Annotated in this window: 44 protein-coding genes and 3 pseudogenes (1 of these 47 running past the window's edge); 24 read left to right on the forward strand and 23 right to left on the reverse strand. The window is 71.6% G+C overall.

The window, feature by feature from the left end; all coding sequences use genetic code 11:
• Positions 1–111: 111 nt before the first annotated feature.
• From ACIRU3_RS37855 to ACIRU3_RS37865, 3 genes are read right to left on the reverse strand one after another with little or no spacing between them, the layout of a single operon-like run.
• Positions 112–912 (reverse strand): amino acid ABC transporter ATP-binding protein, encoded by an 801-nt coding sequence (locus ACIRU3_RS37855; protein WP_404066596.1) that lies wholly within the window; start codon positions 910–912, stop codon positions 112–114.
• Positions 909–1838, reverse strand: a complete 930-nt coding sequence (locus ACIRU3_RS37860) for an amino acid ABC transporter permease (RefSeq protein ID WP_404066597.1) — start codon at positions 1836–1838, stop codon at positions 909–911. Before ACIRU3_RS37860 ends, ACIRU3_RS37855 begins: the two co-directional genes overlap by 4 nt.
• A gap of 31 nt (positions 1839–1869) precedes the next feature.
• Positions 1870–2826, reverse strand: a complete 957-nt coding sequence (locus ACIRU3_RS37865; protein ID WP_404066599.1) for an ABC transporter substrate-binding protein — start codon at positions 2824–2826, stop codon at positions 1870–1872.
• Positions 2827–3400: 574 nt separating this feature from the next.
• Between ACIRU3_RS37865 and ACIRU3_RS37870 the strand changes: the two genes are divergently transcribed.
• Both ACIRU3_RS37870 and ACIRU3_RS37875 read left to right on the forward strand, forming a co-directional pair.
• Positions 3401–4621, forward strand: coding sequence for an NADP-dependent malic enzyme (locus tag ACIRU3_RS37870; RefSeq protein ID WP_404066602.1), 1221 nt, complete (start codon positions 3401–3403; stop codon positions 4619–4621).
• Positions 4622–4818: 197 nt separating this feature from the next.
• Positions 4819–5784, forward strand: a complete 966-nt coding sequence (locus ACIRU3_RS37875; protein ID WP_404066605.1) for a zinc-binding dehydrogenase — start codon at positions 4819–4821, stop codon at positions 5782–5784.
• 125 nt (positions 5785–5909) lie between these two features.
• Here the strand turns inward: ACIRU3_RS37875 and ACIRU3_RS37880 are convergent, their stop codons facing one another.
• Positions 5910–6986: a helix-turn-helix transcriptional regulator gene (locus ACIRU3_RS37880; protein WP_404066607.1), complete on the reverse strand. Its 1077-nt coding sequence runs from the start codon at positions 6984–6986 to the stop codon at positions 5910–5912.
• 1 nt (position 6987) lies between these two features.
• On the reverse strand, positions 6988–7956 hold the full coding sequence (locus ACIRU3_RS37885) for a DUF4097 family beta strand repeat-containing protein (protein ID WP_404066609.1): 969 nt from the start codon (positions 7954–7956) through the stop codon (positions 6988–6990).
• Between the two features lie 260 nt (positions 7957–8216).
• Here ACIRU3_RS37885 and ACIRU3_RS37890 point away from each other — a divergent pair, with 260 nt between their 5' ends.
• The 8 genes from ACIRU3_RS37890 to fxsT all read left to right on the forward strand — a co-directional run bounded on the left by ACIRU3_RS37890 (position 8217) and on the right by fxsT (position 20378).
• The gene (locus ACIRU3_RS37890; protein ID WP_003992906.1) at positions 8217–8396 is read left to right on the forward strand and encodes a DUF6104 family protein; all 180 of its coding nucleotides are present in this window, start codon (positions 8217–8219) and stop codon (positions 8394–8396) included.
• Between the two features lie 114 nt (positions 8397–8510).
• A complete protein-coding gene (locus ACIRU3_RS37895; protein ID WP_404066612.1) occupies positions 8511–8921 on the forward strand; it encodes a CU044_2847 family protein in 411 nt (136 codons plus the stop codon).
• On the forward strand, positions 8918–11146 hold the full coding sequence (locus tag ACIRU3_RS37900) for a trypsin-like peptidase domain-containing protein (protein ID WP_404066614.1): 2229 nt from the start codon (positions 8918–8920) through the stop codon (positions 11144–11146). The genes ACIRU3_RS37895 and ACIRU3_RS37900 overlap by 4 nt, the downstream gene beginning before the upstream one ends.
• Positions 11147–11325: 179 nt before the next feature.
• Complete coding sequence (locus ACIRU3_RS37905; protein ID WP_404066616.1) at positions 11326–12339, forward strand: AAA family ATPase; 1014 nt, start codon at positions 11326–11328, stop codon at positions 12337–12339.
• A gap of 7 nt (positions 12340–12346) precedes the next feature.
• On the forward strand, positions 12347–15661 hold the full coding sequence (locus tag ACIRU3_RS37910; protein ID WP_404066618.1) for an SAV_2336 N-terminal domain-related protein: 3315 nt from the start codon (positions 12347–12349) through the stop codon (positions 15659–15661).
• Between the two features lie 91 nt (positions 15662–15752).
• A complete protein-coding gene (locus tag ACIRU3_RS37915; RefSeq protein WP_404066621.1) occupies positions 15753–16028 on the forward strand; it encodes a hypothetical protein in 276 nt (91 codons plus the stop codon).
• Positions 16025–17296, forward strand: coding sequence for an aKG-HExxH-type peptide beta-hydroxylase (locus tag ACIRU3_RS37920; RefSeq protein WP_404066623.1), 1272 nt, complete (start codon positions 16025–16027; stop codon positions 17294–17296). Before ACIRU3_RS37915 ends, ACIRU3_RS37920 begins: the two co-directional genes overlap by 4 nt.
• Positions 17297–17375: 79 nt before the next feature.
• Complete coding sequence (gene fxsT, locus ACIRU3_RS37925; RefSeq protein ID WP_404066626.1) at positions 17376–20378, forward strand: FxSxx-COOH system tetratricopeptide repeat protein; 3003 nt, start codon at positions 17376–17378, stop codon at positions 20376–20378.
• Positions 20379–20531: 153 nt separating this feature from the next.
• Here fxsT and ACIRU3_RS37930 read toward each other — a convergent pair whose 3' ends face one another.
• The 4 genes from ACIRU3_RS37930 to ACIRU3_RS37945 form a co-directional block, all read right to left on the reverse strand.
• The gene (locus tag ACIRU3_RS37930) at positions 20532–24362 is read right to left on the reverse strand and encodes a multifunctional oxoglutarate decarboxylase/oxoglutarate dehydrogenase thiamine pyrophosphate-binding subunit/dihydrolipoyllysine-residue succinyltransferase subunit (RefSeq protein WP_404066628.1); all 3831 of its coding nucleotides are present in this window, start codon (positions 24360–24362) and stop codon (positions 20532–20534) included.
• Positions 24363–24664: 302 nt separating this feature from the next.
• Positions 24665–25777 (reverse strand): ATP-binding protein, encoded by a 1113-nt coding sequence (locus ACIRU3_RS37935; RefSeq protein ID WP_404066631.1) that lies wholly within the window; start codon positions 25775–25777, stop codon positions 24665–24667.
• A complete protein-coding gene (locus ACIRU3_RS37940) occupies positions 25774–26514 on the reverse strand; it encodes a response regulator transcription factor (protein WP_404066634.1) in 741 nt (246 codons plus the stop codon). Before ACIRU3_RS37940 ends, ACIRU3_RS37935 begins: the two co-directional genes overlap by 4 nt.
• A gap of 109 nt (positions 26515–26623) precedes the next feature.
• Entirely contained in the window at positions 26624–27307 is a 684-nt protein-coding gene (locus ACIRU3_RS37945; RefSeq protein WP_404066637.1) for a spermidine synthase, read from the reverse strand.
• Between the two features lie 610 nt (positions 27308–27917).
• Here ACIRU3_RS37945 and ACIRU3_RS37950 point away from each other — a divergent pair.
• The 4 genes from ACIRU3_RS37950 to ACIRU3_RS37965 all read left to right on the forward strand — a co-directional run bounded on the left by ACIRU3_RS37950 (position 27918) and on the right by ACIRU3_RS37965 (position 33142).
• A complete protein-coding gene (locus tag ACIRU3_RS37950; RefSeq protein WP_404066639.1) occupies positions 27918–28772 on the forward strand; it encodes a rhomboid-like protein in 855 nt (284 codons plus the stop codon).
• A 373-nt stretch (positions 28773–29145) separates the two neighbouring features.
• Positions 29146–29319 carry a hypothetical protein gene (locus tag ACIRU3_RS37955; protein ID WP_404066642.1) on the forward strand — a complete coding sequence of 58 codons (174 nt, stop codon included), beginning with the start codon at positions 29146–29148 and terminating at the stop codon, positions 29317–29319.
• A gap of 204 nt (positions 29320–29523) precedes the next feature.
• Positions 29524–31944 (forward strand): endopeptidase La, encoded by a 2421-nt coding sequence (gene lon, locus ACIRU3_RS37960; RefSeq protein WP_404066645.1) that lies wholly within the window; start codon positions 29524–29526, stop codon positions 31942–31944.
• Between the two features lie 139 nt (positions 31945–32083).
• Positions 32084–33142, forward strand: coding sequence for a serine/threonine-protein kinase (locus ACIRU3_RS37965; RefSeq protein ID WP_404066756.1), 1059 nt, complete (start codon positions 32084–32086; stop codon positions 33140–33142).
• An 18-nt stretch (positions 33143–33160) separates the two neighbouring features.
• On the opposite strand, the gene ACIRU3_RS37970 is transcribed toward ACIRU3_RS37965, so the two are convergent.
• Positions 33161–35533 carry a SpoIIE family protein phosphatase gene (locus tag ACIRU3_RS37970; RefSeq protein ID WP_404066649.1) on the reverse strand — a complete coding sequence of 791 codons (2373 nt, stop codon included), beginning with the start codon at positions 35531–35533 and terminating at the stop codon, positions 33161–33163.
• A 127-nt stretch (positions 35534–35660) separates the two neighbouring features.
• Positions 35661–36485, reverse strand: a complete 825-nt coding sequence (locus tag ACIRU3_RS37975) for a lysozyme (RefSeq protein WP_404066652.1) — start codon at positions 36483–36485, stop codon at positions 35661–35663.
• A gap of 220 nt (positions 36486–36705) precedes the next feature.
• Between ACIRU3_RS37975 and ACIRU3_RS37980 the strand changes: the two genes are divergently transcribed.
• On the forward strand, positions 36706–37197 hold the full coding sequence (locus ACIRU3_RS37980) for a MarR family winged helix-turn-helix transcriptional regulator (protein WP_404066655.1): 492 nt from the start codon (positions 36706–36708) through the stop codon (positions 37195–37197).
• Between the two features lie 92 nt (positions 37198–37289).
• Here the strand turns inward: ACIRU3_RS37980 and ACIRU3_RS37985 are convergent, their stop codons facing one another.
• Positions 37290–38078 carry a protein phosphatase 2C domain-containing protein gene (locus ACIRU3_RS37985; protein ID WP_404066658.1) on the reverse strand — a complete coding sequence of 263 codons (789 nt, stop codon included), beginning with the start codon at positions 38076–38078 and terminating at the stop codon, positions 37290–37292.
• A 386-nt stretch (positions 38079–38464) separates the two neighbouring features.
• On the opposite strand from ACIRU3_RS37985, the gene ACIRU3_RS37990 reads away from it, so the two are divergent.
• From ACIRU3_RS37990 to ACIRU3_RS38015, 6 genes and pseudogenes are all read left to right on the forward strand, one after another.
• Positions 38465–41137 (forward strand): nitrate- and nitrite sensing domain-containing protein, encoded by a 2673-nt coding sequence (locus ACIRU3_RS37990; RefSeq protein WP_404066660.1) that lies wholly within the window; start codon positions 38465–38467, stop codon positions 41135–41137.
• Positions 41134–41631, forward strand: coding sequence for a roadblock/LC7 domain-containing protein (locus ACIRU3_RS37995; protein WP_404066663.1), 498 nt, complete (start codon positions 41134–41136; stop codon positions 41629–41631). Before ACIRU3_RS37990 ends, ACIRU3_RS37995 begins: the two co-directional genes overlap by 4 nt.
• Complete coding sequence (locus ACIRU3_RS38000) at positions 41628–42092, forward strand: DUF742 domain-containing protein (protein WP_404066665.1); 465 nt, start codon at positions 41628–41630, stop codon at positions 42090–42092. Before ACIRU3_RS37995 ends, ACIRU3_RS38000 begins: the two co-directional genes overlap by 4 nt.
• Positions 42073–42720, forward strand: a complete 648-nt coding sequence (locus tag ACIRU3_RS38005) for a GTP-binding protein (protein ID WP_404066667.1) — start codon at positions 42073–42075, stop codon at positions 42718–42720. Before ACIRU3_RS38000 ends, ACIRU3_RS38005 begins: the two co-directional genes overlap by 20 nt.
• A gap of 25 nt (positions 42721–42745) precedes the next feature.
• Positions 42746–43999 carry a styrene monooxygenase/indole monooxygenase family protein gene (locus tag ACIRU3_RS38010; protein ID WP_404066669.1) on the forward strand — a complete coding sequence of 418 codons (1254 nt, stop codon included), beginning with the start codon at positions 42746–42748 and terminating at the stop codon, positions 43997–43999.
• Positions 44000–44199: 200 nt separating this feature from the next.
• Positions 44200–44414, forward strand: a pseudogene (locus tag ACIRU3_RS38015) (MFS transporter); the annotation flags it as partial.
• A gap of 282 nt (positions 44415–44696) precedes the next feature.
• Here ACIRU3_RS38015 and ACIRU3_RS38020 read toward each other — a convergent pair.
• Positions 44697–45158 (reverse strand): hypothetical protein, encoded by a 462-nt coding sequence (locus tag ACIRU3_RS38020; RefSeq protein ID WP_404066671.1) that lies wholly within the window; start codon positions 45156–45158, stop codon positions 44697–44699.
• A gap of 326 nt (positions 45159–45484) precedes the next feature.
• Between ACIRU3_RS38020 and ACIRU3_RS38025 the strand changes: the two are divergent.
• Positions 45485–45775 (forward strand): annotated as a pseudogene (locus ACIRU3_RS38025) (tyrosine-type recombinase/integrase); the annotation flags it as partial.
• Between the two features lie 356 nt (positions 45776–46131).
• On the opposite strand, the pseudogene snpA reads toward ACIRU3_RS38025, so the two are convergent.
• The 6 genes and pseudogenes from snpA to ACIRU3_RS38055 all read right to left on the reverse strand — a co-directional run.
• A pseudogene (snpA, locus tag ACIRU3_RS38030) lies at positions 46132–46779 on the reverse strand (snapalysin); the annotation flags it as partial.
• A 536-nt stretch (positions 46780–47315) separates the two neighbouring features.
• Complete coding sequence (locus tag ACIRU3_RS38035) at positions 47316–48377, reverse strand: NlpC/P60 family protein (protein WP_404066674.1); 1062 nt, start codon at positions 48375–48377, stop codon at positions 47316–47318.
• A gap of 111 nt (positions 48378–48488) precedes the next feature.
• Positions 48489–48791, reverse strand: coding sequence for a hypothetical protein (locus tag ACIRU3_RS38040; protein WP_404066677.1), 303 nt, complete (start codon positions 48789–48791; stop codon positions 48489–48491).
• 4 nt (positions 48792–48795) lie between these two features.
• Complete coding sequence (locus ACIRU3_RS38045) at positions 48796–49455, reverse strand: TetR/AcrR family transcriptional regulator (RefSeq protein WP_404066680.1); 660 nt, start codon at positions 49453–49455, stop codon at positions 48796–48798.
• Positions 49456–49515: 60 nt separating this feature from the next.
• On the reverse strand, positions 49516–49794 hold the full coding sequence (locus ACIRU3_RS38050; RefSeq protein ID WP_404066683.1) for a peptidase inhibitor family I36 protein: 279 nt from the start codon (positions 49792–49794) through the stop codon (positions 49516–49518).
• 160 nt (positions 49795–49954) lie between these two features.
• Positions 49955–50893 carry a diiron oxygenase gene (locus tag ACIRU3_RS38055; RefSeq protein WP_404066685.1) on the reverse strand — a complete coding sequence of 313 codons (939 nt, stop codon included), beginning with the start codon at positions 50891–50893 and terminating at the stop codon, positions 49955–49957.
• Between the two features lie 123 nt (positions 50894–51016).
• On the opposite strand from ACIRU3_RS38055, the gene ACIRU3_RS38060 reads away from it, so the two are divergent.
• A complete protein-coding gene (locus tag ACIRU3_RS38060; RefSeq protein WP_404066687.1) occupies positions 51017–52126 on the forward strand; it encodes a ferritin-like domain-containing protein in 1110 nt (369 codons plus the stop codon).
• 37 nt (positions 52127–52163) lie between these two features.
• Positions 52164–53009, forward strand: coding sequence for a hypothetical protein (locus tag ACIRU3_RS38065; protein ID WP_404066758.1), 846 nt, complete (start codon positions 52164–52166; stop codon positions 53007–53009).
• A 161-nt stretch (positions 53010–53170) separates the two neighbouring features.
• Here the strand turns inward: ACIRU3_RS38065 and ACIRU3_RS38070 are convergent, their stop codons facing one another.
• From ACIRU3_RS38070 to ACIRU3_RS38085, 4 genes are all read right to left on the reverse strand, one after another.
• Positions 53171–54685: a penicillin-binding transpeptidase domain-containing protein gene (locus ACIRU3_RS38070; protein ID WP_404066760.1), complete on the reverse strand. Its 1515-nt coding sequence runs from the start codon at positions 54683–54685 to the stop codon at positions 53171–53173.
• Positions 54686–54708: 23 nt separating this feature from the next.
• Complete coding sequence (locus ACIRU3_RS38075) at positions 54709–56070, reverse strand: FtsW/RodA/SpoVE family cell cycle protein (protein WP_404066689.1); 1362 nt, start codon at positions 56068–56070, stop codon at positions 54709–54711.
• Between the two features lie 162 nt (positions 56071–56232).
• Positions 56233–57480, reverse strand: a complete 1248-nt coding sequence (locus ACIRU3_RS38080) for an ATP-binding protein (protein ID WP_404066691.1) — start codon at positions 57478–57480, stop codon at positions 56233–56235.
• Positions 57477–57671 carry the end of a hypothetical protein gene (locus ACIRU3_RS38085; protein WP_404066693.1) on the reverse strand. 528 nt of this gene lie beyond the right edge of the window, so only the last 195 of its 723 coding nucleotides appear in the window; the start codon falls outside the window, past its right edge — the gene reads right to left on this strand; its stop codon occupies positions 57477–57479. Before ACIRU3_RS38085 ends, ACIRU3_RS38080 begins: the two co-directional genes overlap by 4 nt.

Here is a 57671-nt window from a genome sequence, read left to right on the forward strand (position 1 = left end):
CCGCCGCACCGGGGGCCGGGGCCGCGCGGGCGCCGCCGGGGGGATGAAAGGGGCGGGGGGGGTCGCTATGGTCACCCCCCCCCCCCCCCCCCCTCCTCTGATCCGCTGAGGTCACAGGACCTTGGACAGGAACGACTTCGTCCGGTCGTGCTGCGGGTTCGTCAGGACGTCGCGCGGGTGGCCGGCCTCGACCACCACACCGTCGTCCATGAAGACCAGCGAGTCGCCGACCTCACGGGCGAAGCCCATCTCGTGCGTGACGACGATCATTGTCATGCCGTCCTCGGCCAGGTCCCGCATCACGTCGAGGACCTCACCGACCAGCTCCGGGTCGAGCGCCGAGGTCGGCTCGTCGAAGAGCATCAGCTTCGGCTGCATCGCCAGCGCCCGGGCGATGGCGACGCGCTGCTGCTGGCCGCCGGAGAGCTGCGCGGGGTAGTGACCCTTGCGCGGGCCGAGGCCGACCCGGTCCAGCAGACGCTCGGCGCGTTCCCGGGCGACCGCCTTGGCCTCGCCCTTGACCTGGACCGGCGCCTCCATGACGTTCTCCAGAGCCGTCATGTGCGGGAAGAGGTTGAAGCGCTGGAACACCATGCCGATGTCCCGCCGCTGCGCCGCGACCTCCCGCTCCTTCAGCTCATGGAGCTTGTCGCCCTTCTGCCGGTAGCCGACCAGGTCGCCGTCGACGTACAGCCGGCCGGCGCTGATCTTCTCCAGGTGGTTGATGCACCGCAGGAAGGTGGACTTGCCGGAGCCGGACGGGCCGATCAGGCAGAACACCTCGCGCGGGTTCACCTCCAGGTCGATGCCCTTGAGGATGTGCGCGAGCCCGAAGGACTTGTGCACGCCCTCGGCCTTGACCATCGGCGCGCCGCTGCTCGGCGGTGTGATGTCCTTGCTGAGACTGGTCATCGGGCCACCTCCGGGCGCCGGAACGAACCGAACAGACGGAGGTTCTTCTTCAGACGCTGGAACGGCGTCGGCGGGAGGCTGCGCGTCGAGCCGCGGGCGTAACGGCGCTCCAGGTAGTACTGGCCGATGCTGAAGACCGTGGTCAGGATGAGGTACCAGATCGAGGCCACGAAGTACATCTCCACGACCGCCAGCGAGGTACTGGAGATGTCCGTCCCCGCCTTGAGGAGTTCGGGGAACTGTACCGAGTAGGCCAGCGAGGACGTCTTCAGCATGTTGATGAACTCGTTGCCGGTCGGCGGCACGATCACTCGCATCGCCTGCGGCAGGATCACGCGTCGCAGCGTCTTGCCCTGGGTCATGCCCAGCGCGTGCGAGGCCTCCGTCTGCCCCTCGTCCACCGACTGGATGCCGGCCCGGACGATCTCCGACATGTACGCGGCCTCGTTGAGGCCGAGACCCAGGAGCGCCGCCAGGAACGGGGTCATCACCTGGTTCATCTCGTCCTTGTAGAACCCCAGGTTGAGGATGGGGAACACGAGCGAGATGTTGTACCAGAGCAGCAGCTGCACCAGCACCGGGGTGCCGCGGAAGAGCCAGATGTACAGCCACGCCACGGTGCTGGTGACGGGGTTCGAGGACATCCGCATCACCGCGAGGATGATGCCGAGGACGAGGCCCAGGACCATCGCCAGCACCGAGATGTACAGCGTGTGCCACACGCCGGACAGGATGGTGCCGTCCGTGAGGTAGTCCGGGATGATGCCGTAGTTGATGTTCGCGTTGGAGAACGCGACACCGATCAGCGCCAGGATGGCGACGACGGCGGCACCGGCCACCCAGCGGCCGTAGTGGCGCACGGGGATGGCCTTGATCTGCTCCGGTGGCACCGACGCCGCCGGAGTCTTGTCGACCGTGTCAGTCACAGTGACAGCCCTTCAGTGTTGCCGCGGCTGTTCAGGAGCCACCGTTGATCTTCGCCTCGGTGACCGCGCCCTGCGTGACGTTCCACTTCTCGAGGATCTTCTGGTACTCGCCGCTCTTGATGATGGCGTTCATGGCGGCCTGGATGGCGTCGCGCAGCTGGGTGCTGTCCTTGCTCACCGCGATGCCGTACGGACCGGCCTCGATCTGCTCGCCGACGACCTCGAAGTCCTTGCCGCCGCCGGAGGTCTTGGCGTTGTAGGCCGCCACGGGGAAGTCGTTCAGGTCGGCGACGGACGCGCCCTGCTTCAGACGCAGCAGCGCCTCGGGGTCGGTGTCGAAGGTCTGCAGCGTGATGGCCTTCTTGCCGTCCTTCTTGCACTTCGTGTTCTGCGCCTTGGCGATGCCCTCGGACGTGGTGCCGCGCTGCAGGGCCACGACCTTGCCGCACAGGTCGTCCAGGGTCTTGATGCCCTTCGGGTTGCCCTTCTGGACCAGGATCGAGGTGCCGGCGGTGAAGTAGTCGACGAAGTCGACGCCGTTGCCGACCTTCTTGCCGGAGTCCGAGTCGATGCCGTTCTGGCGGTCCTTCGTGTCGTTCATCGCCGACATGATCGCGTTGGACCGGCCGCTCTGCAGACCCACGATGAGCTGGTCGAACTTGCCGTTCTGGAACTCGAACTTCACGCCGAGCTGCTTGCCGAGGGCGTCCGCGATGTCCGGGTCGATGCCGACGGACTTGCCGTTCTGCACGTACTCGACCGGCGGGTAGGCGATGTCGGAGCCCACCTTGATGACGCCCGCCTTCTTGATGTCCGCGGGGAGCTTGTCGGCGAGCGGCGCCGAGGCCGTCGAGCTGGAACCGTTGTCGCTGCCCTTGTCCGTCTGGTCACCGCAGCCGGTGAGAATCAGGGCGCCAGCGACCGCGATGGCACCGACCGCTGCAGTCCGGGTGCGGGCGGTCGTGCGACGGGTGGAGCTTGCGGTCATGGTGGTTCCTCCGGCGAAAGGGGTGGAGATGCCGTTAGGTCGACGAGAACACACACCTTCGGGTGTCGCGACCTCGTGGGTTTACGGCATCTTGCCATTCGGTCTGCGCCATTCAGGGGGGTGACTATGTCAAAATCGGATAACGGGTGACCCCCGAACCGCGTCAGGTCCCGTGAGGACAGGACATCAGGGCCGCAGATCTGCGGAAATCCATCACTCAGGCCGGAAAATCTTCGGGCCGTCTCACGATGTGGTCCATGGTTGCGCGGTGTACGGCCGGGTCCGAGTTACCGGCGAGTCACATTCGAGCCGCGCTTGTGTCAGCCGCGTGTCATCCACGTGTGGCCTTCTGGGATCCGAGATGTGACCTTGCACCTAATGGACTCGTCGTGAGCGCCGTCCGTCCGGTAAGAAGGTTCTTTACACCCCTCATCCGGGGCTCAGGGCGCGTGTGCGGCGCGCCCGTCGCGTATGTGCTCGTACGTATCAGCAATCGAGCCTTGCGCGGTGCCCGCCCACCCCTCACCAGGAGTGGTCGACCCTCAAACCATGCATACCTAAGGGGTAAAACAAAGTGGCAGCGGAGATCGTCAATCCTCGCAGCGACAGCAGTACGGATCAGGACGGGGCCGAGCCCCTCGATTCCTTCGATCCGGCGTTCGCGCTGCACCGTGGCGGCAAGATGGCCGTGCAGGCCACGGTGCCGGTCCGTGACAAGGACGACCTTTCCCTCGCGTACACGCCCGGCGTCGCGCGCGTGTGCACCGCGATTGCGGAGCAGCCGGACCTGGTCAACGACTACACATGGAAGTCCTCCGTGGTCGCCGTCGTGACCGACGGCACGGCCGTGCTCGGACTCGGGGACATCGGTCCCCAGGCATCCCTCCCCGTGATGGAGGGCAAGGCGATCCTGTTCAAGCAGTTCGGCGGCGTCGACGCGGTGCCGATCGCGCTCGACTGCACGGACGTCGACGACATCGTCGAGACCGTGGTCCGGCTCGCTCCCTCCTTCGGCGGAGTGAACCTGGAGGACATTTCGGCGCCCCGGTGCTTCGAGATCGAGCGCCGGCTGCAGGAACGCCTCGACATCCCGGTCTTCCACGACGACCAGCACGGTACGGCCGTCGTGACGCTCGCGGCCCTGCGGAACGCGGCGCGGCTGAGCGGGCGCGAGATCGGGCAGCTGCGGGCCGTCATCTCGGGCGCCGGCGCGGCCGGTGTCGCGATCGCCAAGATGCTGGTCGAGGCCGGCATCGGCGACGTGGCGGTGGCGGACCGCAAGGGCGTCGTGTCGGGCGACCGGGAGGACCTGACACCGGTCAAGCGGGAGCTGGCCGGTTTCACCAACAAGGCCGGCATCACCGGCTCGCTGGAGGACGCCCTCGCGGGCGCCGACGTCTTCATCGGCGTCTCCGGCGGTACGGTCGCCGAGGAGGCCGTGGCCTCCATGGCGAAGGGCGCCTTCGTGTTCGCGATGGCCAACCCGAACCCGGAGGTGCACCCGGAGGTGGCGCACAAGTACGCGGCGGTCGTCGCGACCGGGCGCTCGGACTTCCCGAACCAGATTAACAACGTGCTGGCCTTCCCCGGGATCTTCGCGGGCGCGCTGCAGGTGCGGGCCACGCGGATCACGGAGGGTATGAAGATCGCCGCCGCCGAGGCTCTGGCCGCGGTGGTCGGTGACGATCTCGCCGCCGATTATGTGATCCCGTCGCCGTTCGACGAGCGGGTCGCTCCGGCCGTGACCGCGGCTGTGGCCGCTGCCGCTCGTGCCGAGGGCGTCGCTCGTCGCTGACGTTGCGTCGATTGGCCCCGCCCGTTCGGGCGGGGCCGTTTTCTTTGCCCGCTCGCCCGCCCGTTCGGGTGACCTGGAGGGCGCCCCTGCGGGTCTGCCTCGTCGCGCTGCGCTGTACGGGTGCCGTCACGCAAGAGGGCATGTGTCACAGCGCCGCGCGGTTCCGCCGGCCGCACAGCGCACCTATCGTCGAGCCCATGTTCGCTGTCTACGCCGCCCGAATCGACCGCGACCAGCCGCTCTCCGGCCTTGAGTTGGGGGACCGTCCGGCCCCCGAGGCCCGCCCCGGCTGGAGCACGGTCACTGTGCGGGCCGCCTCCCTCAACCATCACGACCTCTGGTCCCTGCGGGGCGTCGGCCTTCCGGAGGAGCGGCTGCCGATGATCCTCGGCTGCGACGCCGCCGGGATCGACGAGGACGGCAACGAGGTCGTCCTGCACTCCGTCATCGGCCAGACCGGCCATGGCGTCGGCCCCGGGGAGCCGCGCTCCATCCTCACCGAGCGCTACCAGGGCACCTTCGCCGAGCAGGTCGCCGTGCCGTCCTGGAACGTCCTGCCCAAGCCGAAGGAACTGTCCTTCGCGGAGGCCGCCTGTCTGCCGACGGCCTGGCTGACGGCGTACCGGATGCTGTTCACCAACGCCGGGGTGCGGCCCGGTGACTCGGTCCTCGTGCAGGGCGCGGGCGGCGGGGTCGCCACGGCCGCGATCGTGCTGGGCAAGGCGGCCGGCCTGCGGGTCTTCGCCACCAGCCGGGACGAGGCGAAGCGGAAGCGGGCCCTGGAGCTCGGGGCCGTCGAGGCGGTGGAGTCAGGGGCCCGGCTGCCGCAGCGGGTGGACGCCGTCATCGAGACCGTGGGCGCGGCCACCTGGTCCCACTCGGTGAAGTCCCTGCGGCCCGGCGGCACGATCGTCATCTCCGGTGCCACCAGCGGCGACCGTCCCTCGCACGCCGAGCTGACCCGGATCTTCTTCCTGGAGCTGAAGGTCGTCGGCTCCACCATGGGCACCAAGGACGAGCTGGAGGACCTGCTCTCCTTCTGCGCCGCGACCGGCGTACGGCCCGTCATCGACGAGGTGCTGCCCCTGGACCGGGCCCGCGAGGGCTTCGAACGGCTGGAATCCGGCGACCAGTTCGGGAAGATCGTCCTGACCAACGGCTGATCCGCCGTCGAGGGAGCCGTGTGGTGCCGCTGACAGCCGGATGAGACGCGGCTGAGGGCCGGCCGGTCCGGCAGTGTGTCCCGGGAGTCCGGGGCGCACTGCCCGGGCCGGCCGGCCCTCGGTGTTCAGACCTTCGGGCCGCGCAGTATCGCCCCGATGTGGGCCGCCGCCGCCGACAGGTGGCGGCGGGCGTCACGGAGCTGGTCGGCGGTGACGCCGTGGTCGCGGGCCGCGTCGCGGATGTCGTCGCGGAAGCGGTCGAGGAGGCGGTCGAGGTCGCGGGTGGGATCACCGGTGGCGTCCTCGTGGGCCCAGGACGGCTCGTACTCGGCCGGGAAGTCCTCCGGGGCGGCGGAGTAGTCCGGTCCCGGCGCGGGGGCGGACTTGCGACGGCCCGTGCCCGGCTCCTCGGTGGTGCGGCCGAAGCCCCAGTCCTTGCCGACCTCCTTCCCGTAGCCCTTCCCGAACTCGCCGAACTCCTTGGCGAGTTCGGTCAGGCCCTCCCGTACGCCCGTCGGCCAGTCGCCGCGGGTGAAGTGGTCCTGCACGCTCTCCTGGACCCGGCGGGCGATGCGCTGCATCTCCTCCTGGGCCTGGGCCCGCGCCCGGGCCTGGGCCTCCTGGGCCTGGTGGCGGGCCCGCTGGGCCTCCTCACGGGCCCGGCGGCTCTCGTCCTTGGCGCGGCGGGCCTGCTCCTTCCACTCCTGCTTGACCCGGCGCATCTCCTCCTTGGCGGCCCGCCAGGCCTCCCTGTCGCCGAGATCGCCGAACTCCCCGAAGGGACCCGCCTCGCCGCCACCCGCCTTGGTGCCGCGGCGGGCCTCGGAGGCGGCCGCGCGCATCTCGCGCCGCAGATCGCCCGCCGCGCCGCGCACGTCGGCCCTTATCTCGGCGGCGAGTTCCGCGACGGACTCGCGGATCTCCAGCTCCAGGTCGGCCAGTTCCCCACTGCGGTCGGCCAGTTCCGCGCGGCCGGCGTCCGTGATGGCGTACACCTTGCGGCCGCCCTCCGTGGTGTGCGTGACCAGACCCTCGGCCTCCAGCTTGGCCAGCCGGGGGTAGACCGTGCCCGCCGAGGGGGCGTACAGGCCCTGGAAGCGTTCTTCGAGGAGCCTGATCACCTCGTAGCCGTGGCGCGGGGCCTCGTCGAGCAGTTTGAGCAGGTAGAGGCGGAGGCGGCCGTGGGCGAAGACGGGGGGCATGTCAGAGCACCTTCTTGTCGGTCGTGCCGTCGGCCGGGGCGCTGGAGGCGTCGGAGCCCTGGCCGGAGACGGAATTCTCCCCCGCGGCGCTCTCGGCTGCGGACGTCGGGTCGGATGCGGGTCCGGTGGGGCGCTCGGCCTCCCGCGGGGTGTTGTGCTCGTCCTCTCCCGGGGGGCGGCGCAGCAGGGCGATCGAGCCGGAGACCGTGGTGGCCCTGAGCTTGCCGGTGCCCGCGCCGAGGCGGCCGGTGATCTTGTGGGCGCCCCACTGGCCGTGCACCCGCAGGCCGTCGAAGGCGTTGGAGATCGTGCCGCTCGCCGTGTTCGCCTCCACTTCCGCGTCCGCCGGGTGCGGCAGGCGGATGGCGATCTCGCCGGAGACGCTGGTCAGCCGGATGTCGGTGGGGCCGTCCGGGTCCAGGTCGATGATCATGGAGCCGCTGACCGAGTCGGCGCGGACGGAGGGGCCCGAGCCCTCGACCACGGTCAGGTCGCCCGAGACCGAATGGAAGCGCAGGTCGCCCGTGACGGCCTGGGCCTCCAGGTTCCCGGACACGGTGTCGGCGCGGACCGGGCCGGAGAGGCCCACGAGGGTCGTGTCGCCGGTGACGCCCTTGACCGCCGAGGGGCCGCTGATACCGGAGACGACCGCGCCGGCGCCGACCACGCCGACCTCCACGCGCGTGTCGGCGGGGACCGCGAGGGAGACCACGGCGCTGCGCCGCCAGCCCTTGCGGTCGAGCCACTTGAGGAAGCCTTTCCAGGGCAGGTCCTCGTACGCCACCGTCAGGGTGCCGTCCTGGTGCGTGACGATCAGGGGTGGGCCCTCGATGTCCGAGACTTCCAGGCGGGCGGAACCCTCCTCCGTGCCCACCACGTTCACCGTTCCGTTGACGATGCGTACGTGCAGGTCGCTCACGGGGGTGTCGAAGGTGAGCTTCTGGGGCTCGGCGACGGACCACTCGGACATGGGATGCCTCCTCGGGCGGGCACGGTCGCGCCGTGCGACACGCCATATCGCGTCTTCTGTCAAACACGATATATCGTGGTCACGGAAAGTCAAGGCACCTTTCGTGCGGGGAGTTCTGCGGACCCGCGGCGGACGGTGAACCGCGGTTCGGCGGCGGCGGTGGCCGCCCGCAGCCGCACCGGCACCGGACCCCGGCGCCGTTGCATAGGCTGTTCCTGAACCCACCCACCCACGGGACGCAGACGCAGGAGAGGCAGTCCATGTACTTCACCGACCGCGGTATCGAGGAGTTGGAGAAGCGGCGCGGCGAGGAAGAGGTCACCTTCGAGTGGCTTGCCGAGCAGCTGCGCACGTTCGTGGATCTCAACCCGGACTTCGAGGTGCCCGTCGAGCGGCTCGCGACCTGGCTCGCCCGGCTCGACGACGAGGACGACGAGTAACGTCGGCCACTCCCGTCACGGCAGGGGCGATCATCGGCCGTATCGTTCGCCGACCCTCCCTCTCCGCTTCCTCCGGAGTTAGCCTTCTCCTCCCATTCGGTGAACGGGGGCGTCATGGGTGGAGGAGTCGAACGCATCCGGCTCGACGACGGAACCGTCGTCTGGGCCAGGATCGGCGCGGCCGACGAGGAGGCGCTGGACGAGGGCGGTTACTGGGACACGGGGCTCGGGGACCGGGTCATCGACATGGCGGGCGGACTCGCCGGCACGGTCGGTGGCGTCGTGCGCTCCCTGCGCGCCGGTCTGGACACACCCGCTCCGGTCGAGGTGTCCGTCACCTTCGGAATCGAACTGACGGCGCAGTCCGGCAAGATCGTGAGCGCCATCGCGGAGGGCGGCGGCAAGTCCTCCCTGACGGTGTCCCTGACCTGGACCGAACCGGCCGCCACGGCGGACGGCGCGGACCCCCCGACGCCGGGCGGCGCCACGGTACCGCCCCAGTCCCCGGCCCCCGGCGCCGCATGAGCGCCTTCGACGAGTTGGTGCGCCCCTCCCTCGCGCGCATCGGCGCACCGGGTGACGGGTATGCAACGGACCGTGACCTGTACTGGGGTTCGGGGTTCTTCGTGGCCCCGGGCTGGCTGGTGACCTGCGCCCATGTCGTGGGGAAGGGGGGAGCCGCGGTGTGCCGAGGGGAGAGCGCCATGCGCGTGACCTGGCAGGAGCGCACCGCCGCCGACGTCTGGGAGGAACGCACCGGCACCGGGACCGCCGTACTCCTCGCGCCGAGCCCCGGGGCAGCGGAGTCGTTCCGCGATGCGTGGCCGTTTCCCGACCTCGCGCTCGTCCGGGTCGCCGGCGCGGCCGACGTGCGCTGCCTGTGGCTGAGCGACCGGGAGCCGGGCGCCCGCGCCCCGGTCGGGCTGTACGGCTGGTCCGTGCAGACCGGCGAGCTGGGCATCCGGCACGGCACCGGCGAACTCACGGGCTCCGACGCCCGCGCGCTGCTGCTGGGCGGCAGCCTGCCGATCGGTGGACTGTCCGGCGGGCCCGTCCTCGATCTGCGGCACGGCTCCGTCATCGGCGTGATCAAGGGGCGCCGCCGGGAGGAGGGGGTCGCCGTCCCGGTCACCGCGCTGCACGAGCTGCGGGAGACACGCGACGGAGCGCGCGTCCTGCACGAGGTCCTGCGCGCTCACGACCTGCACCACCTCCGCCTGTACGACGACCCGTCGCCGTACGCGAACTGGACCACGCTCCAGGCGGGACTGCCCGCCCTCGCACCCCCCTGCTCCGGAATCACCGCCGACCTCCGCGCCCGGCTCTACGCCCACCTCGCCGAGCTGCCGCCGCCCGCCGGAGCGGGCGAGATCGTCCACCTCGTGGACGAGGTCAAGGAACAGGTGCGCGGCGAACGGCTGCGCTCGATGGTGCTGCAGAACGTGCGGACCTGGCGCGAGGGCGCCGGGCTGTTGTACGGGCTGCGCACGCTGGAACCGGGCGGCGGCGGCACTCTGGTCGATCTCGACGCCGTCCTGCTGTACGCGGCGAAGGCGGTCCGCAGGACCGTGCGGGACCGCCCCGGGGCGGTGGACCCGGCGCGGCTGAGCGCGTTCACCCACTGGCTGGGCGAGCAGGCCGACGGCCATGAGCACTGGGCGGTCGGCGAGGCCGTCCGGGGGCTGCTGGAGGGGGCCGACGCACCCGTGCGGGCCGACGCACCCGTGCAGGCAGGCGCCCGAGGGCCGGACGGCGTCCGCCCCTGCATCCCGCCGGCCCCGCCCGCCGTGCGCCCGCCCGCCACCCGCACCGACGTCCTCGTCAGGATCGGTGCGCCCATGTACGACGGGCGCTACCCGTGGAGCGTGCAGCTGATCTACGACGGCCTGGACATCACCCCGGTGGACGCAGACGACCGGGGGGTACGCGCCGAGGAGCTGGTCGCGGCGCTGCGCCGGCCGCTGACCCAGGCGCTCAGCCAGGGCGACCACGGAGAGCACCTGGCCGCGATCGAGGTGTTCCTGCCCCGCAAGCTGTTCGATCTGCCGGTGGACGAGTGGCAGTTGCTGCCCGACGGTCCCGCCCCGCCCGACGCCGTGACGGACGAAGGGCACGAAGGGTACGAAGGGTACGCAGGGGACGATGGCGACGGTGACGACGGCGATGACTTCGTGGACGAGCGGTCCATGCCGCTCGGGATGCGCCGGACCGTCGTCATCCGGGACATGCGGCGCAACGACCGGGCGCCCGCACCGGAGTGGCGCAGGCGCTGGCGGGGCGCGGTCCGCGGGCCGCTCGCGCACGAGCCGCTGCACGGCAGGGCGCCGGCCGACGGCCACCTCGCCGCGACCGCCGCCGCGGGCAGGTACCCGTACTACGGCGCCCTGTCGGTGATGGACGACACCTGTGTTCCGGTCTACTGCGGTCCCGTCGGCAGCGGGGAGGGGCAGGCGGCGATGAGGGACGCGCTGATGGCCGGCCACTCGGTGGTGCTCTGGCGCCGGGACCGGCACGACCACGACGAATGCAAGGACTTCCACCGGCAGGCCGCCCATGCGCTGGCCACCGCCCGGCACGCCGACGGCCTGCACGGACCGGTGCGTGACCTGCGCATCCGCCTGTACGACCCCGAATCGGCCCGGGCTCAAGGCCTGCGTGGGAAGCTCGCCGTGCTGTTCGACCCGCCGGACCGGCCGCCGTACGCCACCGAGACGATGCGCCCGCCGCCGCTGGCCGCCCCCGGCGGCTGACCCGTCCGGCGCGCCCGCCGGACATCCCGTCAACCCGCTTGACACGCAAGGCCGTTCGGCAGGGCCGGAAGTGAACGCCGGACACTCCGAACCTCGGCAGACACGGCCGCCTGACGGTAGCCTCGTACGTCGGACGGCCGGGCCCGCTGCATGATCACCAGAGCCGGGAGGAGCCCAAGGTGAACGACTGGCGGATCTACCGCGGAGTGGGTCAGCCGCACGACGGCATGCGGCGGTTGCCGGCGCCGCCGCCCTGGCGCGACTTCGCGGCCTCCCGGGAGGGCGCGGAGGCCGGCCCGGAGGACCCCAGCAGCGCCCGCCGGCTCGGCGTACGCCGCCGCCTGGTGGAGAACTACGCGCCACGGCCGGCCGAGGTGGACGCCGTCAATGCGGCCCTCTATCTGCGCCGGCCCCTGCTGGTGACCGGCAACCCGGGCACGGGCAAGTCGACCCTGGCGTACGCGATCGCCCATGAACTCGGCCTCGGCAAGGTGCTGCGCTGGCCCATCGTCAGCCGCACCACTCTCCAGGACGGCCTGTACCGGTACGACGCGATAGGCCGCCTCCAGGACGTCCAGCTGGAGCGCGCCGGCGGTACCGAGGGCGCGACGGCGGCCCCCGGCATCGGGTCGTACATCCGGCTCGGCCCGCTCGGCACCGCGCTGCTGGCCGCCGAGCAGCCCCGTGTGCTGCTCATCGACGAACTCGACAAGAGCGACCTCGACCTGCCCAACGACCTTCTCAACACCCTGGAGGAAGGCGAGTTCTCGATCCCGGAGCTGGAGCGGCTGGCCGACCGCGAACCCGTCGTCGAGGTGCTCACCCACGACGGCGACCGGGTCGCCGTCCGCGGCGGACGGATCTCCTGCACCGCATTCCCGGTGATCGTCCTGACCTCCAACGGCGAACGCGACTTCCCCGCCCCGCTGCTGCGGCGCTGCGTCCAGCTGGAACTGGACCCGCCCGGCGAGGAACAGCTCACCGCCATGGTCGAGGCGCACCTCGGCGCGGACGGTGTCGACGCCGGCGCCGATCTCATCCGCAGGTTCCTGGAGCGCGAACCCGGCGAGGTGCTCGCCGCCGACCAGCTCCTCAACGCCCTCTTCCTCACCCGGCACGACCCGCGCGCCCAGAGCCTCACCCGCGAACGGATCGCCGAGATGCTCATGCAGCCGCTCGACCGTACGAGGTGATGGGCGGATGCCCGGGATGCGCCTGGACGAGCTGATCGGCAAGCTGCGCCAGGGTGGGCTCGACCTCACCGCGGAGGACGTGGCGGACGCGGTCTGGCTGGCCGGGCGGCTCGGCGCGGCCGCGCCCCGCGACGCGCCCGCCCAGCCCGGCGCCGCCCCGGCCGGCCGGCTCGACGGCACCCCGGAGGCGTTACCCTCCGAACCCTCCGGTTCCGCCGGTTCCGCCGCATCCCAGGATTCCGACCCGCCCCGCTCCCGGACGGACGCGCCCGCCGCCCGCATCCCGCTGCTCACACCCGGCCTCACGGTGCGTTCGCAGGCCGATGCCGCCGCGCCCGCCGCCTTCCCCGTCCGCGCGCCCGCCGCCGGCGCCCTGCCGGGGTTGCTCGGCCTGGAGAAGGCGCTCCGCGCGCTCGGCCGCTACCGGGTCGCCTCCGTCCGCTCCGAGGACGAGCCGATCGACGAGGAGGCCACCGCCGACCGGGCCGCCGCCAGCGGCATCCTGCTTCCGGTCACCCGGCCCGGCCGCCGCCGGCGCTGCGACGTCCAACTGCTCATGGACACCGGGCCCGCCATGGCCGTGTGGGGTCAGCTGGTCGAGGAACTGCGCCAGGCCTGCCAGCAGTCCGGCGCGTTCGCCTCCGTCCGCGTCCACCACCTGTACGCCGACGGCTCCGGCGCCCCCCTCGTCGGGACGACCGCCGGTCCCGGCCGGCACACCCGGCTGCGCCCGGCCGACGAACTGCACGACCCCACCGGCCGCCGGCTGACCTTCGTCATCAGTGACTGCGTGGGCCCGCTGTGGCAGAACGGCAGCGCCCAGCGCCTGCTCCACCAGTGGCCGCGCACCGCCCCGCTGGCCGTGGTCCAGCCGCTGCCGCCCCGCCTGTGGGGCCGTACCGCGCTGCCCGCCGAGCCCGGTCTGCTGCTGCGCCCCGCCGAGGTGGGCGGACGCCTCGGCTTCCTGCCCGACGACGAGCCCTGGGAGGAACCGGCCCCGGGCGCCCGCCCGGTACCGGTCCTGCAGCCCACCCCGGAGGCCTTCGAGGCCTTCGCCCGGCTGCTCGGCGGGGTCGGCCCCACCAGCGAACGCGCGTGGGCGGCTCTCACCGACCCGGGCAGGGTCCCGGCGGCCGCCCCGGCCGCCCCGGCCGGTACGGCACCACGCGGCGACGACGACGCGCTGCGCGCGTTCCGCGCCGGAGCCTCACCCGGCGCCCTGCGCCTGGCCGTCTACCTCGCCGCGGCCCCGCTCACGCTGCCGGTGATGCAGCTCGTGCAGCGGGCGATGCTGCCCGACACGGGCCCCATGGAACTCGCCGAGGTCCTGCTCGGCGGCCTGCTCAGACAACTCCCCGGCACCGAGGACCAGCCCTGCTTCGCCTACTCGGGCCGGGTGCAGGACCTGCTGCTGTCCTCCCTCGACCAGGACACCGCCGGGCTCGTGCTCAAGCACTGCTCGGCCTATGTGGAACGGCACTTCGGCAAGGGCACCCGCAACTTCGCCGCCCTCGCCGCGGCCCGGCTCGCCGACCACGACCCGGCCGCCGGCGCAGGAGCCCTGCCCGGGGACACCGGCTCGCCGGAGGGCGGCGGCAGCGTCGAGGCCGAGCTGTTCGCCCGCATCCCGGCCCGCGTCCTGCGCTTCTACCTGCCGGACCTGGTCACCCCCGACCCGTTGACCGAGGCCGAGCGCCTGCTCGCCCAGTGGCACCATCTGGCCGACCCGGAGGTGCTGCGCCGCGCCCGGGAACAGGCCCTCGCGGCAGCCGGACCCGGCACCGGGACCGCCCCCGGCACCGACCTGCGGCCCCACCTGGTCCTCGGCCGCATCCTGCGCGCCGAGGCGGGCACGGCGGCCGCGCGTGCGGCGGGCAGCCGCGCCGAGCTGTTGCGCGAGGCCGCGACCGAACTCGCCGCGGCCCATGCGGCGGCCCCTGCCGACAGCCGCGAACGGGCTGCCGCCGCCCTGGAACTGGCCTCCTGCCGACGCGAGTTGTGGCAGCTGACGGCGGAGAGCGAGCACCTCACGGCCGCCCTGGAGGTCCTGGATCCCGGCCTGGCCCCCTGGCCCGGACTGACCGGGCAGGCACGCGAATGGGCCCGCGCACGGCGCTCGGACGACCCGGACGCGGCGGGGGAGACCGGGAGCGGATCCGAGCCGGACGGTCCGGGCGGCCCGGCGGAAGCCGCGGCCCCGACCTCCTCGGGACCCGGGCCGGCGGACGGCGCCACCGGGCGGGACGCCCCGCCCCGGGCCGTCACCGCCCACCGGTCCCGTCTCCTGCTGCGCGGCCGGATCCTGCTCGATCTGCGCCACCCCGGTGCCGCCGTCGGCGAACTGAGGGAAGCCTGCGGAATCCTGGACTCCGAGGGCGCCGCCGACGCCCTGCGCGGCCCCGCGCTGCTCGACCTGGCCCGGGCCCTGCGGGAATCCGGGGCCGAGGACGGCGAGACCCGGCGGGTGCTGCTGCGGGCCCGGCGGACTGCCGGGGACGACCCCGATCTGCTGCTGCCCTGCCTGGCCGCGCTGGCCGCCTTCCACGACGCGGCGGGCGAGGCCGGGGAGGCCGACGAGGCGTACGAGCGGGCCGCGCTGCTCGCGCCCGCCGAGGGCACCGCCCGCTGGCAACTCCTCGTCGCCTGGGGCGAGTCGCTGCTGCGGCGGGCCTCGGCAGGGGACGGCGCCGGGATCGTGGACCGGGCCGAGTACGTGCTGCGCGAGGCGCTGAAGTCGCTGCCCGCCCGGTCCGCGCACCGCGGGCGGCTCCAGGGGCTGGTCGGCAGCGCGCTCGCCCAGCGGTTCCGCCATCTCGGCTTCCTGCCCGACCTGTTCGAGAGCCGGCACCTGCTCGGCCAGGCGGTGCGCGCCGCCGCCGACGCGGCCGTACGGGCTGAGGTGTGGCTGCAGCTCGGGCGGGTGCGGCTGGAGGGCTGGCAGCACGCCGGTGTGCCGGTGCTGATGGACGCGCTGCAGGCGTACGAGAACGCCGAGCGGGAGGCGCGGGCCGCCCACGGCAGCGACCCGGGCTCGGTGACGGCCGCCCGCGCACGGCACGGCAGCGGGGCGGTCCTCGCGCTGATGGGACGGCCCGGAGCGGCCCGCAGCGCCTACCGGGCGGCCCGCGAGCAGTGGCAGCGGCTGGTGGGCGCGCTACGGGAGGTGGACTGGGCGGACGTGGCGCTGACCCGCCGGGCGGAGGAGGAGTTGCCCGCGGGCGAGGGCCGGGGGATGTCGGAGGAGAGGTGGCGCCAAGTGGCTCCGCCGTGGTGGCCTTGGACTCAGGAGTGGAACAACTCGGCCGAGCTTGACCGGAGTTGATCCCGGTCGGGTTTCTGCTTCCGGCCTGTCGGGAAGAACTGGGCAGCCGTCACGGCCGTGCGGGGCGGGCGTGGGGCAGGAAGGAGCCGAGGTGGGGGAGCAGAGGACACGGGCGGCCGGCCTCGGCCGGGACATCGGAGGGGGCCTGATCCCGCCCGACCTCACCGACGTCGACCTGCGGACATTGCGTGCCGCGGACGACCGGCAGCTGGTCGCGGCCGCGCTCCGGGTACTGACCTCGGCCCATCGCCTCCGGGAGGTCTGGTACTCCGGCAGCGATCCCGACAACGTGGCCGCGCCGCCTTCCGGGCGTTCGTTTTCGGCCGCCTGCGCACGGCCCTGCACGGGCGAGGACCCACGGGGATGACGTCGGTGACCCTGCCCGAGATCCTCACGGACCTCGCCGGCACCCGTCCCTCCCCCGACAGCACGGCGGCACTGCGTGCCGCGCTGCATGCCCGACGGCTCCTGATGCTGAAGGCCCTCCTCCTCCGGTACGAGCGGCAGCGCGGCGAGCTGCGGCCCGCGGCACGCCGGAGCTTCGAACGGGACTGGGCCCTGCTGGAGGAGGCCGAGCGGACGGACGCCGAGGCCGTCCGCGAGGTGATCGACTACCCCATGACCGGCACATGGCTGAGCGAAGCGCTCTCGGCACTGCCCGGCCCGCGCTTCGAGCAGCACCTGGGGCACCTCGGTGGACTGGCCGTCGCGGCAGCGGTCCGGGCCCGCTGCACCTTCGAGGTGACGCGCGTCGAACCCTCCGGCGCGCTGCATCTGCCCGGCCTCGGCACCCTGCGATGTCCCTCCGGACAGGTCCGGCTCACCGGCCGGGCCGGAACCGTACGCGTCACCGACGGCCCGGACGGAGACGAGCCGCTCGCCCTGACCGCCACGCCACGGCACCCCGAACCCGCCGACCCCGCCTCGGCCTGGGCGCCGTTGGTCGCGCTGAGCGGCGGCGCGGTCCTCGACGACCTGGATCCCTATCGGGTGCCGCCCGGCGGAATCGGCCCCGGCGCCCTGCGCGCGGCCGAGCGGTCCGGCGTCGGCCACCGCCACTGGAGCCGGCTCTGGCGCGAGGCGCACCTGCTGATCGCGGCGGCACACCCGGAGCGCGCCGCCGAGACGAGGTGGACGGTGCGTGCCGTGGTTCCGCTGGAGCACCCGGATCACCCCGACCCCCCGATCAGCGCGACACTCCGTGCCGCCCCGGGCGCGGTCCTCGCGGAGCCGCCCGGCGACGCGGGCGTCCTCGCCGACCTGCTGGTGCACGAGACCCACCACACCAAGCTGGCCGCACTCGGGGAGGCCGTCCCGCTCTTCCGGCCCGGCGGGGACACCCTGCACCGGGTGGGCTGGCGTCCCGACCCGCGGCCGGTGTCCGGGGTGCTCCAGGGCGCCTACGCGCATCTGGCGCTACTGGACCTGTGGTGGCGGGCGCGGGCCGGGCCGACAGTCCCCGCACCGTGGCGGCGGCACGCACAGAGCCGGTTCGAGGCCCACCGGGACGAGGTCGCCGAAGCCTTGTCCATACTGCGCGAATCCAGTGAACTGACCCTTGCCGGAAGGGAGTTCGTCCGGGGCATGGACCGGCATCTGGCCCGGCTCGGCGCACTGACCCGGCATCCGGCATGACGCCGGATACGGGGTCGGTTGCGTTACGTTATGCATGCGGTCGCCCAACGTGGGACGGCGGCGGGAACAGGGAGCGGTCATGGCGGAGCAGCGGCGGTCGGGCGGAGACGGTCCGGGGGCACCGGAACACTTTCTGGTGGTCTTCCCGGGGTACCACCGCTCCTGGGCGGCATGGATCGCGTACTGCCTGGAGCGCCAGGGCCACCGGACCACCCTGCAGCGCTGGGACCCGCCGCGCGTGGTTCCCCTGGAGGACGCCCTCGGCGATCTGCTGCTGTCCAGCGGCCGCGTCCTGCTGGTGCTCAACGACTGGTTCTTCGAACTGGGCCCCCGGCCCGCCGGGGAGTGGAACGACGTACTGCGCGGCTTCGTCGCCGCGCACGCCGAACGCTTCGCCGCCGTCAACCTGACCAACCGTCCGCTGCTGCCGGCCACGGCGGTGCTGGAGCCGGCCAGCCTGTGGGGGCTGAGCGAGGAGGCCGCCGAGGAGCGGCTGCTCGGCCGGCTCGCCCTGGAGCGCCGCCGCGTCCCGAAGGCGCTGCCCGGCCGGGTGCGCTACCCCGAGAACCGCTGCGACATCTGGGGCGAGGTCCCGCGCCGCAACCCGCGCTTCACCGGGCGCGACGACCTGCTCAACGAGATCCACCAGCGCCTCTCGGACGCCGAACAGGGAGCCTCCTCCTGCACGCTGCTCGGCATGTCGGGCATCGGCAAGACCCAGCTGGCCGCAGAGTACGCGCACCGCTTCAGCACCGACTACGACCTGGTGTGGTGGGTCAACTCGGACGACCGCAACATCCAGCGCGACCGCCTCGGCGAACTCGCCGTGGAACTCGGCCTGCGCATCGGCGGCGAGCCCGGCGAACGCATCCGTGCCGTGCGGGACGCCCTGCGGCGCGGCGAACCGTACGGCAACTGGCTGCTGGTCTTCGACGGCTGGGACGACACCGACGGGGTCAACGCCCTGCTGCCCCAGGGCACCGGGCATGTGCTCGTCACCTCCCGCAACCGCGCCTGGAGCGAGCACACCGACGTGGTGGAGGTCCCCACCTTCCTGCGTGCCGAGTCGACCGCCTATCTGCTGCGCCGCGCGCCGCACATCGCCGCGACGGAGGCGGACGAGGTCGCCGCCGAGTTCGGTGACGTGCCGCTGCCCCTGGTACAGGCCGCCTCCTGGCTCGGCGAGTCCGGCATGGAGGTGCCGGAGTACCTGCGCATGGTGCGTGAGCGCCGGCTGTCCACCGTCGACGAACCGGCCACCGGCGAGGGCTTCCCGCAGTCCTCGATGACCTCCTGGTCGATACTGCTCAACCGGCTGCGCCGGGCCCAGCCGCAGGCCATCGACGTGCTCAGCCTGTGCACGTCGTTCGCGCCCGGACGGATCCCGCTCGGCCTCATCCGGGCCTACCCGCGCGCCGAACTGCCCGAGGAACTGCGCTGGATGGCCACCGACCTGCCGGCCTGGACCCGGGCGCTGGACACCCTGGTCAACTACTCGGTGCTCACCCGGGAGACGCGCGGCCCGGCCGGCGCCGAGATGGGCCCGCACCAGGAGTCGGTGCACATGCACCGGCTCGTCCATGACATCGTCTCCAAGCTGACCAGCGAGGACAGCCGCACCCGCCACCGCCGGGCGGTGCGCACCCTGCTCGCCGAGGCCGACCCCGGCAACCCGGCGGACAGCCGGACCTGGCCCCGCTACGCCGAGCTGCTGCCGCACCTGGAGCCCTCCGGAGCGCTCGACAGCAACCAGCCCCGGGTGCAGGAGCTGCTCCTGAACTGCCTGCGGTACTGCGTGCGCAGCGGCGAGTACAACAGCGGTCTGGAACTGGTCCGCAAGATCCGGGACGCCTGGTCGCAGTTCATGGAACCGCTGGCCCAGCCCATGCTCGACCTGACCACCCAGCAGGGCAACATGCTGCGGGCCAGCGGCAGATTCCGGGACGCCTACGACCTGGACCACGCAGCCCTGGAGAAACTCCGGGCGGCCCCGCGGCCCAACCCGCTCGGCGAACTCGTCACCAGGAGCGCGATGGCGGCCAGCCTGCGCCACCTGGGGCGCTACCGGGAGGCGTACGACCTCCAGCAGGAGGTCCTCGACGGCAACGAGCGGCTTCTCGGCGCGGACGAGCCGCCCACCCTGGTGGCCCGGCACAACCTGGGGGTCGGCCTGCGCCTGCTCGGCCGCTACGCGGACGCGTACGACCTCGACCTGGACACCCTCTCCCGGCGCGAGAGCGTACTGCGCGCCCGCCACATCACCACCCTGAACTCGGGCAACGCGGTCACCCACGATCTGCGCCTGCTGGGCCGCTACCGCGATGCCCTGGTCCGTCAGGAGCCCGTCGTCCGGCTCCATGTGCAGGTGCTCGGACCGCAACATCCACAGACCCTGGAAGCCCGCGCCCAGCTGGCCATGTGCCGTCGCCGGGAGGGCAGCCAGTCGCAGGAGGTGGGGCCGTCGATGGCGACCCTGCTGGAGCAGCTGGAGCAGCTGCACGGCCGCGAGCACTACCGCACCCTGGCCTTCATCACCAACTACGGCAACTATCTGCGGGAGCACGGCGACCTCAGCCAGGCCCGGGACCTCATCGACGAGGCCGAGTCCGGCTACCGCTCCCTGCTCGGGCCGGCCCACCCCGTGGCCACCGGCATGCTCTCCAACACCGGTCTCGTCATGCAGGCCGCCGGCGAACGTGCCGAGGCGATGGCGATGTTCGAGTCGGCACTGGGCGGGCTCAGCGCCACGCTGGGCGCCGACCACCCCTGGGTGCTGGGCTGTGCGCTGAACGCCTCCAGCGCCCGGAACTTCAACGGCCGGATCGCCGACGCCGTCGAACTGAGCCGGGACACGCTGCGCAGGGCCCGGCACACCCTGGGCGACCAGCATCCCCTCACGCTGTCCTGCCAGGTGGCGCTCGCCGCGGACCTGCGGGCGGCGCGCGAGCACGAGGAGGCCGGGAAGCTGGAGGAGGACGGGCTGCTCGGGCTCACTCGTACCCTCGGCGCCCAGCACCCGCACACCATCTCCGCGCGCCAGCGGACGCGGCCCTACTGGGACTTCGAGGCGTACCTGGGCTGAAGCGCCCCGAAGGGGACGCGGGGAACGGCGCGGCCGGCCATGACGGACGCGCAGCCGTGAACGGACCGAATCAGCCCCCTGGGCAGACGAAGGGCCCGGTACCGAGCGGGAACTCGGTACCGGGCCCTGAGCGTCGGCTGAACCGCCGGAGGCCTACGCCTCGAACACCTCACGCACCAGCTGCTCCTGCTCGGCCTGGTGGCGCTTGGCGGAGCCCACCGCCGGGGACGAGCCGTGCGGACGCGAGATGCGGCGCAGGCGCTCGCCGTGCGGGACGTCCGGGCCGACCGCCAGGTCCAGGTGGTCGATCAGGTTGAGCGCGATGAACGGCCAGGCACCCTGGTTCGCCGGCTCCTCCTGCGTCCACAGGTACTTCTCGGCGTTCGGGTACTTGTTGACCTCCGCCTGGAGCTCCGCACCCGGCAGCGGGTACAGGCGCTCGATGCGGATGATCGCCGTGTCCGTGACACCGCGCTTGACCCGCTCGGCCTCCAGGTCGTAGTAGACCTTGCCGGCGCAGAAGACGACCTTGCGGACCGCGGCCGGGTCGGTGATCGACTCGTCGCCGATGACCGGGCGGAAGTGGCCGTTCGTGAACTCCTCCGCCTTCGAGGCCGCCGCCTTCAGGCGCAGCATCGACTTCGGGGTGAAGACGACCAGCGGCTTGTGGTGCGGGTTGTGCACCTGCCACCGCAGGAGGTGGAAGTAGTTCGACGGGAGCGTGGGCATGGCCACCGTCATGTTGTTCTGCGCGCACAGCTGGAGGAAGCGCTCCGGGCGGGCGGACGAGTGGTCCGGGCCCTGGCCCTCGTAGCCGTGCGGGAGCAGCAGAGTGACGCCGGACGTCTGGCTCCACTTCTGCTCGGCCGACGAGATGAACTCGTCCACGACCGTCTGCGCACCGTTGACGAAGTCGCCGAACTGCGCCTCCCACATCACCAGGGCGTCGGGACGGGCGAGCGAGTAGCCGTACTCGAAGCCCATGGCCGCGTACTCGGAGAGCAGGGAGTTGTAGACGTTCAGGCGCGCCTGGTCCTCGGAGAGGTACTGCAGCGGCGTGTACTCCTCGCCGGTGCTGCGGTCGATGAGGACCGCGTGGCGCTGGCCGAAGGTGCCGCGCTGGGAGTCCTGGCCCGCGAGGCGGACCGGAGTGCCCTCGAGCAGCAGCGAGCCGACGGCCAGGGTCTCGCCCATGCCCCAGTCGATCGTGCCGTCCTCGACCATGGCCGCCCGGCGCTGCAGCTGCGGCAGCAGACGCGGGTGGACGGTGATGTGGTCGGGGATGTTGACCTGGGACTCGGCGATCCGCTTGACGGCCTCCGCGGAGATCGCGGTCGGGACCGAGACCGGGAAGCCGTCCTGAGGCTCCTGGACGTCCCCGGCGGCCGGCTGCGAGGTGGCCTCGCGGACCTCGGTGAAGACCTTCTCCAGCTGGCCCTGGTAGTCCTGCAGCGCCTGCTCGGCCTCTTCCAGGGTGATGTCGCCGCGACCGATCAGGGACTCGGTGTAGAGCTTGCGCACCGAGCGCTTCTTGTCGATCAGGTCGTACATCAGCGGCTGGGTGAAGGCCGGGTTGTCCGACTCGTTGTGACCGCGGCGGCGGTAGCAGATGAGGTCGATCACCACGTCCTTGTTGAACGCCTGGCGGAACTCGAACGCCAGCCGCGCGACGCGGACGACGGCCTCGGGGTCGTCGCCGTTCACGTGGAAGATCGGGGCCTCGATCATGCGGGCCACGTCCGTCGCGTACATGGAGGAACGCGAGGACTCGGGGGCCGCGGTGAAGCCGACCTGGTTGTTGATGACGATGTGGACCGTGCCGCCGGTGCGGTAGCCGCGCAGCTGCGACATGTTCAGGGTCTCGGCCACCACGCCCTGGCCCGCGAAGGCCGCGTCGCCGTGGATCGCCACCGGCAGGACGGTGAAGTCCGTGCCGCCCTTGTTGATGATGTCCTGCTTGGCGCGGGCGACGCCCTCCAGGACCGGGTCGACGGCCTCCAGGTGCGAGGGGTTCGCGACCAGGCTGACCTTGATCTGCTCGCCGTCCAGGCCCGTGAAGGTGCCCTCGGCGCCCAGGTGGTACTTCACGTCGCCGGAGCCGTGCATCGACTTCGGGTCGAGGTTGCCCTCGAACTCGCGGAAGATCTGCGCGTACGACTTGCCGACGATGTTGGCGAGGATGTTCAGGCGGCCGCGGTGGGCCATGCCGATGATGACCTCGTCCAGGCGGGACTCGGCGGCGGAGTCGATGACCGCGTCCAGCAGCGGGATGACGGACTCGCCGCCCTCCAGGGAGAAGCGCTTCTGGCCGACGTACTTCGTCTGCAGGAAGGTCTCGAAGGCCTCGGCGGCGTTCAGACGGCGCAGGATGCGCAGCTGCTCCTCGCGCTCCGGCTTGGAGTGCGGACGCTCGACGCGGTCCTGGATCCACTTGCGTTGCTTGGGGTCCTGGATGTGCATGAACTCGATGCCGGTGGTGCGGCAGTACGAGTCGCGCAGCACGCCGAGGATGTCGCGCAGCTTCATCATCGACTTGCCGGCGAAGCCGCCGACGGCGAACTCGCGCTCCAGGTCCCAGAGCGTGAGGCCGTGCTCGACGATGTCGAGGTCGGGGTGCTTGCGCTGGCGGTACTCCAGCGGGTCGGTGTCGGCCATGACGTGGCCGCGTACCCGGTAGGAGTGGATCAGCTCGAAGACGCGGGCGGCCTTGGTGACGTCGTCGTCGTGCGAGGCGTCGATGTCCTTGAGCCAGCGGACCGGCTCGTAGGGGATGCGCAGCGCCTCGAAGATCTCGTCGTAGAAGCCGTTCTCGCCCAGCAGCAGGTTCGCGACCTGGCGCAGGAACTCGCCGGAGGCGGCGCCCTGGATCACCCGGTGGTCGTAGGTCGACGTGAGCGTCATGACCTTCGAGATGCCGAGCTTGTTCAGGGTGTCCTGGCTGGTGCCCTGGAACTCGGCCGGGTAGTCCATGGAGCCGACGCCCATGATCACCGACTGGCCGGGCATCAGACGCGGCACGGAGTGGACGGTGCCGAGGCCGCCGGGGTTGGTCAGGGAGACCGTGACACCGGTGAAGTCGTCCATCGTCAGCTTGCCGTCACGGGCGCGGCGGACGATGTCCTCGTAGGCCTGCCAGAACTCGAAGAAGTTCAGCGTCTCGGCCTTCTTGATGGCCGCGACGACCAGCTGGCGGTCGCCGTTGGGCTTCACCAGGTCGATGGCCAGGCCCAGGTTGACGTGGGCCGGCTTGACGAGGGTCGGCTTGCCGTCCTTCTCGCCGAACGCGTAGTTCATCGCCGGCATGGCCTTGATGGCCTGCACCATCGCGAAGCCGATCAGGTGCGTGAAGGAGATCTTCCCGCCCCGGGCGCGCTTCAGGTGGTTGTTGATGACGATGCGGTTGTCGAACAGCAGCTTCACCGGGACCGCGCGGACCGAGGTGGCCGTCGGCAGCTCCAGCGAGGCGTTCATGTTCTTCGCCACGGCGGCGGCCGGGCCGCGCAGCGTGACCAGCTCGGGGCCCTCCGGGGCCGCGGCGGCGGGAGCGGCCTTGGCCGTCGGCTGAGCGGGCGCCTGTGCGGGCTGCGCCGGCTTGGCCGGGACGGGGGCCGGGGCCTGCGCCGCCGGTGCGGGGGCCGGAGCCGCGGCGGGCTTCGGTGCAACGGGCGCGGGAGCGGGCGCGGCCGGGGCCGCAGGCGCGCTCGGGGCCTGGGGAGCCGTGGCAGTGCCTGCGGCCCCCGCGGCCGCAGTACCCGCCGGAGCCGAGGCGGCAGGAGCGCCCGGCTTGTAGTCGGCGAAGAAGTCCCACCAGGCACGGTCTACCGAATTCGGGTCCTGGAGGTACTGCTGATAGATCTCGTCGACGAGCCACTCGTTGGGACCGAACGCAGCAGCGGGGTTCTTCCCGGCTTGGTCGTCGGTCGTGGTGGCACCTCCCGCACGCAGGGTGGGGGAGCTCGAGTTACTGGGGGACTGTGGCGACACGGCGGCAACCGCCCTCTTCCGCTTCACAAGGTGATGGACAGCGGAAATAAAGGCTACGCCCCCAAGACGGTGAAGGTCAGGTCGGGCCCGTTCATCGTCGCGTAAGTCACACCGGAAATCTTGTTTCAGGGCTTGATATGGCGGGAAACAAGCGAGGTTCCGGAGGCGTACGAGGGTGTGCGGCATCACCGAGCGGGGCCCTGCGCGGCTGACTGCGACACGCGTCCCGGGCCTGTCCCTGATCACACGTGTCCGACTGCGCGGACGTGCGTGGATCTTGTGGCTCCGCTTCGGACTTTACGTCAACTTGAAGACGAAGTCAGTCCCGGAAGAGTGACGATGATCCTGCATCCACGGTCGGATTCGGCCACTCCGATCCGGCCGCCGTGCAGATCCACCGCCCATCGGGCGATCGCGAGGCCGAGGCCGGTGCCGCCGTCACTGCCCGGACCGTGCGGCCGGGTCACCGCACCGCGGTTGAACCGCTCGAACACCCGGTGCCACTCCGACCTGGGAATGCCGGGCCCCTCGTCCAGGACCTCCAGCTCCAGCGAGTCCGCCTGCGGCCCGCGCCGCGCCTTCACGGTCACCCGGCCGTGCGGCGGGCTGTGCTTGACCGCGTTGTCGATCAGGTTGGCGACGACCTGATGGATGCGTTCGGGGTCCGCGTGCGCGGTCAGCTCCGGCGGGGAGACATCGAGGTGCAGGTGTACGTCCGTACGCGTGTGGCTTCCTGAGCCGGAGGCGATGCCCGCGCGCGCGGAGGCGACCATGTTGGCCTCCTTCAGCACGCCCGAGAGGTACGGCCACACCTCGAAGCGGCGCAGCTTCAGCGGCACGACGCCGTTGTCCAGCCGGGAGAGATCCAGCAGGGTCTCCACGAGGCGGCCGAGGCGTTCGGTCTGCTTGAGGGCCGTGCGCATGGTCTCCGGGTCGGCCTCGGTGACCCCGTCGACGATGTTCTCCAGCACCGCGCGCAGGCCCGCGATCGGGGTGCGCAGCTCGTGCGAGACGTTCGCCACCAGCTCCTTGCGCTGGCGGTCCTGCGCCTCCAGCTCGTCGGCCATGACGTTGATCGTCTGGGCCAGGTCGCCCAGCTCGTCGCGGCGGTTCTCGCGCACCCGGCGCGTGTAGTCGCCCTGCGCTATGGAGCGGGCCACCGCGTTCATCTCGTCCAGCGGCGCGGTGAGCGAATGGGCCACGAACTGCGTTATCAGCAGTGTGGCGATCATCGAGAAGACCGTGATGAAGCGCAGCTCCGTCTTGGTGTGCACCGCGATCATCGACAGACCGGTGGTGATCAGTACCGAGATGACGACCAGCGCCCCCAGCTTGGTCTTGATCGAGAACGGGCGTACGCCACCCCAGGGGTCCTCCCCGGGGCTCCTCCGCGCGGCCTCCCGCCCGTCGCTCATGGCGTCGGTGTCTCCAGCGCGTACCCGACGCCGTGCACCGTGCGGATCCGCTCGGCGCCGATCTTCCGGCGCAGCGCCTTGATGTGGCTGTCGACGGTCCGGGTGCCGGAGGCGTCCGCCCAGTCCCACACCTCGGCCAGCAGCTGCTCCCGGGAGAGCACCGCGCGCGGCGTGTTCGCCAGGCACACGAGCAGGTCGAACTCGGTCGGCGTGAGGTGGACGTCCTCGGACTTCACCCGCACCCGGCGCTGGGCGTGGTCGATCTCCAGCTCGCCGAGGCGCAGGATGCCCGAGCGGGGCGTGGAGGCAGCCACGGCCGCCCGCTCCACGCGGCGCAGCAGGACGTGCACCCGCGCGGCCAGCTCCCGCATGGAGAACGGCTTGGTCATGTAGTCGTCGGCGCCGACCCCGAGCCCGACCAGCATGTCGGTCTCGTCGTCCCGCGCGGTGAGCATCAGCACCGGCACCGGGCGCTGGGCCTGCACACGACGGCAGACCTCCAGGCCGTCGAAGCCGGGCAGCATGATGTCGAGGATCAGCAGGTCGGGCTGCCAGGCCTCGGCCGTGTCGACGGCGGCAGGACCGTCGGACGCGGTCTGTACGAGAAATCCCTCCGCACGCAGCCGGGCCGCGATGGCGTCGACGATCGTGGGGTCGTCCTCGACGACCAGCACCCGGCGCTGTGTGCCTTGGGTGTTCGTGGCCGCGCCGCTCTGGGAGGTGTGTGTCTGCTCCATCGCCCGCCCCTGTTGCTTTCCGGAACCAGTGGGGTGATCCCATGACTGCGATTGACGCTTGAATGATCCGCGTCAGGGCAGCACATTACGGGGACACACCGCGCTGTCGCTATCCAGGGCGGACGGCAAGGTGTACAGCGTCCGGAACGCCCCGGGCAACGGGGACCTCTTCGGTACGCACCTGACGGAACCCGGCATTCCGCATGGTTCCTTCAAATTCCGGAGAGGGCTCGGCCGACCATACCGCCAGCACCCCGCCCGGTCTCAACAACCTTGCGCAGGCGGCGAGTCCGGCCGGTGCGTAGAGGCCGTCGTTGTCCTCGGTGACGGTCCAGCCGGGGCCGTTGTCGATGTCGAGACACAGGGCGTCGAACGTGTCCGATGTCTCATTGACGTAAGTAACAAGATCAGCTTCGACGATCTCGGTGCGCGGGTCCGCGAGCGCGCCGGCGGAGAGCGCGGACAGCGGTCCGTCCCGGTGCCAGTCGATGACGGCGGATTCCCGCTCGACCACCGTGATCCGCCCCCATCTGCGATCCGCCGCGGCGTGTGCGAGCGAGAAGCCCACCCCCAGCCCGCCGATCAGCACGTCCGGCGCCGGGCGCCCGTCCAGGGCGTCGTGGGCGGCATCCACCAGCAGTCGCTCCGAGCGGCCGTCGGAGGTGTCCATCAGGAAGCAGCCATTGGCGATGATCTGCAGCAGCGCGCCGTGTCTGCGCAGCACCACCTCGCCGTAGGGGCCTTCGCGACGGTCCAGGACCACGGGGGAGTCGGAGTCGTAGCCGGCAGTCATACGCCCATCCTGCTGGAACGAGGCGTTGCGGTCATGGGAATTGACCGGAAACCGGCGGGTGGCGAGGACGGGCGGGCCGCCCGCTGCAGCCCGCCTTCGGTGCGGGTGCTGTCCGGGGGCGGTTGCGCGGGTGCGCAGGGGCGGGGTGGGGGCTGGGTGTGGTTTACCTGTTCGGGGGCGTGGGGGCGTGCGGACATGTGGGCGTCCGGGTGAGGGGACGCGGGTTTGTCGGGGCGCTGGGGTGCCGGGAATGTCGGGGTGTTGCGGCGCGGGGACGCCGGGGTGCCGGGACGTCGGGGCGCGAAGATGTCGCGACGGGCTCGACGAGTCCTGGGCGGGTGCCGCCGAGGAGGTGACTCCCGCGCCCGGCTTCCACACCCTGTGGACGGGCTGCCCCGGAAGCCAAGTCCCGTCCCGCCGCGCCCAGGCCTTCGTCGGGTCCGAGTCGCGCACGCGGCGGAGGCGACACCGCTGCGGTCCCGACCCCGGCCGGAGGCGGACGCATCCGATGCCTCTGAGGTTGCTGTGAATCCGCTCTCGCGTGGCGTCGGTCATAGACAGCGGCTTCATGAACACCAAGGGTGGGGCGCGTCGGAAGGAGTGCCTCACCGTGGAACGGACCGTGACCGGCCCCGCGACGGCCGCGTCCCCGCCCCTGGGCACGCCTCTTCCCGTCGACCCCCTGCCGGACGTCGCCGGACTGCTCGACGGGGTCCCGCGCCAGCGCGAGCTGCCCGCCCCGATGGCCGCCCCGGCCCCGACCGCCGCTCCGGCCCCCTCGAAGGCTCCGGCCCGCTCGAAGGCTCTCGCCCCCTCACGGGCTCCGGCCGCGGCTCGCCCCTCCTTCCGCCCGTGGCACTTCCTGCCCACCCCCACCGGCACCCCGTTCACCTTCGCCTACGCGGTCGTCCTCGCCGTCACCTCGCTCGTGGCGGCCCGGACCGATCCCGCGGTGATGCACGCGCTGTACCAGGGCTCCAGCACGGACGTCGCCCACCTGGTGCGCACGCCGGTGCTGGTGCTGCTGACGAGCGCGCTGTGGATCGCGGGCGGGATCGTGTCGCCGTACGCGGCCGCGTTCGTGCTGGTGCTCACCGGGCTGGAGCGGCGGATAGGCGGCGCCCGGGCGGCCTGCGTGTTCCTGACGGGCCACGTTCTGGCCACCCTCGCGACGGAGGTCCCCGTGGGCCTCGCGGTCCTGTTCGGCCACCTCCCGGACACTTCACTGCACCGCCTCGACTACGGCATCAGCTTCGGCGTCGCCGCCAGCATCGGATCCCTTGCCGGCCTGCTCCGGCCCTGGGTTCGCTGGCCCCTGCTCACCCTGGTCGCGGGCAAGCTCGTGAACGACCTGATCGCCTTCCGGGACCCGATGACCAACTGGGGCCACCTGATCGCCCTCACACTCGGCATCGCGAGCTGGCCGTTGGTGCGACGCCGGCAGCGATCGCCGGTTTCCGTGTGACCGGACCGCCCGCCAGACCGAGGCTGTGAAGACCCGGCGCCCGAGTGGGGGCGTTGGTTGCGGTCGTGTGACCTGCGTAGGCAGGAATGTTCGACCGGCATGCGCAATGCGACGGGTGACCTGACGGCCGTCTCGCGCATCGACGACTGCTTCGAATGGTGAGCGCGCGAAGGGCTGTTGCTGTTCACCTGCTGACGGTGCCGCTGCTCGGGTCGGCGGCGTGCAGCTCCGGCGACACGAAGGAATCGGCCGACAGCACGCTGGAGACCTGCGAAAACTGCTTGGCACTTCCCTTCCCCGTTCGGGCGAGAAAACCGATGTCTACGACACCGAGACCCTCACCCCCGTCAACTCCGATGTGAAACTGCATCGGGTGCAGGACGCCAAAGGGGTCACCCGGTACGGCGTGCACGTCAGGTGCGGGATCCCGGGTGCCAGGCCGGGGCGGGAGACGAGGACATCGCCGGCCGGCGTGCTGTCCGGCACCCTCACCAGGGGGACGTCGGCCCGCGACCACGAGAAGTACCTCCTGCGGTCCGCCGGGTGATGGCCCTTGCTCCCGAGCGCGTCAACAGGCCGACCGTTCCCGCGGAGCCGTCGGCTCCTTGATGCCCGCGGTCGGGATGGAGCGAGACGCGGGCCTGTACGGCCCGCTACGGGTGATCGCTGAGAGCGAACAGGGCTGGGGAACAATCATGGGCTCACGTGCATTGAGTCGGCATAGCTCAAGTTGACTGCCTAAGGGGAGATCATGGCTGCTGAGTCCACGGCGTTCACGCTCGTGTTGCCCGTGCTGCCGCTCGACGACGAGGTCGTGCTGCCCGGGATGGTGGTTCCGCTGGACCTGAGCGACGCCGAGGTGCGGGCCGCGGTGGAGGCCGCGCAGGCCGCCGCCCGGTCGGAGCCCGGGAAGCCCAGGGTGCTGCTGGTGCCGCGCATCGACGGCACGTATGCCAAGACCGGTGTGCTGGGCACGGTCGAGCAGGTGGGCCGGCTGGCCGACGGCGACCCGGGGGCCCTGATCCGCGGGCGTGGCCGGGTCCGGATCGGTGCCGGGACGACGGGTCCGGGCGCTGCGCTGTGGGTCGAGGGTGCACGGCTCGACGAGACCGTGCCCGATCCGCAGCCGGGCCACATCGCCGAACTCGTCAAGGAGTACAAGGCGCTCGCCACGAGCTGGCTGAAGAAGCGCGGCGCTTGGCAGGTCGTGGACCGCGTCCAGGCCATCGACGACGTCTCCGCGCTCGCCGACAACTCCGGTTACTCACCCTTCCTGACCATCGAGCAGAAGGTCGAACTGCTCGAGACCGCCGACCCGGTGGCCCGCCTCAAGCTCGCCACGCAGCAGCTGCGCGACCACCTCGCCGAGCAGGATGTGGCCGAGACCATCGCCAAGGACGTCCAGGAAGGCGTCGACAAGCAGCAGCGCGAGTTTCTGCTGAGGCGTCAGCTGGAGGCCGTCCGCAAGGAACTGCGCGAGCTGAACGGCGAGCAGGACGGCGAGGAGTCCGACGACTACCGCGCCCGTGTCGAGGCCGCCGACCTGCCGGAGAAGGTCCGCGAGGCCGCCCTCAAGGAGGTCGACAAGCTGGAGCGGTCCTCCGACCAGTCGCCCGAGGGTTCGTGGATCCGCACCTGGCTTGACACGGTTCTGGAGATGCCGTGGAACGAGCGGACCGAGGACGCGTACGACATCCAGGGCGCCAAGGCGGTCCTGGACGCCGAGCACGCGGGCCTGGAGGACGTCAAGGAGCGCATCACCGAGTACCTCGCCGTGCGCAAGCGGCGCGGTGAGCGCGGCCTCGGCGTGATCGGCGGGCGGCGCGGCGGTGCCGTGCTCGCGCTCGTCGGCCCTCCCGGCGTCGGCAAGACCAGTCTCGGCGAGTCCGTCGCGCACGCCATGGGACGCAAGTTCGTCCGCGTCGCCCTCGGCGGCGTCCGGGACGAGGCGGAGATCCGCGGCCACCGGCGTACCTACGTCGGCGCACTGCCCGGCCGTGTCGTCCGCGCCGTCAAGGAGGCCGGGTCCATGAACCCGGTGGTCCTGCTGGACGAGATCGACAAGGTGGGTTCGGACTTCCGCGGCGACCCGGCCGCCGCCCTGCTGGAGGTGCTGGACCCGGCGCAGAACCACACCTTCCGGGACCACTACCTGGAGGTCGAACTCGACCTGTCCGACGTGGTCTTCCTCGCCACCGCCAACGTCCTGGAGGCCATCCCGGAGGCGCTCGCCGACCGCATGGAGATCGTCCGCCTGGACGGCTACACCGAGGACGAGAAGGTCGTCATCGCCCGTGACCATCTGCTCCCGCGCCAGTTGGAGCGGGCCGGCCTGGACAAGGACGAGGTCACGATCGACGAGGGCGCGTTGCGCAAGCTCGCCGGCGAGTACACCCGCGAGGCGGGCGTGCGCACCCTGGAGCGGTCCATCGCGCGGCTGCTGCGCAAGGTCACGGCCCAGCACGAACTCGGCGAGCGGCAGCTGCCGCTCACCGTCCGGGACGAGGATCTGCGCGGTCTGATAGGGCGTCCGCACCACGTGCCCGAGTCCGCTCAGGACCCGGCCGAGCGCCGTACGTCCGTCCCGGGCGTGGCGACCGGCCTCGCGGTCACCGGAGCCGGCGGCGACGTCCTGTTCGTCGAGGCATCCCTGGCCGACCCGGAGACGGGCGCGGCGGGCCTGAGCCTGACCGGTCAGCTGGGCGACGTGATGAAGGAGTCGGCGCAGATCGCGCTGAGCTTCCTGCGCAGCCACGGCGCCGAACTGGAGCTGCCGGTGGCCGACCTGAAGGACCGGGGTGTGCACATCCACTTCCCGGCGGGCGCGGTCCCGAAGGACGGTCCGAGCGCGGGCATCACGATGACCACGGCCCTCGCCTCCCTGCTCTCCGGCCGTCTGGTCCGCACGGACGTGGCGATGACCGGCGAGGTCTCGTTGACCGGCCGGGTGCTGCCCATCGGCGGTGTGAAGCAGAAGCTGCTCGCCGCCCACCGCGCCGGCGTGACCACCGTGATCATCCCCAGGCGCAACGAGCCCGACCTGGACGACGTCCCGGCCGAGGTGCTGGACAAGCTCGACGTGCACACCGTGACCGATGTCCGCCAGGTCCTGGAACTGGCGCTCGCGCCCGCCACGAGCGACGCGGCGCCGGAGGTTCCCGTGGCGGCGTGACGCGGTGTCCGTGGCGGGCTTCGCCCCCGGCACGGGATGCGCAGGGCCCGGGTCCCCTGAGGGGGCCCGGGCCTTCGCCGTGCCCGAGAGCAGGCACGTATATGGATCAAATGGATAGAATTCAGGCGTGAGTGGGCAGATGGTGAAACCTTCCGGCCCGATCGGGACGGAGATCGCCGGCTACCGGGTGGAGCGCGAGCTGGGCCGGGGTGGCATGGCCGTCGTGTACTGCGCCAAGGACCTGCGCCTCGGCCGTACGGTCGCCCTGAAACTGCTCGCCCCCGAGTACACCCGCAACGACGCCTTCCGCCGCCGCTTCACCCAGGAGTCACGGGTGGCCGCCGCCATCGAGCACCCGCACATCGTGCCCGTCTTCGAGGCCGGCGAGACCGACGGGATCCTGTACATCGCCATGTGCTACGTCACCGGGCAGGACCTGCGCGCCCTGCTCGACCACGAGGGCCCGCTGGCCGTGCCGGCCGCGCTGCGCATCGCCGCCCAGCTGGCGTCCGCGCTCGACGCGGCCCACGAGCACGATCTGGTGCACCGGGACGTCAAGCCCGGCAACGTCCTGGTCGCCAAGGGCGTCGACAGCGACCACCCCGAGCACGTCTACCTCACCGACTTCGGGCTGGCGAAGAAGTCCCTGTCGCTCACCGGGTTCACCACCGCGGGCGAGTTCGTGGGCACCCTCGACTACGTGGCACCGGAGCGGGTCGCGGGCCGTCCCGTGGACGGCAGGTCCGACCTCTACAGCCTGGCCTGTCTCGTCTACGAGACCCTCGCGGGCGCCCCGCCCTTCCGGCGGGAGGACGACCTCGAACTGCTGTGGGCGCACCAGTACGACCCGCCGCCCCTTCTGAGCACGGAACGTCCCGGGATTCCGCCGGCCGCCGACGACGTCCTGAACAAGGCCCTGGCCAAGGCCCCGGACGACCGGTACGGCACCTGCCTGGAGTTCGTCGCGGCCCTGCGCGCGGCCGTCGCCGGCTCCGCTCCGCGCGGCCGTACGCCCACGCTGGTGGATTCCCACGTGGCCGGAACGCTCCCCGCCGCCCCCGAACCGGTGCCCGACCCGACCGATCCGGTGCCCGATCCGATGCCGGACCCGCCCGAGTGGGCCGACCCGCCCGAGTGGGCCGACCCGCCCGGGTGGGCCGGTCCGGTCCTCGGCGGGCCCGCCCCGGAGCGGCCGTGACCCGCCGCCCGCGCCCGGTCAGCCGGCCGGGAGCGGCGGGGTGAGCGACTGCTCCGCCCACACGGTCTTGCCCACCCGGTCGTGACGGGTGCCCCAGCGCTTGGCGAGCTGCGCCACCAGGAGGAGGCCCCGGCCGCCCTCGTCGAAGATCCGGGCGCGCCGCATGTGCGGGGTCGTGCCGCTGGAGTCGTAGACCTCGCAGATCAGGGTGGAGCCCTGGTGGATGAGACGGAGCTGGATGGGGGGCCGGCCGTAGCGGATGGCGTTGGTGACCAGCTCGCTGACCATCAGCTCGGTGGCGAAGGCGGCCTCGTCCAGCCCCCACGCGCTCAGCTGGTCGTTGGTGTGCCTACGGGCCCGGGCCACGACAGTGGGCTCGCTGTCCAGTTCCCAGGCGGCGACCCGGTCGGCGTGCAGCGCCCGGGTGCGGGCGACGAGCAGGGCGATGTCGTCCTCGGGGCGGTGGCTCAGCAGTTCGGTGAGCACCCGGTCGCACATCGAGTCCAGCGTCGGCGCGGGGCGGCCGAGCGCGGCGAACAGCTTGTCCAGCGCCTCGTCGATGTCGTGCTCGCGGGCTTCGAGCAGCCCGTCGGTGTAAAGGGTGAGCAGGCTGCCCTCCGGCAGCTCGGTCTCGAAGGCCTCGAAGGGCAGTCCGCCGAGCCCCAGCGGCGGACCGGCGGGTACGTCGAGAAAGCGGACGGTGCCGTCCGGGGTGACCACGGCGGGCGGCGGATGGCCGGCCCGGGCGAGCGTGCACCGGCGCGAGACCGGGTCGTAGACCGCGTACAGACAGGTGGTGCCGATGCCCCCTACGGCCTCGGCGGCCGGGTCGGCGCTGCCCTCGTCGGCGGCCAGCCGAAGGACGAGGTCGTCCAGATGGGTGAGCAGCTCGTCGGCGGGCAGGTCGACGTCGGCGAGCGTGCGCACCGCGGTGCGCAGCCGGCCCATGGTGGCGGAGGCGCGGATGCCGTGGCCGACGACATCGCCGACGACCAGGGCGACCCGCGCCCCGGACAGCGGGATCACGTCGAACCAGTCCCCGCCCACGCCGGCCCGGGTGGCCGCGGGCAGATACCGGGTGGCGATCTCGAGGGCCGCCTGGTCGGGCAGGGTGTGCGGGAGCAGGCTGCGCTGCAGGGACATGGTGGTGGTGCGGGCCCGGGAGTACCGGCGGGAGCCGTGCAGGCCGGTGGCGGCGCCGGCCGTGAGTTCCTCGGCGAGCCGCAGATCCTCCGGACCGAACCGCTCGGCGCGCCGGTGGCGGCCGAACAGGGCCACTCCGAGCATGTTGCCCTCGGCGAGCACGGGCACCACCATCAGCGAGTGCGTGCCGTACGCGTGCAGCCACGCGCCCGCCGGGTCCACCGCCGCCCACCCGGTGATGACCGGGTCCGAGGCGTCGTACAGGACGGAGTTGCCGGAGGCCAGGCAGTCCGCGGGAGGCGACCCCGGCTCGTAGGCGATCGCCTGGCCCACCCGGGCACCGGACGCGCGCTCGTCGCCGTTCGGTACGACTCGCACGGCGGCGCGGCGCAGGATCACCGGGCCGACCGAGGCGTCGGAGACGGCGGCCTGGTTCTGCGGGGAGTCGAGCAGATCCACGGCCATGAAGTCCGCGAGCCGGGGGACGGTGGAGTCGGCCAGTTCCTGGGCGGCGTGCCCGAGGCCGGGGGAGGTGCCGCCGTGCGCACCGGTCCCGCCCGGGGTGCCCGGCCGGACGGCCGGGCCCGGGGGGCGCCGGTGGGCGGCGAGGCAGACGGCGCGCACCCTGCCGTTCCCGTCCTTGAGCGGGGTGAGGACGGTGGGCCGGCCGAGGTCAGGGGCGAGGCCGTACTCGGCCTCCTGCGGCTCGCCGGTCTCCAGCACCCGGCGCATCGTCCGGTCGGCCTCGTCGCTCCCGGGACCGGGCGCGATGTGCGTCAGGTGCAGCCCGCGCATCGCCGCCTCGGGCAGGGACAGCGCGCGTTCCAGACGGCGGTTGGCGCGCATCAGGCGCAGCTCGGTGTCGAAGATCGCCAGTGGGAAGGGGGACTGGATGAACGTCCACTCCTCCAGGGGTTCGCCCCGGGGCGGCTGCGGCCGGTCCGCCACGGCCGCCACCACGAGCCAGTCGGTGGCACCGGTGTCCAGGGTCCGGCGATGGGCGAGCAGTCCCAGTTCCAGGCGCCGGCCGTCGTGGTGCCGCAGGGGCACGGTGCCGTTCCACCGGTTCCGCCCGGCAAGGGTCCGCCGCGCCGAGCCGGCCTCGGCGGCGAGCAGGGTACCGGCAGGCCGTCCGACGACCGCCGAGGCCTCGTAGCCGAGCAGTCGCTGGGCGCCCTCGCTCCAGCCGGTCAGGATGCCCTGCTCATCGATGGTGGCCGTGGCCGTGTACGTCGACTGTCGCTCCATCGCCGCTCATCTCGCCCTTGCTCGGCAGGCTCTCCTGACCAGCATGATCCCGGGCGGCGCGGAGCACCAACGCAGCGCCACGGCGGCCGCCCGGCAGGGAACGGCCGCCGCGCACCCCGGACGGGCCCTAGCCGTTGGCCAGCGCCTGCACCCGGTCCAGCGCACCGTTGAACTTGTCGTGGTCCCCGACGGTCGGGCCCGAGGAGGTGTACTGCCACATCGTGTAGTACGACCATCCCGCCGGCAGCGTCCCGGGGTCCGAGGCGTAGCGGGCGATCCACAGCGGATTGGTCACGGCGAAACCGCCGTGGTTGCCGGTGCACTGGGTCCACCAGCTGGTGGCCGTGTAGATCACGGCGTCCCGGCCCGTGCGCGCCTTGTAGGTGTTCAGGAAGTCGGCGATCCAGCTGACCATCGCACCGGTCGACTTGCCGTAGCAGGCGGCGCCGTACGGGTTCCACTCGATGTCGAGCGCGCCGGGCAGGGTCCTGCCGTCCCGGGACCAGCCGCCCCCGTGGTCGACGAAGTAGTTGGCCTGGGTGGCGCCGCTCGTGGTGTCCGGGGTCGCGAAGTGGTACGCGCCGCGGATCATGCCGACGTTGTACGAGCCGTTGTACTGCTGGGCGAAGTAGGGATTCGTGTAGTAGGTGCCCTCGGTCGCCTTCGTGTAGGCCCAGCGGACGCCGCTGCTCCACAGGGTGCTCCAGGCGACGTTGCCCTGGTGGCCGGAGACGTCGACGCCCTCGGTCTGGGTGGCGTCACCGGTCCTCGGGGTGCCGTTCTGCCCGTCGTGGGCGAGGACTCCCATGCCGAGGTACGCGGAACCGCGGCCGGGCACGGTCGCGGCCCGGGCGGTGGCGAGGGGAAGGGAGAGGGAGAGCGCCGCGAGCAGGGCCGTGAGGAGGACGGCGAGGGGACGCGGGCGGAGGGTACCGGGTCTGAGCACGGGCATGACGTGCCTCCGAGGAGTGGGGTGGGGGGACCGCGGAAGACTTTTGGGCGTGGGCATGCCATTGATTGCCTGATAAAGAAGCTACGCACGTAGATGACGGCGTGGGAAGGGGGTCCGGGGGCTGCCGTTGGTCTACGCCTGCGAAATACTTACGGAGCTGCGGCTATCACGGCGTTGGGCAGAAACTTTCAGGACAGCGAAACCGAGCAGGGGTGCTGACGTGCACGAGGACGGAAACAGCGACGGACATCGGGTCACCGGTCAGGTGACGCCGAGTGGTGCGGACCAGGAATTCCTGGCGCTGGAACGCGAGTTGACCGTGCTGCTCAGGCGCGCCCGGGCCAACCAGGGCGAGATGGCCCGCGAGGTCCACCCCGACCTGGAGTCCGCCGCGTACGGCCTGCTCATCCGCCTCGACGAACTCGGCGGCCAGCGTGCCACCGAACTCGCCGCCTACATCGGCGTCGGCAAGGCCACCATGTCCCGGCAGCTGCGTGCCCTGGAGGAGCTGGGCCTGGTCGCCCGCGAGCCCGACCCGGCCGACGGCCGCGCCTGGCTGGTGACCGTGACCGACGAGGGCCGCGGGCGTGTCGGCAAGGTCCGCGAGGCCCGCCGCGCCCGCTATGTCAGCCAGCTCGCCCACTGGGACCGCCGCGAGGTGGCCGAACTCGCCCGGCTGCTGCACCAGCTCAACGGGGTCATGGAGAAGTAGGCCGCACCTCTCGGCAGCCCCGGAGCCCCGGAGCCCTGGAGCCCGGGAGCGCGGGGGCAAGGGGGGTGCGGGAGCCCGGAAGCCCAGGCGCCTCACAACTCCACGTACACCACCGTCGCGTCGTCGTGCGTCTTGCTGCGGCCGAGGTACGCCCGCTCCTCCCGGTCCGCCGACTCCCGTTCCCGCACCCGGTCGACCAGGGCGCGCGCGCCCTCCTTGGCGACCAGGTCGAAAAGGGCCGTCCAGTCGCCCTCGTGGAACTTCTCCGTCCAGCGGGTCGCGCCGTCCGTCAGTGCGGCCAGGGCGCGGACCTCGTGCCGCGGAAGAGTGCCGGCGACCGCGCGGGAGGCGACCGAGGGGTCGGCGGCGGCCGTGAAGAAGCCGCCCTCCTTGTTGCGCAGACGGGCGTCGATCAGGGCGTCGGTGGCCAGGGCCGAGCGGGGCAGACGGACGAGCCGGTCGTCCAGGACCGGGGTGACCGTGCCGTCGGGGGACTGCAGGAGCAGCGCGGAGTCGGACAGGACCAGGTACTCCACGGTGTCGGCGGACCAGCGGGTCAGGACCACCGTCGCCTGGGGGGTTCGCGGGTGAGAAAGCTCACAGGTGTGCGCGTGGGCCTCGGCGGTCCGGCCGATCGCCCGCGAGAGAATCTCCGGGAGCGTCAGATCTCGGTCGGAAACGGTCAGTTCGGTCAGTGCCCCGCCGAGCCGTGCGGTGAACCAGGGGACGGAATGCAGACACCCCGTCCCGTCCCTCGGCGGCGTCACTCCGTCCAGCAAGATCACACAACCTCCCTGACCGGACGCGGGTAGTCCGACCCCGGCGAAGTCCTCGTTGGGGCGGGTCGTGTCGCCGGGTTCCGAAACGAGATCAGTTCGCATTCGGCCAGTCTGCACGAGCCCTTCACGGCCTTCGCCAAAGGCTGGCAAGCATCGCCGAATCGGCACCGCGCCGCAGGTCAGGCGCCTGGTTTGAGAGTAAATGGCGCACTCCGGGAAGGTGTGGTGGCGAATAGTGCCAAAGCCTGCCGCGCACGTCCAACCGGCCCGCCGCGCAGGCGTGCTGCACGCGCCAGAGGAACTTGCCCGCCAACTCCCCTCCGATGTTCACTCCTTCGGGTGGCGGGTCAGGTGATGCGGGACCACTGCCCACCGGCGCTGGGAGGGTCGGGGACCGTACGAACCGGGTGTACGCACACCACTGGGTACCGAGACGACGGGGCGCCACCCGGGCCCTCGGGTAGACGATTTCAGGATTGCGAGCACCGGTGCAGATGAAGCGGCCTCGGCGCACAGGCAGGCAGACGGCCCCCGAGGGGGTCGCCGAGCAGACCCCGGTGGGCAGCGGCCGCCCCACCCATGTGCGCACCCGGCTGATCGTCGCCGTGGCCGTGGTGGCCGCCGCCATAGCCGGAGCGGGAGCACCCGCGCTGCTCACCGCCTCCCAGGACCTCAGCGACTCCCAGGACCTGGTGACCCGGGCCTCCCGGACCCAGGACGCGCTCGCGCTCGCCCACTCGCTCGCCGACGAACGCGACGAGGTCACCTCCTACATCGCCGCGGGCCGCCCCAAGGCCAAGGCGCCCTCCGAGCAGCGCAGCGCCCGCGTGGACCGCCAGGTCGAGGATCTACGGGCCGACACCGACAGCCCGGCCTCGCTGCGCACCGACCTCGACGGCATCGCGGCCGTCCGCCGCGCCGCCCTCACCGGCAAGACGAACGCGCTGCAGACCCACCAGGCGTACTCGGCCACCATCGGCGAACTCCACCGGCTCGCCGACGACCTGGCCGAGCGGCTGCCCCCGCGGGCCGGCTCCGGAGTCCACTCCCTCGCCGGACTGGACTCCGCCGTCCAGCAGTCCGCTGCCGCCCGCGGCCTGCTGCTGGCCGCGCTCAACATCCCGTCCACCACCGAGACGGTGATCAACCCCGCCACCGGTCTGTCCACCACGACCACCACCACGACCGACGCGGACCGCACACAGCGCGACGCGCTCACCGCCGCCGCCCAGCAGGCCCGCCTGCGCGCCGACGCGGCCCTCGCCGACTTCCGGGAGACCGCGCCCAAGGCGGCCGTCGACTCGTACGACTCCACGGTCACCGGACCCGAGGTCAACTCCGCCGAGAAGTACCTGGCCGCCCTCACCGACCAGCCGGTGTTCAGCGGCAGCGAGCCGGCCACCAGCACCAAGAAGCTGGACGCGGCGCTGTCCGCCCGCGTCGACCTGATGCGGGGCACGGAGGCGGCCCTCTACGACCACCGCACCAAGGACCTCGAGAAGCTCCGGGACGACGACGTCACGGCCCTGGAGATCCGCATCGCCGTCCTCGGCGCCCTGATACTCCTCGCCGTGGGCATCTCCACCGCGATGGCCCGCTCCCTCACCCGCCCGCTCTCGGTGCTGCGCCGCGGCTCGGCCCGGCTGGCCGGGGCCGAGGACCCCGCGGCCCAGGAACCGGTCACCTTCACCGGCCGCAACGACGAGTTCGCCCAGGTCGTCCGCTCGGTCAACGCCCTGCACGCGCACGCGGTCGCCCTGCACGAGCGGGTGGCCACGCTGGAGACCGACCGCAAGCACCTGGTGGGCCAGCGGCAGAAGATGGCCGACGCCCGCGAGGAACTGCGCGCCGAACTCGCCGAGTCCGCGGCCCAGCTGGACCGGCTGCGCGCCAGCATCGGCGGCACGTTCGTCAATCTCGCCCTGCGCACCCTGGGCCTGGTCGAACGCCAACTGGCCGTCATCGAGGGCCTGGAGGAGCGCGAGCAGGACCCCGAGCGGCTCGCCACCCTCTTCAAGCTCGACCACTTCGCCACGGTCATGCGCCGTCACAGCGAGAACCTCCTGGTCCTCGCCGGCACCGAGCACGTCCAGCCGCACCACGGCCCGGTCCCGCTGGTCGACGTGGTCCGCGCGGCGGTCAGCGAGATCGAGCGCTACGAACGCGTCCGTATCGCGGCCCTGCCCCCGCACGCTCACCTGGCGGGCTTCGTGGCCGACGACCTCTCCCACCTCCTCGCCGAACTCATGGAGAACGCCACCTCGTTCTCCCCGCCCGACCTGCCCGTGGAGGTCTCCGGCTGGCTGCTGGAGTCGGGCGAGGTCATGCTGTCGGTCCAGGACGAGGGCATCGGCATGGTCACCGACCGCCTCGACCGCCTCAACTCCCGCCTCGCCGACTTCGACCCGGAGTCGCCGTACGACCAGGAGGGCGAGGAGGGCCTCGGCCTCGGCCTGTACGTCGTGGCCCGACTGGCTCACCGGCACGGCGTCCGCGTCCAGCTGCGCGAGCAGAAGCAGGGCGGGGTGGCGGCGGTCGTCGTCCTGCCCCAGTCCCTGCTCGCCGAGGCTCCCGCGGTGGCGGTCCCGCCCGCGGCCACGCCCTCGGACACCACCCAGACCTTCTCCCTGCCCGGCGCCGACGCCGAGGTCAACTCCAACGTCCTGCACGCCCGCACGAAGGACACCGACCCGCTGGTGGCCCTCGCGGAGCGGGTGCTGGGGGAGGCCTCCGGCGGTCCGGCACAGGAGCCCGAGCCGCAGCACGAGAGCGCGGTGGCGACCGAGCCGCGATCCGAGGAGGTACGGGGAGACGCGCCGGCAGTCGCGGAATCGCCGTCCGAGACCACCATGGAGCTGCTGCTCCCGGAGGTCACGACGGATCCCGTGGCCCCCGGCGGCGGGGAAGCGGCCGGGAACGAAGACGCCGAAGGCGAAGCCGCGGCGGTGACCAGCAAGGGCCTGCCCAAGCGCACTCCCAAGATCACCTCGCCCGCGGCACCGCCTCGCCAGCGCAGCGCGGGCGTGGACGCCGAGGCCCTGCGCCGAAGGCTCGGCGGCTTCCGCCAGGGAGCACAGGCCGGCTACAGGGACGTAGAGGCAGAGCTCGCAGAACGTACCGAAGAAGCCACGGGGGGCACAGTCGAGGAGGCAAGCAGTTGACCGCGCCCAGTACCTTCGGACTGAGCAGTGAGGCCCGCAACCTGCACTGGCTGCTGACCAATCTGGTCGAGGAAGTCCCCGGCATACAGTCCGTCGCAGTCGTCTCCTCCGACGGCCTGCTCCTGCTCTCCTCCGACCCCGAGCGCACGGCCGAGGCCCGTCGCAAGCGGCCGGCGAAGGGCCCCCGAGGCTCCTCCGCCGACCTCGCGACCATCGTCTCCGGCATCGGCAGCCTCACCGTCGGCGCCGCCAGGCTGATGGAGTTCGGCGGGGTCAAGCACACAATGATCGCGATGGAGGAGGGCAGCCTGTTCGTGATGTCGATCAGCGACGGCTCGCTGCTCGGTGTGCACGGCTCCGCCGAGTGCGACATGAGCGTGGTGGCGTACCACATGGCGCTCTTCGTCGGCCGCGCCGGCCATGTCCTGACCCCCGAACTCCGCAGTGAGCTGCGCAAATCCCTGGAAGCCGAGTCCACGGGGAGCACCCGATGAGCGGCCTTGCGAAGAAGCGGCAGCTCCCGGTCCGCGGCGGGGACCGCAAACCCGCCCGGGTCCGCCCCTACTCGCTCACCGGCGGCCGTACCCGCTTCGGCCACGTCCTCCTCGTGGAGACGTTCGTGGGAAGCACCGCCGGCACGGCGGCCCTCGAAGCCGCCGCGGAGCGCAAGGAACTGACGGGGAGCACCGCCCGTGCCCTTGGCGGCGGGGCCGGCTCCCTCTCCAGCCGGGTGATGCCGGAGATGCGGGCCATAGTCGAACTGTGCCGCCGGATGCGCACGGTGGCCGAGATAGCCGCGCTGCTGAGGATGCCGCTCGGCGTGGTCCGCGTTCTGCTGAGCGATCTCGCGGACCAGGGAAAGATCCGTGTGTACGGCACCGGCACCGGTCACGGCACCGGCCGCCCGGACCGCGCGCTGCTGGAAAGGGTGCTGAGTGGACTCCGCCGTCTCTGACGCCACCGGCGTCGCCCCCCTCGTCGCCGGGTTCAGTGAGCCCGACGAGGATCTGAAGGCCTGGCAGCAGGACCGCACCCGGGCCCCCATAGCCACCAAGATCGTGGTGGCGGGCGGCTTCGGCGTCGGAAAGACCACGCTGGTCACGACCGTCTCGGAGATCACGCCGCTGCAGACCGAGGCGCTGATGACCGAGGCGAGCGAGGGCACCGACGACCTGGCCGACACACCGGGCAAGCTGACCACCACGGTGGCCATGGACTTCGGCCGCCTCACGCTCGACGACGATCTGGTGCTCTACCTGTTCGGCACGCCGGGCCAGCAGCGGTTCTGGTTCATGTGGGACGACCTGGTGCGCGGCGCGATCGGCGCCGTCGTCCTGGCCGACACCCGCCGGCTGAAGGACTGCTTCCCCGCACTGGACTATTTCGAGAGCTGCGGACTGCCGTACGTCGTCGCGGTCAACCACTTCGACGGCAGCGAGCTGTTCGAGCCGGAGGACGTGCGCGAGGCGCTCACGATCCCCGCGTACATCCCTGTGATGATCATGGACGCGCGGCGCCGGATCTCGGTGATCGAGACCCTCCTGGCCCTGGTGGGCCACGCGCTGGACGAAACCCCCGAGTAGTCCCGATCTAGGAGCCACCACCCGCATGCGGAAGATACTCGTCGTCGGAGCCGGTCAGTCCGGACTCCAGCTCGCCCTCGGCCTGCAGTCGCACGGCTACGAGGTCACCCTGATGTCGAACCGGACCGCGGACGAGATCCGTTCCGGCCGGGTCATGTCGACGCAGTGCATGTTCGACACGGCACTGCGGCACGAGCGCGATCTCCAGCTGAACTTCTGGGAGTCCCAGGCCCCGAAGATCGAAGGACTCGGCGTCTCGGTGGCGGCCCCCGGCTCCTTCGACCCGGGACCCTCCCAGCGCGCGATCGACTGGGTGGGCAGGCTCGACGGGTACGCGCAGTCGGTCGACCAGCGGGTGAAGATGGCCGGCTGGATGGAGACCTTCGCCCAGCGCGGCGGCCAGCTGGTGATACACGGCGCGGCCGTCGGCGACCTCGACTACTTCTCCCGCACCTACGACCTCGTCCTGGTGGCGGCGGGCAAGGGCGAACTGGTGTCGATGTTCGCCCGCGACCCGGAGCGCTCCCCGTACACCGAGCCGCAGCGCGCCCTCGCGGTGTCGTACGTCCATGGACTCGGGCCGCGCCCCGAGCACCCGGAGTTCGACGCGGTCCGCTGCAACCTCGTCCCCGGGGTCGGCGAGCTGTTCATCATGCCGACGCTCACCACCTCGGGCCGCGCCGACATCCTGTTCTGGGAGGGCATACCCGGCGGCCCGCTCGATGTCTTCAACGGCGTCAAGGACCCGGCGGAGCACCTCTCCCTGACCCTGGAACTCATGGAGAAGTTCACTCCGTGGGAGTATGCGCGGGCCACGAAGGTCGAACTGACCGACGCCGGTGGCACATTGGCGGGCCGCTACGCCCCGACCGTCCGCAACCCCATCGGCCGACTGCCCTCCGGCGGTCTGGTCCTCGGCGTGGCCGACGTGGTCGTCGCCAACGACCCGATCACCGGACAGGGCTCCAACTCGGCGTCCAAGTGCGCGTCCGCCTACCTCGCCTCGATCGTGGAGCGGGAGGACAAGCCGTTCGACGAGGAGTGGATGCGGGCCACGTTCGACCGCTACTGGGCGACCGCCTCGCATGTGACCAAGTGGACGAACGCCATGCTGGCGCCGCCGCCGGAGCACGTCCTGAACCTGATCGGCGCGGCCGGCCAGGTGCAGCCGGCTGCCGACCGGTTCGCCAACGCGTTCAACGATCCGGCCGACTTCGAGAACTTCTTCTACGAGCCGGAGAAGACAGCCGCCTATCTGGCCTCGGTCGCCGGGGTGTGACGGGTATCTGACCTGGGGTTCGGCCGTCGTCAACTGTCGTCGTCGGTTGTCGTCGGCTGGCCTCGGACGGCCCGCAGACGGCCCAGTCGGCGAAGCCCTCCCGCTCGATATGGCTCACAAGTGGATCACCCCGTCTTGGAGTGTTTTGCCTCCAGTACATAAGTCGGGAGAGGCACCCAAGGCGACCAAGGAAGCGCGCCAGGTCCGGCAGGCTCGACCCGCTCGGTGTGCTGCTGTCGATCATCGGTCTGGCGGTGCTGGTCTACGGCGTCGTCAAGGGCGGCCAGCTTGGCGACTTCACCCGGCCCGGGCGTGGGCGACGATCCTGGGCGGCTTGGCGGTCCTTGCCGGCTTCGTGGTGTACGAGGCCCGCAGTGACCATCCGGCTCTCGACGTCACCTACTTCCCCAACCGCGCGTGACGGGCGTCCCCGCCCAGTCGATCGAGGAGTTCGTGGCCGCCCGCAGGGGCTTCTACCTGGGCTGAGTCGTCCCGGCCACGACCGGCCCCAAGGCGACTCCTGGCACGGGGCCGGCCCTGGCCGTGGCCTCAGCGCGGCTGACAGGATTTCAACCTGCGGCCTCATCCCTATCAGGTCGATCACAAGGGACCGAGGACATCCATCAACCGGCTTCCTGCCTTCAGCCATCGTCCACTGAGATCCGGCGCCGATCGCCACTGTTCGCGGTTGTTGGTGTCAGTCGCTGGTGTCAGCCGATCGACTCCCAGGTACCGCCTCCGAGTCGCTCCCGAGCAACCGCAAAGCCTCCCTGCGGACGCCAGCATCCTCGTCGGATGCAAGTGCCTCGAGTTGCTGCACGAACTGGTCCCGCCGGCCATCGGCGATCATCCAGCTTTGATGGTTGAACACGTCGCCGTCGAGCTGGTCAGCGGTCCACCACGCCTCAGTCCGTGACAGCATCGCAAGAACGATACGCAGACCAACGAGATCCCGTCGTTGCAGCAGTGCCTCCGCCGTTTCTTGCGTGACTCCAGTGTCGTGCGGGTCCAACAGAAGCCGCTCAAGGACCGGCGTGACTTCCTCCTGGCCTGCAACTGCCGCAAGCTGCCTGCCTGCGGCAGCTCTGCAAGACCATGACTCCGACTCGGCGTCTCGGAGAGCTGCCCTCAATCCGTCTGCCTTTTGCTCCTGGTTCACGCAGCCATGTTGCCGTCCCCTGGGCCGCGTGCCTACTTCGTTTCCAGGATCGACGATGGACGGGATGGGAGCTCCCCACGCTCGCCACGATGTGCCCGCGGCCGGGAACGGCGTCCCCTCCATCCCGGTGCCGGCCGATCCCTCGCCGGAGGCATCGTCCTTGACCGTGGCCGAGGTTGGACGGGTGCTCGCCGAATGGCCTTCGGCCAGATCCACATGTGGGCGGGCGTCGGCGCAGCCGGGGCGGAGCGGGCCGAAGGCAGGAGCGGCGCCCCGAGCAGAGCCGGGAAGCCCGCCCGGCGGAGCGGAGCGCAGCCGGGTGCTCGAACGAGGAGTCGTGGAAGCACGCGGTCGTCGCGGCCGGCGTCATCCCGAAGCCGGAGATCAAGGCAGCCGGTTACGCGGCGGCGCGCGAGCACGGCATGCACGCACTGAGGCACTTCTATGCGTCCGCGCTCCTGGACTGCGGGGAGAGCATCAAGGCTGTCAGTGAGTACCTCGGGCACAGCAACGCTGCCTCGACGCTACGGATCTACGCGCACCTCATGCCGAGCAGTCGGGAGCGGACCCGTACGGCTATCGCGACGGTCTACGCCAAAGCCCAACGCCCTGTCTGACGGCCCACAGCCCCGTACAGGCTGACCACAGTTCGGTAGAAACCGCTGGCAGAGGCCATACGGGGCCGTGGGCTTGCTTCTCTGAGCCGGAGAAGACGGAGGCCTGTCTGGCCTCGGTCACCGGGGCGTGGCGAGCCTCTGACCTGCGCTCCGTCCTGAGGATCGTGCGCTCCTCTGATCGGCTGCCGGCCGGTGCCGCATCAGCCGACGACTGCCCTGGAAGACAGGCCTTGTCCGGCACCGAAACAACTCCAGGGCGTGCTGCGGAGCGGAAACCCCGGAACCTGGCTCGGCGGCACGATCCTTACCGGCGGTGCGGCGCTCGGGGGGTCGGCGGGCCCGGTCGCCGTGCCCGGAGCCTGCGCGAGTCCGCCGGCCCACAGCTGGTCGACACGCGAGCGCTCGGTGGCGTTCGGGTAGCGGTTGGTGCAGGACGGGCCGGCGGTGCCGCCCGACATCAGCTCACTGCACGGCCCGCCGTAGTCGTCCGGCAGGCCCAGCACGTGCCCGGTCTCGTGGGTGACGACGCGGACCGAGTCGTACTGCTGGTTCTGGGTGTAGTCGAGGAAGACGTAGCCACCTCCGTGGCCGTTGGTGGAGGCGTAGGACCCGCGCGGGTCGTTGCCCTCCTGGTAGGAGAAGTCGGCACCGCTCGACGCCTCCTGGAGCCTGACGTTGGACTCGGAGCTGTTCCATATCGAGGCCGCGCTCGATATCTGCGAACGGAAGCTCGGTGCCCGGGAGGCGTTGTAGGTGACAGTCACCGTCTGCGCGTTCGGCTGGGCGGCGCGCTTCTCGGCGACGGACTTGAGCACGGCCTCGAAGAACGCCTTGCTGTTCGCTGCCTCCTCGGCCGACCCGCCGTACCGTGCCACGGAGGTGCCGGAGGCGGCGGACGGGGTGGCGGCCGCCTGGGCGCTCGCCGGCACCGCCGCGCCCAGCGCGCCGGAGGCCAGACCCAGGCCGAGGGCGAGGAGTCTCGTGGACGTTCGGGACGACTTCATGTGGGGGGCTCCTACTCACTCGGTGACGCCGAGCGCCCGGTGCGCGGTCGACTCTGGGTGAACACCGGTTCCGAACTGCGGCGACGTCCTGTGGGTCGACATTCTTAGAACGGCTCGACAGGGAGCGCAAAGGGTCCCCGCCACTACGCCGCCTCGTAGGTCCCGGGACCTCGCCAGGGCGGTGCGCGGGTCTCCGGTCCGCACATGGCGGCAGGGAGGGAAAGCTGTCGCGGCGTCAGAAGCCTTGCGTCAGGGGCCAACGGGCGTGCGGGCCGGCCGGCCGGAATCCCGCGACGCGCGGCCGGATCCACATCCGGGCCAAGACGGACAAATCCTCAGATGTCTGCCATGCCGCGTCTACTAAGCATGCCGGTTTGATGGCGAGATGCTGTGACCGACGTCATAGAACATGAGCTTCCGTCTCTTTTGCGCCCCACCGTCCCCGGGGGCGCCCCCAGGGAGTCACCCTCGGCCCATCGGTGGCTCTCGGCCGGCGCGAACACGAGTCGTGTCTCTGTGTCGGCGAGGACCGGGGCCTACCTGGCCTCCATTGCCGGCGTCCGAGCGGGAGCGTCGTCCGGGCGTACCGCGCCGAGTACCGGATTGGAGGCGAGAGGCGAGACCTCCACCTTCTCGCCCGGTCTCGGAGCCTGTACGACCTCGCCGTCCCCCACGTACATCGCCACATGCGTCGCCTCGGGGAAGTAGACGACCAGGTCGCCGGGGCGGAGCCGGCTCAGGGGGATCTTCTTGAGCCGGGCCCACTGGTCCTGGCTGGTGCGGGGGATCGGGGTGCCCGCGTGGTCCCAGGCCTGGGAGGTCAGGCCCGAGCAGTCGTACGACTTCGGGCCTGCCGCTCCCCACTGGTACGGCTTGCCGATCTGGTCCATGGCGTAGCGGACCGCCCGGTTGCCCTCCCCGGACGGGGGCCGGTCGTCGCCGAGGGTGTCCGAGGCCGTGAGCTTCTGCTGTGCGGCGGCGACCCCGTCCTGCTCCAGCTTCGTCACCTCGCCGAGCTGTCCCGGAGTGAGGGAGGCGAGGAGGCGTTCGACGTCGGCGAGCCTGGCCGTCACGTCGTCGCGCTGCTTCTTCTGCTGCTCGGCGAGGGTGAGCCGGGCGTCCAGGGCCTTGCGGGCCGCCCTGGCCAGTGCGTCCTTCTTCTGCTCGGTGCCGGTCAGCCGGTCCACCGTCTCGGCGCGCTCGCGGGCCAGCTGTCCGATGACATGGCCCTCGTCCAGTGCGTGCTGCGGGTCGCGGGCGAGGAGCAGGCGCAGGTAGGGGGAGAGGTCGGAGCTGTTCTGGTACTGCTGGCGGGCCAGGCGTCCGGCGTCGATCCGGCTGCCCTGCAGGGCGAGCCGGGCGCGGGCCAGCTCGGCGTCGAGGCGGGCCACCTCGGCCTGCTGCCGCTTGAGCTTCTCCGCGGTGGCGTTGTAGGTCTCGGTGGCCTGCTCGGTCTGCCGGTACAGCTGCTGAAGGTCCGTCAGCAGCTGGGTCGCGGACCGCTCCGGTTGCGGCGTGGCCGCCGCCGGTACGGGCGCGAGGACGGCCTGGGCCGCCACCACCGCCGTACAGGCCAGGCGCGAGAGCCGTCCTGACATGTCATTACCTCCGGTGCGGAACGGGCGGGGCTTCCGCCTGCTATCGCACCGCGATAATCAGACATGTAGGGAGATGCGCGTGCCGCGCCTACGCGGTTCGGCGCAACTCTGTCACCCGGATGCCTCATCCGGCTTGCCGGCCGGCGCATCGTCCGGCTTGGACCAGGGCCACCTGGCCCGGCCGCCCCGCGCGCCCTCGGGGACGTACCGGTACTTCCACCCCTGCACCAGGCCCAGCTTCTTGCTGTGTCCTCTCGGCACACGCCGGTAGACGAGCACGGTGGGCGGGCCGCCCGCCGCGTCCGGGACGGGGATGCGGTACGTCTTCGGGGGGTGGCCGGTCATGCCCAGCAGGACGGGCAGCACGCGCCCGTCCATGGGTCCGCCCTCGAAGGGGGTGTCCTGACTCTTCACGGCTTCAGTCTCGGTCATCCTCGCCGAGCGCGCCGACGAGGGCCGCCGTCTGCGGGTCGCGGGCGGCGGTCACCGTGAGGACCGCCACGAACTGCTCGACCAGCCAGTCGCGCAGCTCGTCGACCGGGGGCTGCTTGTCCTCGTCCAGCCAGATCAGGGAGGCCGCCTCCACCGCCGTGATCCACATCCGGACGGTCATGCGCAGCCGCGGGCCCGGGTCGGAGATGCCGAGGTGGCTGTAGATGTGCTCGGCGGCGGCCCGGCGCACCCCGTCCACGATCGCGGTCGTCCGGGACGTCTCCACCACGCTGCCGCCCTGGAGCAGTGCGCTGAAGCCGGTGTCGTGCTCGTCCACGAAGGTCAGATAACGGTCGAGGACCCGGGACAGCCGGGACAGCGGGGGGCCCTGCCGGGTCTCGTCGAAGCACTGCCGCAGCTCCTCGGCGGCCGACCCGAGCGCGGCCTCGTACAGCTGCTGCTTGCCACCGGGGAAGTACCGGTACACCAGCGGACGGGAGACCCCGGCCGCCTCGGCCACGTCGTCCAGCGACACGTCCTCCGGGGCGCGGTGCGCGAAGAGGGAGAGCGCGGCGGCGAGGAGCTGACTACGGCGCTCCTCGACGCTGAGCCGACGGTAGGCGGGGGTGGTGGCCTGCGGGGTCATGCCTCGCAGCGTAGCCGCCGGGCGGTGGGGGTGCCGGGTGCCCTGTCGGCGGGCGGGCCGTCAGGCCTTGAAGCTCATGACGCCGAAGGGGAATCCGTCGGGCACCTTCACGCCCCAGTTCATCGAGAAGACCTTGCCCTTGCAGTCCTTCTTCGAGTACAGGTTGAGCATGTACCGGCTGTTGTTGTTGACCGACCGCGCACCCACGGAACGGCTGTTGTAGCACTTGCCGGGCTGGGTGTTGATCTTCCCGGACCGGCCCTTGAAGTGCTCCTGGGACCAGACGCAGGTGTAGTTCTTCTCGCAGTCGCCGCTCGCGGCGTGGGCGGGAGTGGTCATGACGGCCAGGCCGATACATCCGGCTGCGGCCGCCACACCCGCCGAACGGGCGACGCGCCTGAGGAAAGTCACTGAATAAACCCCGTAGTTCAATGGTCAGTTGAGACTGCGGCCGTGGCCATCACATGATCACGGCCGCCGCGTCAGTCTAACCGCCGCGCTACGCCAGCAACCCGGACGACCTCCACAGCCGCCTGCCGACCCCTCGCAGCACCCCGATGTCGTCCAGGAAGTCGGTCAGCCGCTTCGCGCCGGTCTGCATGACCTCACGGCGATGCCCGCTCGCCCTCACCTGCGCCATCGCCTCCCGCTTGTCGAGGCCCACGTTGGTGTACACCTCGGGGTTGATGAAGGCGACCGAGAAGACCCGGGCGAACTCGCCGGAGGTGACCCGGGTGAACTCCTGGGACCACTTCGGCGCGGTCAGCATCTGCCGGCGCAGTTCCTCGCGGGCGTAGCGCACATGCCGGGCCTCCTCCACGACGTGGATGCGCGTGACCCCCCGGATCAGCGGCTGCACCCGCTCGTCCGGGAAGGTCAGCCGCTGCATCCAGTCCAGCACCTCCTCGCCGAGCAGCGTGGCCGTGAAGGAGCCGGGGGTCGTGGAGATGGTCTTGAAGAGGCGGCCGAGGTTCTGGTGAGCCCGGCTCACCGGGTACCAGGGGGCGTCACCCCGCGCGATCAGCCGCGCGAACATCTTCGAGTGCCGGCACTCGTCCTCGATCTCGGTGAGGGCGTACCGGACGTGCGCGCTCGTCGCCGCCTTGTCGTAGATGTGCCGGACCAGCAGCTGCATCAGGATCAGTTCGAACCAGATGCCGAGCGAGGCCAGCGCCGCGGACTCGTGCTGGGAGAGCAGGATCCGCTGCTCCTCGCTCATCCGCCGCCACAGCGGGGTGCCGTACAGCGAGACCAGCTCCGGCGGCCAGAACCACTTGCCCTCCTCGAAGGGTGCCTCCCAGTCCAGCTCCTTGTCCGGGTCGAAGGAGTGCTTGGCGGAAGAGACGAGCAGCCGTTCGGCCACCTGTTCCCGGTCCTTCAGCAGGCCGAGCGCGTCGCGCAGCCCGTCGAGCGCGTCCTCTTCCGTCAGGGTCGTCATGGCTCCCTCACCTCGTTACCCGGGGGTACATCGTCCGCCTCTTATGAGACTGCCTGTCAGCAAGCCCGTCAATCCCTTGCACATGACTTGTTGACTCGCGGTCCGCGTGTGAGCCTGCGAGGTATGCCGACCCAAGACCTGTACGTCAACGACCCCGGAGACTCCCCCTGGCAGGTGCCCGCGAGCGGCGAGGCCCGGTTCAGCTGGGAGTACGACGGTGGCCGTGACCGTCTGCTCGCCCTGTACCAGAAGGGCAAGGACAAGCAGTGGGACGGACAGACGCGCATCGACTGGGAGCTGGAGGTCGATCCGTACGACCCGCTCGGCACCCCCGAGGAGTCGATGGCGCTCTACGGCACTCCGTACTGGGCCAAGCTCACCGACAAGGACAAGGGCGAGCTGCGCCGGCACTACGCCTCCTGGCAGTTCAGCCAGTTCCTGCACGGCGAGCAGGGCGCGATGATCTGCGCGGCGCGGATCGTGGAGTCGGTGCCCGACATGGACGCCAAGTTCTACTCCGCGACCCAGACGATGGACGAGGCCCGGCACGCCGAGATCTACGGCCGCTTTCTGCACGAGAAGATCGGGATGGTCTACCCGATCAACGACAACCTCCAGTCCCTGCTCGGCGACACCCTCCGCGACAGCCGCTGGGACATGCCCTACCTCGGGATGCAGGTGCTGATCGAGGGCCTGGCGCTGGCCGCGTTCGGGATGATCCGGGACACCACCGACAAGCCGCTGCCCAAGCAGATCCTCGCCTACGTCATGCAGGACGAGGCCCGGCACGTGGCCTTCGGGCGCATGGCCCTGCGCGACTACTACAAGCAGCTCACGGACGCCGAACTGAGGGAGCGCGAGGAGTTCGTCATCGAGGGCTGCTACCTGATGCGCGACCGGCTGCGCGGCATCGAGGTGCTGGAGAACTTCGGCATCCCGCGGGCGGAGGCCGAGCGGATCAGCGCGGACTCCGAGTTCCTGCAGCTCTTCCGCCGCCTTCTGTTCAGCCGCATCGTGCCCTGCGTCAAGGACATCGGCCTGTGGGGCAAGCGGCTCCAGGAGGCCTATGTCGACATGGGCGTGTTCGACATGGGCGACTCCAACCTGGACCTGCTGATGACCCAGGACGAGGAGATCGCCGAGCAACTCGACGCGGAGCGCTTCGCCGTGGAGGAGCGCGAGCGGGTGGCCGAGGTGCAGAAGGCGATCGAGTCGGGGGCGGACGGGGTCTGACCCGCTCACCACGGTGCAGTAGCGTGCTGGCGTGTCCATGCCTCCAGCACCGCAGCAGCCGCCGTACCCGGGCGGGCCCCAGCAGCCGCCGTACCCGGGCGGGCCCCAGCAGCCGCCGTACCCCTACGGCCAGCAGCCCCCGCAGGCCCCCGGCCCGTACGGCTCCCCGTACCCCCAGCAGCAGCCGTACCCGCCGCAGCCCCACCCGCAGCAGCAGTACCCCGGCTGGGGCGTCCCGCCCATGGGCCCGCCGCCGAAGAAGCGCAGGGTCGGGCTGGTGCTCGGGATCGTGGGCGGTGTGGTCGCGGCCGGCATCGCGGGGATCGTGCTGCTCGGTGTGGTGCTCGAGAGCGGCTTCCCCGCGGCGAAGAACAAGCTCACGCTGCCCCACACGCTGGTGGACGGGAAGTACGTCCTCGCCGACGACCTCTCCGACACCGAGGGGCAGAAGGTCGAGGACGAGGCCGACGGCGCCTGGGACGCCAAGGACATCCACGCCCTGGTCGGCCGCTACAGCCCCGGCGGAGACGACTCCAAGGGCATGCTGCTGGTGTCGAGCATGTACGGCCGGTTCAAGAACAAGGGCGACGTCCGGAACAACATGCTCAAGGGGGCCGCCGAGGCCGACGGCGTGACGGTGGCGGAACCCCCGAAGGACGTCACTCCGGCCGGCTCCGACGTCACCATCACCTGCGAGGTGCTGACTCAGAAGCAGTCCCTGCTGACGCTCACCTACCCGGTCTGCGCCTGGGCGGACGGCAACACGGCGGCCGTGGTCGGCGAGGTCGACCTGGCGCGGAAGGGCTCGACGGACGTGGACCTCGACGCCGCCGCCCGGAACACCGTCAAGATCCGCTCCGAGATGATCAAGCCGATCGGCTGACCGCCACCGCCACCGCCACCGCCACCACCGCCACCACCGCCACCACCGCCTCCTCGGGCTCTCCCGGCCCGAAGAGCGCGGGAGGGTGCGGGGGTGTGAGAGGCGCGGGAGGACCCCCGGCGCCCCGCGCCGGCACCCCCGGTGCGGCCCCGGCGAAGCCGTCAGTGCGGTCCGCGACGGTGCTGGTTCGGGCCCTGCGGCTTCCGGTACCCCTCGTCCCGCAGGCCGAGAACCGCCCGCATCACGTCCTTCGCGATCGGTGCCGCGTCCCCGCCGCCACTGATCTCGCCCCGGTCCGCAGAGGCGTCCTCGACCACCACCGCGACCGCGACCTTCGGTGCCGGGTCGTCGTCGGCCTGTGCCCAGGAGACGAACCACGCGTACGGCACACCGGAGTTGCCGATGCCGTGCTGGGCGGTGCCGGTCTTGCCGCCGACCACGGCACCGGGGATGGCCGCGTTGGTGCCGGTGCCCTCCTGGACCACGCCGGTCATCAGCTCCCTCAGCCGCATGGCCGTCGACGGGCGCATCACCTGCCGTTCGGGCCGTAGACCACTGCCCGCGATCGTCTCGCCGCCCCGGCGGGTGGTCCGTTCCACCAGGTACGGCGACCGCAGCCGGCCGTCGTTGGCCACGGCCGCCGCGACCATCGCCATCTGCAGCGGAGTTGCCCGCGTGTTGTACTGCCCGATCGAGGACAGCGCCAGCTGTGCCTTGTCCACATGGGTGTCGAAGGTGCTGGGCGACACGGCGAAGGGGACGCTCAGCCGGGTGTCGTTGAAGCCGAACCCCTCGGCCGTGGCCGACATGTCAGCCACCCCGACGTCCACGCCCAGCTTGGCGAACACCGTGTTGCACGACCACTCGAACGCCTTCCGCAGCGAGGCGTCCGCACAGCCGTCGCCCTCGTTGGTCAGCCGGGTGGTGGTGCCGGGCAGCCGGTAGGGGTCGGGGGAGTCCGTGGGCTCGTCCAGGTCCATGACCGTGCCCGAGTCGAGCGCGGCCGCCGCGGTGACCACCTTGAACGTCGACCCCGGCGGATAGGTCTGCCGTACCGCCCGGTTGAGCATCGGCTTCTCCGGGTCGTGGTTGAGCCGCGCCCACGCCGAGGCCGTCGCCTCGCTGTTGCCGGACAGCTCGGCGGGGTCGTAGGACGGGGTCGACACCAGCGCCAGGATGCGGCCCGTGGTGGGCTCGATCGCGGCCACCGCGCCCCGGCGCCCGTGCAGCCCCTGGTACGCCGCCGCCTGCGCACCCCGGTTGAGCGTCGTGACGACGTCCCCGCCCGGGCTGGGCTTGCGTGTCACGTCGTTCCACACCGGGAACGGCGACAGCATCGGGTCGGTGCCGGAGAGCACCCCGTCCTCCGCGTGCTCCAGGAAGGTCGTGCCGTACATCTGCGAGGCGTATCCGGTGACCGGCGCGTACAACGGGCCGTCCCGGTAGGTGCGTTCGTAGCGCAGTTGCTCGCCGGTGTCCGTGGAGCCGGTGACCGGCTCGGCGCCGACCAGGATGTCCCCGCGCGGCTGGTGGTAACGGGCGATTGCGGGACGGCGGTTGGCCGGGTTGCGGTCGTAGGAGCCGGACTGGACGAGCTGCACCCGGGCGGCGTTGACCAGCAGGGCCACCAGCAGCAGGGCGCAGAACGCGGACGCGTGCCGGATGTACCGGGTCATGGGCCGGCCGTTGCCGTACTCGGTCACGGGGCCTCCTGCCCGTCGTACTGGCTGTGGGCGGAGTCGCTCACCCGGATCAGCAGCGCCACGATCGCCCAGTTGGTGACGACCGAGGAGCCGCCCTGGGCGAGGAACGGCATCGCCATACCGGTCAGCGGGATCAGGCCGGTGACCCCGCCCGCGATCACGAACACCTGGAGCGCGACGATCGAGGCGAGACCGGCCGCGAGCAGCCGGCCGAAGGGCTCGCGCAGGGCGAGGCCCGCCCGGTAGCCGCGCTCCACGAGCAGGGCGTAGAGCAGGAAGATCGCCGCAAGACCCGCGAGGCCCAGCTCCTCCCCGGCCGTCGCCAGGATGAAGTCCGACTTGACGGCGAAGCCGATGAGGACGGAGTGGCCGAGCCCGAGCCCGGTGCCCAGGAACCCGCCCGCCGCGAAGGCGAACAGGGACTGGGAGAGCTGGTTGGGGCCCTGCCCGGCCTCGATGGTGGCGAAGGGGTGCAGCCAGTCCTCGACCCGGCCGTTGACATGCGGCTCGAGACGGCCGACGGCGACCGCGCCGAGCACGGCGAGCAGCAGACCGACCGCGATCCAGCCGGTGCGGCCGGTCGCGATGTACAGCAGGACGACGAACAGGCCGAAGAACAGCAACGAGGTGCCGAGGTCGCGCTCCAGGACCAGGACACCGACGCTCAGCAGCCAGATCGTCACGATCGGGCCGAGCACCCGCCCGGTCGGGAACTGCATCCGCCACAGCCGGCGGCCCGTGTAGGCGAGCGCGTTGCGGTTGGCGGCCAGATAGGCGGCGTAGAACACCGCGAGCAGCACCTTCGCGAACTCGCCCGGCTGGATGGAGAATCCGGCGATCCGGATCCAGATGCGGGCTCCGTTGACCGCCGGGAAGAGGATCGGCAGCAGCAGGAGGGCGAGGGCCGCGACCACACAGACGTAGGAGTAGCGCTGCAGCACCCGGTGGTCGCGCAGCATCAGGACGACCACGATGAACAGGCCCACCCCGAGCGTGGACCACACCAGTTGGGCGGGGGCCGCCCGGTCGCCCGGCGTCTCCAGGTCCAGCCGGTAGATCAGCACCAGGCCCAGACCGTTGAGCAGCACGGCGATCGGCAGCGGGAGGGGGTCGGCGTACGGCGCCCGGATGCGGACCGCGAGATGCGCGAACAGGGCGAGCACACCGAGTCCGGCGCCGTAACCGGCGGCACCGGGCGGAACGGTACCGGTCTTCGCCACGCCCACGGCGCAGTAGCCGTACACGGACAGCAGAACGGCCAGCACGATCAGGGCCAGTTCGATGCCACGCCGCCGGCGGAGGCGTACGGCGGAGGCGGGTGTCCGCGGTGCCGTCACGGTGGTTCCGGCCTTGGTCATGTCCGGAACCTACCCAAACAGGACAGTCCGGCTGGGCAGGCGCCACGGGATGCGCGGAGTGCCCCACGGGGCGCGGGGCCGTATCAGCGTGCGGCTCTGCCGCATGGGCGCGACCAGCCGCACCCGACCTGCGCAGCGCAACGCACCCGCGGTCCCCGGCCGTCACTCACCGATGCGCCGGAGGTACAGCGTGGCCACGGCGCCACCGTCTGCCGCATTGCCGAACGTCAGCCGGGCGCCCAGTACCTCCGCCTGGCCCAGTGCGATGGTCAGACCGAGCCCATGCCCCTTCGCCCCGCCCTCGGTGCGGAAGCGCTGCGGCCCGTGCGCCACCAGGTAGTCCGGATAGCCGTCCCCGTGGTCCCGCACGGTCACCATCGGTCCGTCCACCGTCAGCACCACCGGCGCCCGCCCGTGCTTGTGCGCGTTGGCCACCAGGTTTCCCAGCACCCGCTCCAGACGGCGCCGGTCGGTCTCCACCCGGGTGTCCCGGACGATCCGCACCTCGGTGTCCGTCCCGGAGGCCCGCACCACCCGCCCGGCCAGCGCGCCCAGCTCCTCGGAGTCGGCCTCCAGCTTCTCCCGGCCGGTGTCCAGGCGGGAGATCTCCAGCAGGTCCTCGGTGAGCGTGCGCAGCGCCGCCACCCGGTCCCGGACCAGCTCGGTCGGCCGGCCCGGCGGCAGCAGCTCGGCCGCCGCGTGCAGGCCGGTCAGCGGGGTGCGCAGCTCATGGGCCACGTCCGCGGTGAAGCGCTGCTCGCTCTGCAGCTTGCTCTGCAGCGAGGACGCCATGGAGTCAAGCGCGGCGGCCACCGCGGCCACCTCGTCCTCGGGCCGCGTCGGGTCCTTCGTCCGGGGGTCGTGCACGCGGGCGTCCAGGTCGCCCGCGGTGATCCGCCGCGCCACCTGGGCCGTGCCGTGCAGCCGCCGGGTCACCCGGGTCACCGCGAACGCACCGACCAGCAGCGTCGCCCCGATCGCCAGCGCCGACGACCACAGGATGGAGTGGTCGAGCCCGGCGATCGTACGGGACTGCTGCGAGTAGTCGACCGCCACCGCGAGCGCCCGGTGTCCGCCGGCCGGGCCCGCCGCCCACATGGTCGGCCGCCCCTGGTGCGAGGAGACCATCGTGCCGCGCCGCCCGGCCACCGCGAGCGCCCGCAGCCGTACGGGCAGCCCCTCGGGATCCACCCCGGCGCCCGGCGCCAGCGCGTCCCCGGCCTCGTACGCCTGTGTGGCGTCCTGCAGCCGGGACAGCGCCAGGTCGCGGGCCTGGCCGACGGTCTGGTTGGTCACCGACACATGCACCAGGACGCCGAGCAGCGCGGCCAGCGCGCAGCACATCACCGTGATGAACGCGGCCGCCTTCACCGCGAGGGTCCCGGCCCACTGGGGCAGCGCGAGTCTCACGGCGTGCTCGCGGACGGGGTGGCGGAGGGCGGGTGGCTCTGCGGGCCCTTGCCGGTGCGCAGGAACTCGTCGCGGGAGAACACCATGGCGCGCTGGTCCGGGTCCCAGGTCCAGGTGGTGCGGTACTCGTAGCCGGAGATCCCGGTCGGAGAGCGTTCGATCAGTGCCCGGCCGGCCAGCTCCACCCCGAT

It is taken from the genome of Streptomyces sp. NPDC101151, from assembly GCF_044768335.1.
Lineage (GTDB): Bacteria > Actinomycetota > Actinomycetes > Streptomycetales > Streptomycetaceae > Streptomyces.

What these genes read in the sequence shown, in the direction of transcription:
- ACIRU3_RS37945 (WP_404066637.1), bottom strand. Translation starts at nt 27,307, where the DNA reads ATGACTGCCGGCTACGACTCCGACTCCCCCGTGGTCCTGGACCGTCGC.
- ACIRU3_RS38060 (WP_404066687.1), top strand. Translation starts at nt 51,017, where the DNA reads ATGCCGACCCAAGACCTGTACGTCAACGACCCCGGAGACTCCCCCTGG.
- ACIRU3_RS37920 (WP_404066623.1), top strand. Translation starts at nt 16,025, where the DNA reads ATGACGTCGGTGACCCTGCCCGAGATCCTCACGGACCTCGCCGGCACC.
- ACIRU3_RS37975 (WP_404066652.1), bottom strand. Translation starts at nt 36,485, where the DNA reads ATGCCCGTGCTCAGACCCGGTACCCTCCGCCCGCGTCCCCTCGCCGTC.
- ACIRU3_RS37880 (WP_404066607.1), bottom strand. Translation starts at nt 6,986, where the DNA reads ATGCCCCCCGTCTTCGCCCACGGCCGCCTCCGCCTCTACCTGCTCAAA.
- ACIRU3_RS38035 (WP_404066674.1), bottom strand. Translation starts at nt 48,377, where the DNA reads ATGTCAGGACGGCTCTCGCGCCTGGCCTGTACGGCGGTGGTGGCGGCC.
- ACIRU3_RS37885 (WP_404066609.1), bottom strand. Translation starts at nt 7,956, where the DNA reads ATGTCCGAGTGGTCCGTCGCCGAGCCCCAGAAGCTCACCTTCGACACC.
- ACIRU3_RS37910 (WP_404066618.1), top strand. Translation starts at nt 12,347, where the DNA reads ATGCCCGGGATGCGCCTGGACGAGCTGATCGGCAAGCTGCGCCAGGGT.
- fxsT (WP_404066626.1), top strand. Translation starts at nt 17,376, where the DNA reads ATGGCGGAGCAGCGGCGGTCGGGCGGAGACGGTCCGGGGGCACCGGAA.
- ACIRU3_RS38075 (WP_404066689.1), bottom strand. Translation starts at nt 56,070, where the DNA reads ATGACCAAGGCCGGAACCACCGTGACGGCACCGCGGACACCCGCCTCC.
- ACIRU3_RS38010 (WP_404066669.1), top strand. Translation starts at nt 42,746, where the DNA reads ATGCGGAAGATACTCGTCGTCGGAGCCGGTCAGTCCGGACTCCAGCTC.
- ACIRU3_RS38070 (WP_404066760.1), bottom strand. Translation starts at nt 54,685, where the DNA reads ATGACCCGGTACATCCGGCACGCGTCCGCGTTCTGCGCCCTGCTGCTG.
- ACIRU3_RS38000 (WP_404066665.1), top strand. Translation starts at nt 41,628, where the DNA reads ATGAGCGGCCTTGCGAAGAAGCGGCAGCTCCCGGTCCGCGGCGGGGAC.
- ACIRU3_RS38055 (WP_404066685.1), bottom strand. Translation starts at nt 50,893, where the DNA reads ATGACGACCCTGACGGAAGAGGACGCGCTCGACGGGCTGCGCGACGCG.
- ACIRU3_RS38045 (WP_404066680.1), bottom strand. Translation starts at nt 49,455, where the DNA reads ATGACCCCGCAGGCCACCACCCCCGCCTACCGTCGGCTCAGCGTCGAG.
- ACIRU3_RS37875 (WP_404066605.1), top strand. Translation starts at nt 4,819, where the DNA reads ATGTTCGCTGTCTACGCCGCCCGAATCGACCGCGACCAGCCGCTCTCC.
- ACIRU3_RS37900 (WP_404066614.1), top strand. Translation starts at nt 8,918, where the DNA reads ATGAGCGCCTTCGACGAGTTGGTGCGCCCCTCCCTCGCGCGCATCGGC.
- ACIRU3_RS37855 (WP_404066596.1), bottom strand. Translation starts at nt 912, where the DNA reads ATGACCAGTCTCAGCAAGGACATCACACCGCCGAGCAGCGGCGCGCCG.
- ACIRU3_RS37895 (WP_404066612.1), top strand. Translation starts at nt 8,511, where the DNA reads ATGGGTGGAGGAGTCGAACGCATCCGGCTCGACGACGGAACCGTCGTC.
- ACIRU3_RS37890 (WP_003992906.1), top strand. Translation starts at nt 8,217, where the DNA reads ATGTACTTCACCGACCGCGGTATCGAGGAGTTGGAGAAGCGGCGCGGC.
- ACIRU3_RS37935 (WP_404066631.1), bottom strand. Translation starts at nt 25,777, where the DNA reads ATGAGCGACGGGCGGGAGGCCGCGCGGAGGAGCCCCGGGGAGGACCCC.
- ACIRU3_RS37970 (WP_404066649.1), bottom strand. Translation starts at nt 35,533, where the DNA reads ATGGAGCGACAGTCGACGTACACGGCCACGGCCACCATCGATGAGCAG.
- lon (WP_404066645.1), top strand. Translation starts at nt 29,524, where the DNA reads ATGGCTGCTGAGTCCACGGCGTTCACGCTCGTGTTGCCCGTGCTGCCG.
- ACIRU3_RS38050 (WP_404066683.1), bottom strand. Translation starts at nt 49,794, where the DNA reads ATGACCACTCCCGCCCACGCCGCGAGCGGCGACTGCGAGAAGAACTAC.
- ACIRU3_RS37865 (WP_404066599.1), bottom strand. Translation starts at nt 2,826, where the DNA reads ATGACCGCAAGCTCCACCCGTCGCACGACCGCCCGCACCCGGACTGCA.
- ACIRU3_RS37940 (WP_404066634.1), bottom strand. Translation starts at nt 26,514, where the DNA reads ATGGAGCAGACACACACCTCCCAGAGCGGCGCGGCCACGAACACCCAA.
- ACIRU3_RS37965 (WP_404066756.1), top strand. Translation starts at nt 32,084, where the DNA reads ATGGTGAAACCTTCCGGCCCGATCGGGACGGAGATCGCCGGCTACCGG.
- ACIRU3_RS38065 (WP_404066758.1), top strand. Translation starts at nt 52,164, where the DNA reads ATGCCTCCAGCACCGCAGCAGCCGCCGTACCCGGGCGGGCCCCAGCAG.
- ACIRU3_RS37985 (WP_404066658.1), bottom strand. Translation starts at nt 38,078, where the DNA reads ATGCGAACTGATCTCGTTTCGGAACCCGGCGACACGACCCGCCCCAAC.